The organism is Pseudoalteromonas phenolica (assembly GCF_044788725.1).
Classification (GTDB): Bacteria; Pseudomonadota; Gammaproteobacteria; order Enterobacterales; family Alteromonadaceae; genus Pseudoalteromonas; species Pseudoalteromonas phenolica_C.
Genome location: NZ_CP173162.1, coordinates 865,071 through 922,113 on the forward strand (window position 1 = coordinate 865,071; position 57,043 = coordinate 922,113).

The 57,043-nt window shown below is 40.6% G+C and carries 59 protein-coding genes (2 of these 59 only partly in view); 31 read left to right on the top strand and 28 right to left on the bottom strand.

Translation table 11 applies throughout. The features are described 5' to 3' along the window. The 3 genes from ACH784_RS21260 to ACH784_RS21270 form a co-directional block, all read left to right on the top strand. Positions 1-5,529 carry the end of a SpvB/TcaC N-terminal domain-containing protein gene (locus ACH784_RS21260; protein WP_404395812.1) on the top strand. 5,706 nt of this gene lie to the left of the window's left edge, so the window shows 5,529 of its 11,235 coding nt (coding positions 5,707-11,235); its start codon lies beyond the left edge, outside the window; it ends in the stop codon at positions 5,527-5,529. Positions 5,530-5,538: 9 nt separating this feature from the next. Further along, positions 5,539-6,171 (top strand): hypothetical protein, encoded by a 633-nt coding sequence (locus ACH784_RS21265; RefSeq protein ID WP_404395814.1) that lies wholly within the window; start codon positions 5,539-5,541, stop codon positions 6,169-6,171. Between the two features lie 431 nt (positions 6,172-6,602). Next, positions 6,603-6,902 carry a hypothetical protein gene (locus ACH784_RS21270; RefSeq protein WP_404395816.1) on the top strand — a complete coding sequence of 100 codons (300 nt, stop codon included), beginning with the start codon at positions 6,603-6,605 and terminating at the stop codon, positions 6,900-6,902. 393 nt (positions 6,903-7,295) lie between these two features. Here ACH784_RS21270 and ACH784_RS21275 read toward each other — a convergent pair whose 3' ends face one another. Next, the gene (locus tag ACH784_RS21275; protein WP_404395818.1) at positions 7,296-8,303 is read right to left on the bottom strand and encodes an IS110 family transposase; all 1,008 of its coding nucleotides are present in this window, start codon (positions 8,301-8,303) and stop codon (positions 7,296-7,298) included. Between the two features lie 209 nt (positions 8,304-8,512). Here ACH784_RS21275 and ACH784_RS21280 point away from each other — a divergent pair, with 209 nt between their 5' ends. Beyond that, positions 8,513-8,869, top strand: a complete 357-nt coding sequence (locus tag ACH784_RS21280; protein ID WP_404395820.1) for a hypothetical protein — start codon at positions 8,513-8,515, stop codon at positions 8,867-8,869. 143 nt (positions 8,870-9,012) lie between these two features. Then, positions 9,013-9,351, top strand: a complete 339-nt coding sequence (locus tag ACH784_RS21285) for a hypothetical protein (RefSeq protein ID WP_404395822.1) — start codon at positions 9,013-9,015, stop codon at positions 9,349-9,351. Between the two features lie 33 nt (positions 9,352-9,384). Here ACH784_RS21285 and ACH784_RS21290 read toward each other — a convergent pair whose 3' ends face one another. Continuing rightward, complete coding sequence (locus ACH784_RS21290) at positions 9,385-9,756, bottom strand: hypothetical protein (protein ID WP_404395823.1); 372 nt, start codon at positions 9,754-9,756, stop codon at positions 9,385-9,387. A gap of 63 nt (positions 9,757-9,819) precedes the next feature. On the opposite strand from ACH784_RS21290, the gene ACH784_RS21295 reads away from it, so the two are divergent. Both ACH784_RS21295 and ACH784_RS21300 read left to right on the top strand, forming a co-directional pair. Further along, entirely contained in the window at positions 9,820-10,170 is a 351-nt protein-coding gene (locus tag ACH784_RS21295; RefSeq protein ID WP_404395825.1) for a hypothetical protein, read from the top strand. Between the two features lie 9 nt (positions 10,171-10,179). Continuing rightward, entirely contained in the window at positions 10,180-10,500 is a 321-nt protein-coding gene (locus tag ACH784_RS21300; protein ID WP_404395827.1) for a hypothetical protein, read from the top strand. 34 nt (positions 10,501-10,534) lie between these two features. Here the strand turns inward: ACH784_RS21300 and ACH784_RS21305 are convergent, their stop codons facing one another. Together ACH784_RS21305 and ACH784_RS21310 are read right to left on the bottom strand one after the other, a co-directional pair. After that, entirely contained in the window at positions 10,535-10,873 is a 339-nt protein-coding gene (locus ACH784_RS21305; protein ID WP_404395829.1) for a hypothetical protein, read from the bottom strand. 8 nt (positions 10,874-10,881) lie between these two features. Then, the gene (locus ACH784_RS21310) at positions 10,882-11,187 is read right to left on the bottom strand and encodes a hypothetical protein (protein WP_404395831.1); all 306 of its coding nucleotides are present in this window, start codon (positions 11,185-11,187) and stop codon (positions 10,882-10,884) included. Between the two features lie 47 nt (positions 11,188-11,234). Between ACH784_RS21310 and ACH784_RS21315 the strand changes: the two genes are divergently transcribed. After that, positions 11,235-11,567: a hypothetical protein gene (locus ACH784_RS21315; protein WP_404395833.1), complete on the top strand. Its 333-nt coding sequence runs from the start codon at positions 11,235-11,237 to the stop codon at positions 11,565-11,567. Between the two features lie 233 nt (positions 11,568-11,800). On the opposite strand, the gene ACH784_RS21320 is transcribed toward ACH784_RS21315, so the two are convergent. The 3 genes from ACH784_RS21320 to ACH784_RS21330 form a co-directional block, all read right to left on the bottom strand. Then, a complete protein-coding gene (locus tag ACH784_RS21320; protein WP_404395834.1) occupies positions 11,801-13,645 on the bottom strand; it encodes a S41 family peptidase in 1,845 nt (614 codons plus the stop codon). A gap of 95 nt (positions 13,646-13,740) precedes the next feature. Further along, the gene (locus tag ACH784_RS21325) at positions 13,741-14,184 is read right to left on the bottom strand and encodes a hypothetical protein (protein WP_404395836.1); all 444 of its coding nucleotides are present in this window, start codon (positions 14,182-14,184) and stop codon (positions 13,741-13,743) included. A gap of 44 nt (positions 14,185-14,228) precedes the next feature. Further along, entirely contained in the window at positions 14,229-14,441 is a 213-nt protein-coding gene (locus ACH784_RS21330; RefSeq protein ID WP_404395838.1) for a hypothetical protein, read from the bottom strand. 120 nt (positions 14,442-14,561) lie between these two features. Here ACH784_RS21330 and ACH784_RS21335 point away from each other — a divergent pair, with 120 nt between their 5' ends. After that, positions 14,562-15,092 carry a TetR/AcrR family transcriptional regulator gene (locus ACH784_RS21335; RefSeq protein ID WP_404395840.1) on the top strand — a complete coding sequence of 177 codons (531 nt, stop codon included), beginning with the start codon at positions 14,562-14,564 and terminating at the stop codon, positions 15,090-15,092. Positions 15,093-15,218: 126 nt separating this feature from the next. Here ACH784_RS21335 and ACH784_RS21340 read toward each other — a convergent pair whose 3' ends face one another. From ACH784_RS21340 to ACH784_RS21350, 3 genes are all read right to left on the bottom strand, one after another. After that, positions 15,219-15,611, bottom strand: coding sequence for a hypothetical protein (locus ACH784_RS21340; protein WP_404395842.1), 393 nt, complete (start codon positions 15,609-15,611; stop codon positions 15,219-15,221). Between the two features lie 230 nt (positions 15,612-15,841). Beyond that, positions 15,842-17,473 (bottom strand): methyl-accepting chemotaxis protein, encoded by a 1,632-nt coding sequence (locus ACH784_RS21345; RefSeq protein ID WP_404395844.1) that lies wholly within the window; start codon positions 17,471-17,473, stop codon positions 15,842-15,844. Positions 17,474-17,734: 261 nt separating this feature from the next. Continuing rightward, positions 17,735-18,247, bottom strand: coding sequence for a flavodoxin family protein (locus ACH784_RS21350; protein WP_404395846.1), 513 nt, complete (start codon positions 18,245-18,247; stop codon positions 17,735-17,737). Between the two features lie 155 nt (positions 18,248-18,402). Here ACH784_RS21350 and ACH784_RS21355 point away from each other — a divergent pair, with 155 nt between their 5' ends. After that, positions 18,403-20,064: an asparagine synthase-related protein gene (locus ACH784_RS21355; protein WP_404395848.1), complete on the top strand. Its 1,662-nt coding sequence runs from the start codon at positions 18,403-18,405 to the stop codon at positions 20,062-20,064. Between the two features lie 44 nt (positions 20,065-20,108). On the opposite strand, the gene ACH784_RS21360 is transcribed toward ACH784_RS21355, so the two are convergent. The 4 genes from ACH784_RS21360 to ACH784_RS21375 all read right to left on the bottom strand — a co-directional run bounded on the left by ACH784_RS21360 (position 20,109) and on the right by ACH784_RS21375 (position 23,853). After that, a complete protein-coding gene (locus tag ACH784_RS21360; protein ID WP_404395849.1) occupies positions 20,109-20,486 on the bottom strand; it encodes a VOC family protein in 378 nt (125 codons plus the stop codon). A gap of 47 nt (positions 20,487-20,533) precedes the next feature. Beyond that, entirely contained in the window at positions 20,534-21,862 is a 1,329-nt protein-coding gene (locus ACH784_RS21365) for an ABC1 kinase family protein (RefSeq protein WP_404395851.1), read from the bottom strand. An 81-nt stretch (positions 21,863-21,943) separates the two neighbouring features. Further along, positions 21,944-22,465 (bottom strand): methylated-DNA--[protein]-cysteine S-methyltransferase, encoded by a 522-nt coding sequence (locus ACH784_RS21370; protein ID WP_404397013.1) that lies wholly within the window; start codon positions 22,463-22,465, stop codon positions 21,944-21,946. Then, positions 22,465-23,853 carry a DNA-3-methyladenine glycosylase 2 family protein gene (locus ACH784_RS21375; RefSeq protein WP_404395852.1) on the bottom strand — a complete coding sequence of 463 codons (1,389 nt, stop codon included), beginning with the start codon at positions 23,851-23,853 and terminating at the stop codon, positions 22,465-22,467. The genes ACH784_RS21370 and ACH784_RS21375 overlap by 1 nt, the downstream gene beginning before the upstream one ends. Before the next feature lie 162 nt (positions 23,854-24,015). Here ACH784_RS21375 and ACH784_RS21380 point away from each other — a divergent pair, with 162 nt between their 5' ends. From ACH784_RS21380 to ACH784_RS21405, 6 genes are all read left to right on the top strand, one after another. Further along, complete coding sequence (locus ACH784_RS21380; protein WP_404395854.1) at positions 24,016-24,864, top strand: hypothetical protein; 849 nt, start codon at positions 24,016-24,018, stop codon at positions 24,862-24,864. 41 nt (positions 24,865-24,905) lie between these two features. Then, positions 24,906-25,280: a DUF4440 domain-containing protein gene (locus ACH784_RS21385; protein ID WP_404395856.1), complete on the top strand. Its 375-nt coding sequence runs from the start codon at positions 24,906-24,908 to the stop codon at positions 25,278-25,280. Further along, complete coding sequence (locus tag ACH784_RS21390) at positions 25,277-25,735, top strand: cupin domain-containing protein (RefSeq protein ID WP_404395858.1); 459 nt, start codon at positions 25,277-25,279, stop codon at positions 25,733-25,735. The genes ACH784_RS21385 and ACH784_RS21390 overlap by 4 nt, the downstream gene beginning before the upstream one ends. Next, positions 25,735-25,923 (top strand): hypothetical protein, encoded by a 189-nt coding sequence (locus ACH784_RS21395; protein ID WP_404395859.1) that lies wholly within the window; start codon positions 25,735-25,737, stop codon positions 25,921-25,923. Before ACH784_RS21390 ends, ACH784_RS21395 begins: the two co-directional genes overlap by 1 nt. Before the next feature lie 111 nt (positions 25,924-26,034). After that, on the top strand, positions 26,035-27,933 hold the full coding sequence (locus tag ACH784_RS21400) for a propionyl-CoA synthetase (protein ID WP_404395860.1): 1,899 nt from the start codon (positions 26,035-26,037) through the stop codon (positions 27,931-27,933). Between the two features lie 235 nt (positions 27,934-28,168). Next, entirely contained in the window at positions 28,169-28,831 is a 663-nt protein-coding gene (locus ACH784_RS21405) for a hypothetical protein (protein WP_404395862.1), read from the top strand. 63 nt (positions 28,832-28,894) lie between these two features. Here ACH784_RS21405 and ACH784_RS21410 read toward each other — a convergent pair whose 3' ends face one another. Together ACH784_RS21410 and ACH784_RS21415 are read right to left on the bottom strand one after the other, a co-directional pair. Then, positions 28,895-29,503, bottom strand: coding sequence for a superoxide dismutase (locus ACH784_RS21410; protein ID WP_404395864.1), 609 nt, complete (start codon positions 29,501-29,503; stop codon positions 28,895-28,897). 31 nt (positions 29,504-29,534) lie between these two features. Continuing rightward, positions 29,535-30,029 (bottom strand): hypothetical protein, encoded by a 495-nt coding sequence (locus ACH784_RS21415; protein ID WP_404395866.1) that lies wholly within the window; start codon positions 30,027-30,029, stop codon positions 29,535-29,537. Between the two features lie 174 nt (positions 30,030-30,203). Here ACH784_RS21415 and ACH784_RS21420 point away from each other — a divergent pair, with 174 nt between their 5' ends. Then, positions 30,204-30,431: a hypothetical protein gene (locus ACH784_RS21420; RefSeq protein ID WP_404395867.1), complete on the top strand. Its 228-nt coding sequence runs from the start codon at positions 30,204-30,206 to the stop codon at positions 30,429-30,431. A gap of 20 nt (positions 30,432-30,451) precedes the next feature. Here ACH784_RS21420 and ACH784_RS21425 read toward each other — a convergent pair whose 3' ends face one another. Then, a complete protein-coding gene (locus ACH784_RS21425; RefSeq protein ID WP_404395869.1) occupies positions 30,452-31,084 on the bottom strand; it encodes a LysE family translocator in 633 nt (210 codons plus the stop codon). A gap of 181 nt (positions 31,085-31,265) precedes the next feature. Further along, on the bottom strand, positions 31,266-32,027 hold the full coding sequence (locus ACH784_RS21430; protein WP_404395871.1) for an isocitrate lyase/phosphoenolpyruvate mutase family protein: 762 nt from the start codon (positions 32,025-32,027) through the stop codon (positions 31,266-31,268). Between the two features lie 305 nt (positions 32,028-32,332). On the opposite strand from ACH784_RS21430, the gene ACH784_RS21435 reads away from it, so the two are divergent. After that, positions 32,333-32,746: a VOC family protein gene (locus ACH784_RS21435; RefSeq protein WP_404395872.1), complete on the top strand. Its 414-nt coding sequence runs from the start codon at positions 32,333-32,335 to the stop codon at positions 32,744-32,746. Positions 32,747-32,755: 9 nt separating this feature from the next. On the opposite strand, the gene ACH784_RS21440 is transcribed toward ACH784_RS21435, so the two are convergent. From ACH784_RS21440 to ACH784_RS21470, 7 genes are all read right to left on the bottom strand, one after another. Continuing rightward, the gene (locus ACH784_RS21440; RefSeq protein WP_404395874.1) at positions 32,756-35,053 is read right to left on the bottom strand and encodes an ATP-binding protein; all 2,298 of its coding nucleotides are present in this window, start codon (positions 35,051-35,053) and stop codon (positions 32,756-32,758) included. A 92-nt stretch (positions 35,054-35,145) separates the two neighbouring features. Continuing rightward, a complete protein-coding gene (locus tag ACH784_RS21445; protein ID WP_404395876.1) occupies positions 35,146-35,565 on the bottom strand; it encodes an HIT family protein in 420 nt (139 codons plus the stop codon). A gap of 11 nt (positions 35,566-35,576) precedes the next feature. Then, positions 35,577-36,413, bottom strand: a complete 837-nt coding sequence (locus ACH784_RS21450) for a hypothetical protein (protein WP_404395877.1) — start codon at positions 36,411-36,413, stop codon at positions 35,577-35,579. Between the two features lie 254 nt (positions 36,414-36,667). Beyond that, the gene (locus ACH784_RS21455; protein WP_404395878.1) at positions 36,668-37,099 is read right to left on the bottom strand and encodes a MarR family winged helix-turn-helix transcriptional regulator; all 432 of its coding nucleotides are present in this window, start codon (positions 37,097-37,099) and stop codon (positions 36,668-36,670) included. An 11-nt stretch (positions 37,100-37,110) separates the two neighbouring features. Continuing rightward, a complete protein-coding gene (locus tag ACH784_RS21460) occupies positions 37,111-37,581 on the bottom strand; it encodes a glutathione peroxidase (protein WP_404395879.1) in 471 nt (156 codons plus the stop codon). Positions 37,582-37,645: 64 nt separating this feature from the next. Then, on the bottom strand, positions 37,646-38,602 hold the full coding sequence (locus ACH784_RS21465) for an endonuclease/exonuclease/phosphatase family protein (protein ID WP_404395880.1): 957 nt from the start codon (positions 38,600-38,602) through the stop codon (positions 37,646-37,648). 118 nt (positions 38,603-38,720) lie between these two features. After that, positions 38,721-39,152 carry an Lrp/AsnC family transcriptional regulator gene (locus tag ACH784_RS21470; RefSeq protein ID WP_390444141.1) on the bottom strand — a complete coding sequence of 144 codons (432 nt, stop codon included), beginning with the start codon at positions 39,150-39,152 and terminating at the stop codon, positions 38,721-38,723. Between the two features lie 464 nt (positions 39,153-39,616). Between ACH784_RS21470 and ACH784_RS21475 the strand changes: the two genes are divergently transcribed. From ACH784_RS21475 to ACH784_RS21490, 4 genes are all read left to right on the top strand, one after another. Beyond that, positions 39,617-41,029: a hypothetical protein gene (locus tag ACH784_RS21475; protein ID WP_404395882.1), complete on the top strand. Its 1,413-nt coding sequence runs from the start codon at positions 39,617-39,619 to the stop codon at positions 41,027-41,029. Between the two features lie 68 nt (positions 41,030-41,097). Continuing rightward, a complete protein-coding gene (locus ACH784_RS21480) occupies positions 41,098-42,354 on the top strand; it encodes a glycosyltransferase (RefSeq protein ID WP_404395884.1) in 1,257 nt (418 codons plus the stop codon). A 57-nt stretch (positions 42,355-42,411) separates the two neighbouring features. Then, positions 42,412-43,509 (top strand): HlyD family secretion protein, encoded by a 1,098-nt coding sequence (locus ACH784_RS21485; RefSeq protein WP_404395885.1) that lies wholly within the window; start codon positions 42,412-42,414, stop codon positions 43,507-43,509. A 360-nt stretch (positions 43,510-43,869) separates the two neighbouring features. After that, on the top strand, positions 43,870-44,976 hold the full coding sequence (locus tag ACH784_RS21490) for a GGDEF domain-containing protein (protein ID WP_404395886.1): 1,107 nt from the start codon (positions 43,870-43,872) through the stop codon (positions 44,974-44,976). Between the two features lie 86 nt (positions 44,977-45,062). Here the strand turns inward: ACH784_RS21490 and trpS are convergent, their stop codons facing one another. After that, positions 45,063-46,082, bottom strand: a complete 1,020-nt coding sequence (trpS, locus tag ACH784_RS21495; RefSeq protein ID WP_404395888.1) for a tryptophan--tRNA ligase — start codon at positions 46,080-46,082, stop codon at positions 45,063-45,065. A gap of 382 nt (positions 46,083-46,464) precedes the next feature. Further along, on the bottom strand, positions 46,465-47,787 hold the full coding sequence (locus ACH784_RS21500) for a sigma-54 interaction domain-containing protein (RefSeq protein WP_404395889.1): 1,323 nt from the start codon (positions 47,785-47,787) through the stop codon (positions 46,465-46,467). 259 nt (positions 47,788-48,046) lie between these two features. On the opposite strand from ACH784_RS21500, the gene ACH784_RS21505 reads away from it, so the two are divergent. From ACH784_RS21505 to ACH784_RS21545, 9 genes are all read left to right on the top strand, one after another. Next, positions 48,047-49,621: a cytochrome ubiquinol oxidase subunit I gene (locus ACH784_RS21505; RefSeq protein ID WP_404395891.1), complete on the top strand. Its 1,575-nt coding sequence runs from the start codon at positions 48,047-48,049 to the stop codon at positions 49,619-49,621. Next, entirely contained in the window at positions 49,618-50,751 is a 1,134-nt protein-coding gene (cydB, locus tag ACH784_RS21510; protein ID WP_404395893.1) for a cytochrome d ubiquinol oxidase subunit II, read from the top strand. The genes ACH784_RS21505 and cydB overlap by 4 nt, the downstream gene beginning before the upstream one ends. A gap of 10 nt (positions 50,752-50,761) precedes the next feature. Then, positions 50,762-50,878 carry a cytochrome bd-I oxidase subunit CydX gene (gene cydX, locus ACH784_RS21515; protein ID WP_010603848.1) on the top strand — a complete coding sequence of 39 codons (117 nt, stop codon included), beginning with the start codon at positions 50,762-50,764 and terminating at the stop codon, positions 50,876-50,878. Then, positions 50,871-52,532, top strand: a complete 1,662-nt coding sequence (locus tag ACH784_RS21520; RefSeq protein WP_404395895.1) for an ABC transporter transmembrane domain-containing protein — start codon at positions 50,871-50,873, stop codon at positions 52,530-52,532. The genes cydX and ACH784_RS21520 overlap by 8 nt, the downstream gene beginning before the upstream one ends. Next, positions 52,522-54,150: an ATP-binding cassette domain-containing protein gene (locus ACH784_RS21525; RefSeq protein WP_404395897.1), complete on the top strand. Its 1,629-nt coding sequence runs from the start codon at positions 52,522-52,524 to the stop codon at positions 54,148-54,150. The genes ACH784_RS21520 and ACH784_RS21525 overlap by 11 nt, the downstream gene beginning before the upstream one ends. Then, positions 54,143-54,772, top strand: a complete 630-nt coding sequence (locus tag ACH784_RS21530) for a hypothetical protein (protein WP_404395898.1) — start codon at positions 54,143-54,145, stop codon at positions 54,770-54,772. The genes ACH784_RS21525 and ACH784_RS21530 overlap by 8 nt, the downstream gene beginning before the upstream one ends. Before the next feature lie 12 nt (positions 54,773-54,784). Then, the gene (locus ACH784_RS21535) at positions 54,785-55,402 is read left to right on the top strand and encodes a DUF3365 domain-containing protein (protein ID WP_404395900.1); all 618 of its coding nucleotides are present in this window, start codon (positions 54,785-54,787) and stop codon (positions 55,400-55,402) included. Between the two features lie 101 nt (positions 55,403-55,503). Beyond that, positions 55,504-55,851 carry a lactoylglutathione lyase gene (locus tag ACH784_RS21540; protein ID WP_404395901.1) on the top strand — a complete coding sequence of 116 codons (348 nt, stop codon included), beginning with the start codon at positions 55,504-55,506 and terminating at the stop codon, positions 55,849-55,851. A 37-nt stretch (positions 55,852-55,888) separates the two neighbouring features. Next, positions 55,889-56,359 (top strand): GNAT family N-acetyltransferase, encoded by a 471-nt coding sequence (locus ACH784_RS21545; protein WP_404395903.1) that lies wholly within the window; start codon positions 55,889-55,891, stop codon positions 56,357-56,359. A 23-nt stretch (positions 56,360-56,382) separates the two neighbouring features. On the opposite strand, the gene ACH784_RS21550 is transcribed toward ACH784_RS21545, so the two are convergent. Further along, positions 56,383-57,043, bottom strand: the 3' portion of a protein-coding gene (locus ACH784_RS21550) for an alpha/beta fold hydrolase (RefSeq protein WP_404395905.1). The gene runs 236 nt beyond the window's last position; the window shows 661 of its 897 coding nt (coding positions 237-897); the start codon falls outside the window, past its right edge; it ends in the stop codon at positions 56,383-56,385.

A 57,043-nucleotide genomic window follows, 5' to 3' on the forward strand; every position in this document is an offset into this window, starting at 1 on the left:
ACCTCAAGCGATCCGGGTAGCTACTCCAATTTCATTGAAAAAAATACCCCTTGGTATGCAATGGATGTTAACTTTGATGGTTTGGCAGACATCGTGTCATTACGTTGCCCAAGTAACGACTGTGGTGAAGGCAAAGCCAAAACAATTTATGTAAGTACGAATAATGGCATCTATCCACATGGCGGCTTTCTTCAATTTACTTCGAGTGCAGTGACAACCTCATCGGCAAAAAACATCGAACATTTGACCCCGACAGATGTAAACAGTGATGGTTTAGTTGATTTTATTTACTTAAAAACAAGTGAGCATAATGACAAGGTAAAAGAGTGGCGCTTGGCATTGAATAAATCGAGTCAGCGACATTTATATGATAACAAACACATTGCTTGGTCTAAAACAGATCCACTTCAGGATGAGTTACCAACAGATTTAATTGCCCCAATGATATTGGACACCAATAAAGATGGTCTATTTGAGCTAAACTTTGCTCTGAGAAATAAGCAATATGATTATCCAGCGGGTTGGATGCAGTACCTCTGGGATATTGACTCAGAGTCATTTGTTGAACATCGCTCTAATCCTTTCTCTACCGGTGAACTTGATTTTGAACAGGGTGATTATGCATTCACAGCAGATTACAATAATGATGGTGTTCAAGACTTACTGTTCAAGGCAGGTGATTCAGTTGTTGTAAAATATAATCTAGGCCAATCTCCATATGAGGGTTATTTATCAGATATTACACAAGGTTATGAGAATAAAACCCATATCGATTATGCCTTAATGACAGATCCATCAGTCTATAGACCGATAGTGCTTTCAGCTTATTCAAATACAGGCTTTGAAGAAGATCAAGAAGACATAGATGCATTTAAAGAGCAAGGGCTCAAGGTCACGCCAATTATTGGTCCATCGCCTTTGGTTAAAGAGGTCTCGACTGATAGCCCAAGTTCAATTAATGACACGCTCAAAGCCACAGTAAGCTATAAATATAAAGGTGCTTATGTTCAATTTGGTGGCCGAGGTATGTTGGGTTTTAAGGCATTGACAACGACCAACATAAAAGATGGGCACACATTCTCTACTACAACCCGTTATCACCAGGCATTCCCTAAAACTGGGCTGCCTGCGCGCACCATTAAAAAAGTGGGTGCCGATACTATTAGTGAAAGTACGAATAAATATAAAGCTATACGAAACACACGAGGGCTTAACTCGATTTACAGAGTATTCAATGAATCTACAGAGGAATGCTCTTCATTAATTGATTTAGTCGATACCGGTGTTATTCAAAGGAGTGGCATGGACTGCTCTATTAACGAAACAGTCCAAGATGAATACGGTAATGTTACTCAAACAGTTTCTAAGCGAGTTGAACCAAACTCTAATAAGGTGTTATCAAGTATAACAACGGAGAATACGTATGGCTCGACTTCTGGCGATGACGAAACCTACAAAGTGTTGGGTCGATTAACTGAATCAACAGTGACGCACAGTGCCAAAGGTAAAGTTGATCATTCACTGACTTCTAAGTTTACCTATTATGGTCCACAGCACGAACATGCTTACATGTTAGAAAGCGAAGTCATTGCTGAAGATCAAGGGTGTGATTATGAGTTAACCACAGAACATATTTATGATGCTTTGGGTAATACAACAGTAGTTAGCACTACTAATAGCGGTTGTGCCAGCGACGAACAGCAAACACGCATAAGTGAAACTGTATTTGATGACGAGGGACGTTACCCACTTTATACCAAGCAAATAGGTGATGCAGAGCAACAAGGGTTATTCGTAAAGGGTGCAGAGGTCATCAGCCGCAATGTATTTGGCCAAGTGACAGAAGCGCAAACTGTTAATGGCACTCGTGCCTTATCAATTTACGACGTATTTGGCTCAAAAATTGGTACTTATGCGACCTCGGGTACACAAAGCTATACCTATTTAACAGCTTGTAACGACAGCGATGCTTGTGTGGCGCAATCGAATAAGCTGGTTAATGGCGAACTGGTTGAAAAGCAATACCTAGATAGAATGGGGCGCACCTACAAGTCGTCTAGTTTAACTGCAAAAGGCGCTTGGTTGCATAGCACAGTCAGTTACGACAAATATGGTCGAGCACTTGTACAAACTGCACCAGGTAGCGCAGAAGTTACAACTGTATATGATGTGTTTGATCGTGTGATTAGCAGCACAGATAACGATACCAATGTAACAACCACTTATTCGCAGTCAGGGCGCACAAACACAGTAGAAGTAAGCGGTACAGGGGTGTCAACCGGAGCACAAGAAACGTCGTCTACTAAAAATGTCTTAGGCCAGCTCATTTCAGCAACCGATGCACTGGGTAACGTGTTGACATACACCTACGACAGTCGCGGTAATCAACTGACGGTGAGTTCCTCAGCCGACAATGGTGATGTGTTAATTACCAATACCTTTGATTTGTTGGGTCGAAAAGAGACTTCTGCTGATGTAGACAGAGGTAATTGGTCATATAAACACAACGCATTTGGTGAATTAACTAAGCAAACGGATGCGCGTGGTGTAGAAACACATATTCGTTACGACTCATTTGGTCGAAAAATAAGGCTGTGGCATACCGTGCCTAGTAATGAAATAGAAAATGAGGGTGAAAGCAACTGGGTGTACGGTGAAGAGCTCAGCAATGTTCATCAGTTAATATCAGCTTCTCAAGGCAATGACTGGGAACAATACTACTTCTATGACACATTCGGTCGTTCGGCTTCGACTCTAACAGCCATTGAAAACAATCAATGTATAGAAGGGGTTACTTTTAATACCCGTTTGAACGACTTACGTATCAAGGCGAGCCATCATGATAAAGATGCCTCAGGTAATGCAAGAAACATCACAGATGCACAAACAGTCACAAATCCTTTGGCGTCTAAATGTGTGATTCAGCAGACAGCCTATGATGAGTTTGGCCGTGTGAGCTTAAAATTTGACGACTACCGTCGACTTGAAAGTGGTGAGTATATTGAAGCGCGAGGTGTCAAAAATACCTACCAAAATGGTCAAGTTGTGGCGAAACATGAAGCGCGTGAAGGGCGTTATGGTCAACTATATTACGAACTTCAGACGCTTAATGAACGAGGCCAAGTGACGCATTATAAAAAGGGTCGCGCGTTAATGGAGGTCACATATGACAGCCGAGGCTTATTGTCTGAAATAGCGTCGACCAATTACGACTACATTCAGGCCGACAGTTATCGCTTTGATGGATTAGGTAATTTAACTCGTCGAGCACAAATTGCATTACCTGAAGAAACTTATGAGTATGATTTACTTAACCGAGTAACCCATGTGCAAGACCTGAACTTGTTCAGCTACAGTGATAGCGGCAATTTAGAGAGCAAAGCTGAGACTTTTACATACACGAACAGCAGTAAAACACAGTGTCGTAAAGTGCAGAAAAAGTGGTCGCAAAGATTTGGTGAAAATGGCGCGCCAAGACATGCCATTACGAGTCGAGATTACGACAGTGCTGATAATGAAGACAGCTGTAGTGACTCTGACAATGGCGGTGGCGGTACCGGTGGACCCATTGTTATTTTGCCACCACCAATCGATATTAGACCACCAGTTGATGGTACATGGGGGAATGATAGTCCGTTACTTGGTTCGCAGCCTCAAAGTGCACAAATGAATACAATGTCCTTGGGCAGTGCAGCCAATACTAAGGTAACAGAACGCTTTGAATACGATGCAAACGGTAACCAAACCAAGTTGTATGTGAATAACAGCAGCTACCGTACGGTAAAGTACACGGCACGTAATAAAGCCTATTTCATTGATGCCAATAATGAAGAGGTTACCTTTGCGTATGATGTGAATAATCGCCGTTACAAGCGTAAAGATAAAAAGCAAACCGTCTACTATGTAGGTGCACTAGAGCTTACCGTTGAAACGTCTGAGAATCCAAATGATACAACACCATTTGTAAAGCGTTACATAGGTAATGACGCACAACAAAAGTATTATATGAATGGAAATGCATCGCTACAGTGGATGTTTACCGACCACCAAGGCTCTGTGATTGCAATTACAAATAGAAATTACAAGCTGTTGGGCCGTTATTCGTACGGAGTATTTGGTACGCAAAAATCTCATGCATTATTAAATAATGTAGATGCAATTAACTTTGCATTCAATTTGACAGTTTTTGATCGTGTGTCTGCTAACTTCAGAACTTACACGGGTCATGAGCCAGTCAAATTGGGTAATGATAAGCGTGTTATTCACATGAATGGTCGCATTTATGACTCGAGCACGGGCAGCTTTATGCAGGCTGATCCATTTGTGCAAGCGCCACTGAACCTGCAAAATTACAACGCATATGCTTATGTGCTGAATAATCCGTTGAGTTATACCGATCCTAGTGGTTATTTGTTTAAGAAACTATTTAAAGCGGCTATGAGTCAGGCGGGTGCAATTATTGGGGGCTTGTCTGGGGGGATCGTTGCTGGTGCAATTGCGAGTTGGGCATACGATAGAGCTATGAATAGCGATGGAGTAGCTGCTTTTGTTACTGTTGGTCTAAACTTTGTGCCAGGTTGTCAAGTTTGGTGTGCTGCCGTGTTCACCGCGCAGAGAACTTATTATCACACAGGAGATGTTGGAGCTAGCTTGAGGGCAGGCTTTACATCAGCAGCAACAGCCGCTGTTTTTTATGGCATCGGAAGTGCCTTTGATGCTACTGCTGGCTTCTGGCAGGCAGGAGGTATAGGACATATAACCGCCCATGCTTTGGCTGGTGGCATAATAGCAGATGTACAAGGAGGGAATTTCGGACATGGATTCTGGAGTGCTGGGTTGTCAAAAGGTTTCCAAGTTGCTGGTTTGGTAAGTATGGATAATGTGGTGGTTGGTACGTTACAATCTATGGCTATTGGTGGTACCATTTCAAAAATTACAGGAGGTAAATTCTCTAACGGTGCTGTAACTTCAGCTTACCAATACCTATTTAATGCAAAAGCAGGTAAAGGCTGGGCCCAATTTGGTCGAGATCTCGCAAGGTTATTGAATGGAGATAATAGAACAACGAACCAGAAAATTGTTGAGCTAGGTGCAGATCTAATGGACGCCGGTGTGTCCGCTGAAGATGCTGAGAGGATTGCAACAAAGAGAGTTACAAACAGAGGAACCAGCTGGAAAAACGGTTGGCGAACTGCTGACGGAAAGTTTGCAAGCCCTAACGGCCCAGGAACCCCAGGTGCAGCAGCAGAGCAAGCAGTTTGGGACGCCGTAAAACAGAAACCTGGCTGGAATGTAATTGAAGGCCGTGTTTCTGTTAGAAATGCGAATGGACAGCTACGTGTATATGACGGTGCTGCTGTAAGTCCACGAGGTAGAGTTATCGGTTTGGAAGTTAAATCTGGATCAGCAACTAAAACCGCTGCGCAGAGAAGTTTTGATAGTGGTGTGAACACTTCTAACCCTGCTGTCGGAGTTGGTCAAAGTAGCGGTATTAATGTTGGTCGATCACTAGAAATTCGAGTTCCATAGCATATTGATATGAATGATATTAAAGAAGCAAAAACTAACGTGCTTAAAATGCTAGATGGGCCTGTAGATCAGGCCCTACTAGAGCTAGGTTTTAAGCGGAGAAAGGGATCACTTGTATATAAGAAGAAACTTCTGGAATCTATTCAAGAAATTGAGTTTGTAACGGATTATTTCCCAAGATATGAGGATGGGGCTGAGGCGCATATTCATCCTGTTTTTGTTTGGAAAATACCCTCAGTATCTGAGGAGGCTTTGAAGCTTGTAAGTGGCAATAAAATGTTGCTTGCGAATGCTCCAGATATTCTTCTTAAGCAACCGATTGAAATTTGTGCCCCTAAAGAAAATCATGAACGCTGGTTTACAAAAGGCGAAGAAGATTATCCTAAGGTTGGTATAGCCATTTGTTCTTTTATCGAGAAGTGGCTAGTTGATTTACTTGAAAGCATGCAAGGTATTGATGACTTGTTGAAAGCATATGAATCTTCCAATGCTTTTTTATTAAAGCAACAGCATTGGTATGTGTTTGTTACGGCTGCATATATGCTTAGAGGTGCACCAGAGAAAGCCAAGTTGGTAATGGAAGAGCACTTAGGTAATCCTGGTCTTCGGAAAAGATACTCAGCTGTTTACGATAATCTTTAGCTTTGAAAGCCCGCATCATGCGGGCTTTCTTTTATCTCAGCCGCCTGCTTTCCTGAATCCCAGCGTCTGGACTGATACTAATTACTAATGGCTGACACTGTTTGCTTCAATGGTTTTTTAATTACTATAGTTCTTCGAGTGTCGTTAAATATTCCAGTAAAATATAGCTTTTAATTTTTAATTAATCTGGTGAGGTAGGAGGTTGTTTTGCCTAGTTTTCTTAAGTTATAAGAGAGGGGGGGTAATATTGATGTGTGTCTCATTAATTGTTTGCACCTAATTAAAAATAAAATGAGACGGGCATAACCCTGTAGAAGGTGAAAATAGAAACTAAAATGCGTTAAGATAGTTACTTTTTTAACTTGTTTTGGAGTGTAGTTTCTGTTTCTATACGGGTTTGATATTTAAATTAAAAAGAAAAGGAAAAAATCATGAAAAAAGTGGCACTACTTTTTACACTGGTTTTATTATCTTTTGACCTCAATGCTTATACAGCAAAAAGTGATGTTGAAATTAAAAATATACGTGTCAGACCTTCGGTGGCTTACGTAAAATTTTCTGGGTGTAACAGTTATTCAAAAATATATCTTACTAACGAGTATTACAAAGCAATGTTATCGGTTGCTTTAACCGCTGCTGCAGCAAATAAAAAGGTATCAGTCGAATTTCAGGGTAAGCAAAGTTGCGCTAATACTGAGCCGCTTATTAACTACATAGACGTTGCAATTTAGATACATACGTGCAAACCCACAAATCAGCGGTGTCACCCATTAGTCAGCCGTTGTAAAGTGCGCGAGTGAATTTCTGCCGAGTTATTTTCAGCATTAAACATTAGTCACTCAATCTTCACTCGCGCCCGTTTTTTCTTTATTTTGATGTCGGATAATCATCCGCACCAGTCACCCATCTGGTTCTAGGTAAGTTGCCTTACCCCAAGCGTTCGCTCCACAAAATACTCGGTGCCAGCAACGCGTCCATATAGAAATAACAGAAACTGTGGTTCAATTTAATGACCAACCTTTTAGTGGCTCACGTGCTAGGCGAATGATTAAATCAAGTGGCCGATAAACCCATCCAATCAGAGTCTACTGGTTCATACCAACCCCTTTGCTGGCTTGGGTTTATCAGCCGAACGCTTTGTTAACATCAAACGGTTCATTGTTTTTCATCATATAATAAGCCGCTCTTGCCAATTTGTGCGCTACCGCTCTAATCGCAACGATACCGTTCTTCTTTTGGTACTTGCGGTCATAAAATGCTTTCACTTTCGGTTCGTAGCGTACAGCCATGTGTGCCGCTTGTGAGAATGCCCACGAAAGATACTTATTACCGCTTTTTGCATTACCTTCGCCTTTTTTCTTATTGTTACTCTCACGTAAATTTTGCACGCAGCGGCAATAAGATGCGTAATCGCCTACAGTTTCAAATCGCGTTGTAGTGCCCGTTTCAAGTAGGATGGTAAGCCCAAGTATGGGGCCAATTCCCGTCATGGTTTGCAATAATGCGAGCTTTTTCGGTGCTTCGATGGCTTTTTCAACCTCCTCTTCGAGTAGCTTTATTTCAGACTGGATTGAACGATAAATGCGTAAGTTAGTGTCAGCAGCCGTTTTTAAGTGATGTCTTAATAAAGTCACTTCAAAAGATTTTTTCTTGATTTGACTGCTACTGACCCTAATGCCAGAACTTCGCCAAAATTGGTTTTGAATAGACAGCAATTGCTTGCTGGCTAACTGCACAAGCTGCATCCTTCTGCGCAACATATCGCGCACCGCACGCTGCTCTTTGGGGTAGATGTATCCCGTAGGCAAAATCCCTAGGCGCATCAAGTGGGCAAGATGAAACGCATCTTTAAAATCACCAGAGTATTTAAGCCCTTCGTATTGTTTAACAGCCGCAGTGTTAACCAAAAGCATCTTAACCCCTTGCTCTGCTAAGCCATCGACCAACCAATACCAATTGAACGTTGACTCTACAGCAACCCCAGCTAATTGTTCTTTAAAGGGCGTTAAATACTTCAAGCACAATGAAATATCATTGGCGATGCGTTTTGAAAAAACAGTGTTGTCTTGTTCATCATTAATAACGATGACATGATTATTTGAATGTAGATCAATACCACAGTAAAGTGCCATAACAGTCTCCGGTCAGTCTTGGTTTCAGCACCTGTTAGCATAGCTAACGAAGGCCCCGGAGGCTGACTAGAGGATTATCAGGTCTTGCATTGTGCAATATTAGAAAGGTTAAGTATATTTAGTTAACCTTTTTATTTATAATTATTTCCATTTTCCTTTTTATTCTATTAAAATCAGCGCTTTAGAAAATGTTAAAAAGTTGATATAAAATGAAAATAAACACTCTTTTTCTTATACTTCTTTCTCTAGCAACTGCATTTAAAGTACATGCAGGTTCGCATTATGGAAAAATCACGAAGTTTGACTTACATTCAGATAATTGGTCAAAGTACGATGTAAATGATATCGGCATTTTGTCTTTTTATGTAGAAGGGTTGCCAAATTCTTGCAATCAAGAGAATGGTCTAAATAGAGTGGTTATTACAACAGAACACCCTTTATTTAATGCTGTATTAAGTACAGTAATCTCAGCTAAAACATTAGACAGAGCTTTATATGTTAATTATCTAGATAGCTGTAAAGTTCGAGATAGAGCTTGGGATTTTGGTTATATCGGGTTTAGGTAATCTGTGCTTAAATCAAACCATCTTTCAAAAGCTCATAGACTTGAGCTTTTATATTTGTTTACATAAATCATTAGCTTAATAAAGAATTATATTTCATTAATTGTTACTATACCTCTCACTTTATATTAACAAAACAAACAAAAATGAAGTATGTATTATTAGCTTTTCTGCTTACCTCCTCAAGCCAACTATTCGCTTCTACATCACAAACCAGTTACTTCACGGTCGATAAAGTACGTGTAAGTGCTAATACAGGTAACTTATATCTAGATCCAGTAGAAACCCCTCAGCATTTGAATACCACCTGCTCTGCTAAAAGCATGTATGCGATGCATAGAGATGATAATATGTTCCATATTATGTATTCTCTGGCCCTTTCAGTTGCACAATCAAAACAAAAGATTAAAGTATGGCTATCGACTGCAGAAAATGACTGTTTGAGTAACTATCAGAGAATTAGGCTTATTGAGGCTGATTATTAATAATCATAGATTAAATAAAGCGCATATAGCGCTTTATTTTACATTGATATAACGTATGTTTGCAGATGCCCAAGCTTTCCAATCATTACAAGAAGCAGGTACTGCATCTCCATCAAAATGAATGTAATCAACTTCTGACTTAGTGGCTTTCGCGGTTAATAATGTAGAGTACAGCATTTTACATGTTTCAGGCCCAGTTTTATAATTGGTGCCAGTGACAGACCATTCTTGCTCAGGATTACAAAAGAATACAGGCCGGTTCATGCTACTTAATTTTACCATAAATCGGTTGTCAGCATGATAAGCGACCTGATCAACAGTGCCCTTGCACGAGAGAGAAGCAGCATAAGTAATTGAAGTGACAGATATGCTTAGCATTATCATAGTTGTTTTTAATATATGCATAATATTCCTTTAGTTTTATAATTCAAAAGAATATTACTTGTAATTCTCTAGGAAATAAATTAAATGAAAAAGTATTTTATTTTGTCTTTCATGCTTTTCAGTATGGGGAGTGTTGCAGCTGAAGACCAATGGTCTGGTAATGTAAAAGTTTTAGAAATTTATACTGGTTATAAGCAAGGTTTCTTCCTTTTTCGTACCACAGGAACTGCGCTTAACCCTGCCAACTGCAAACAATCAGGCTTGAACTCAGTAGAAACGTCAAATGCTGATGTGGAGTCTGTATTAAGTGTTTTGCTTGCGGCAAAAATGTCAGACAAAGAAGTTAAAATTGCAGTTGATGGAGATCGTTGCGGAACCAGTGGTATAGAGCATTTAAGCGATAAGCCTTCGGTTTCTAGAGTTGTCATTTTATAAGGAAAATTCATGAAAAAGTTGACTGTTTTACTACTGTTATTGCCATTTTTATCTGTTGCTTACACACAAGATACAGGCAAAATCACAGACATTTTTGTGTCTCAAAGTGGCTCGCTGGCTATAAAGATTAACAGTGGCAAGCAAGGCATTCCTAATGCAGCTAAAAAGTTTAGTTGCACTTCTGGCGGTGGTTGGGTAGGGCTAAGTAACCCGCACTCCATCATTGTTTCTGCAATCATGACAGCGAAGACAACACAAGAAGAAGTAGTTGTAACAATTGATGGATGTGAGGGCGGCTGGTTCAAGATTAAAGATATGTATATAAAATAAAGAAAGGCAGCTGTGAATCTGGCTGCCTGAATGATTAATTTTTTAAGTACAAAGAGCCCGCACCAGTTAGTTGATTAAAGCTACCGCCATGCCAGCCATATTCAACACATTTATGGGAATAAGCTTGTAGTTTTTTGTTACCCATAAATGCCGTCATTGCAACAGCTAAAATATGTTCATACTGAGGATGATCTACAGCAACAAATATTGAGTTTGCATTAGAGCATTCAGATGGATTTCCAAACTCTCCCCTTATTTGAAAACCCTGAGCGCGAATTATTTCTATATCAATAACACTGGCTGTTTTAGTCCAGCCTCCAGCATATGCTGGCATTGATGTTATGAAGATAGCGATTAAAAGTTTTTTTAGCATAATTTTTATTAACCTACAGTTGCAAAACTAACCAGAGTACATAGAGCATCGTCTTTATATATTACAAAAACTTTAGACTTAGTCGCTTTTGCTGAAAGTATTAAACTCCAAAATCTATTTTTATCATGAATAGTGGCATGGCTGGGAAAGGTTAACCGACCATTTTTACAAGTTGAACCGCTAAAAAACACTACTAGGCTGTCTCCAAAGTAGTTTTCCATTTTCCAGCCTGTTGGTACTATAGTCATACTCTTCGTAGAGCCGAAAGCCAAAAAAGGCATAAATACACAAAATAAAATGAGTGTTTTCTTCATTTTTACTCCTTAAAATATTGAAAGTTTTTTATATTAAAGGATTACTTATGAAATATATACCTATGGTTCTATTGCTGATTTTTAGTTTTAAGGCGTTTGCCGAGCGACAAACTGGCCTTATTACTGGGCTCGTTCCATTTGAGAGTAATGGCAAAAAAATTATTGTCTTTAAACTGCAGAATAACGTTTCTGGAGAGTGTAATACTACGGCGAGATTTGCATTTGAGGACAGTAAACTAAATTATGATTTAATGGTTTCGACGCTGTTGTCAGCCTATCATTCTAAAACTAAGGTACAAGTTGAATTTAACCGTACATGTAATGCATGGGGTAATTCATTCGACACTCGTTACATCTGTATTGGTGATATTAATTGTTAGAGAATTAAGAAACTGACAGATTGCCAGTTTCTTAGAGTTTATTCTCAAAAAACCAATAAAATAAATAGAATAGTTATCGAATCAAATGCCATTTAGTTTGGCGACCAGCCAAGTACCAGATTGTCTTACCATCAAATACCGCATCTTGCTCAAGTTTTATCTGAACCCATTGGTTATCCTTCATACTAATGCTTGGACTTGAAGCATGACCAAAAATACTATTGGAGATGTTTTTATTGTTCGAGCTGTTGTTTCAAATATTCAATTGCTGCAGTCAGTTGGTTATCTACCTGAACGCGGTGACTCTGAATCGTTCTAGGTACTAATATGTCAGGCTTCACACCAGCATTGATCAAGGCATCACCATTTAAACGGTTGGCTTTCATATTGGTGTAAATGAAAGTGACGCCCTGAGCTGAGTTTTGATTGAAACCTCCGAATAAGCCCATTTCAATTATGTTGCCATTAATGCCTGAAGTCGGTTCACCTAAAATTGGAATACCACCACTTCTGGCAAATATAAGGCTGTGCTCATTAGAGCTTTGGCTGTACCGTGAAGAAAGCGCAACTACGGGAACCTTAAACTGGTTCTGTGCAGGCTGAATAGTTTGAGATAATGGCTGTTGCTTAATTTCTGTTTGATTTGGTGCCCCTTGCCATGAATATGAGATTGTATCGTTTACGGCTGTATTGTTAATAAACCAACTCAAGACAGTTTGCCAGCCATGCCAATCAGTGGGGTAATTTCGCATGTCTAATATCACCCCTTTGGCATCTTTTAATTGCTCAAGTACATCAGCGGTGTCGTTACTTGAAATATTATAAATATTCAGTCGGTAAAACCCATTTGAAAGCACTTCAACTTTTTCATCACGTCTAGGCACATATCTCAAGCCATGAAAACGAGTTAGTGCTTCTATTGGTTTAGGCGTGACTTGAATCGTATTCGTTTGTCCATTCGGCTTCTTGATTTGATACTCAATACTTTCAAGCGATGCAGTAAACACATCAGTGTAAGCTGGTACTGTTTTACGTTGTAGGTCACTTTTCAGTGAAGAATCGGCTTTGTCTTCAAGATAATCATGGATGTCTTGGTCATTAATTTTCAGAATTTCATCGCCAATCTCTACGCCTGTTTGTTGACTTTTCTCTTCGCGAACGACAATGGCCCTACCTTCAACAAGTTCGTATAAAAAAGGGATATACTTATTTTGCACGTGCTGCTCGGGAGTAGGGAGTGCAATAATGATATGGTTGTCTTTTAGTTTGGTGAACTCAGTGTATATTTTTGCTCGTTTTTGTATGAAATCGTCTTCAGTACAAGCTTGAAGTAAATTAGGCAAACTGTTCTGCCAATTCACTGAAATTTGGTCGAAATAAGGCCAGAAATGATTGATAGCTGCCCACATGCTTGAGACTGATGCCATACAAATCTCAGTATGTTGAAACTCTTCAGACAGCTGCCAGCGACCCAGTTGTTGAAAGGTTTGACCTTGAAGTTCTAAATTCTCAGGAAGATATAAGGGAAAATATAAAGCTTCTTGAAAGTAATCTACCTCGGCTATTAAGTTATTGCTGGAATAGTCACGGTTTTTCAATTCACCATAGCTTTGTGTTAGTAGCGTGCGTGTATACACTGCTTGGTTTAAAGGTGCATTTTGTAACCAAGTTGAGACTTCCGTGTTATCGTTCACCTCTGGTAATAATGTCTCATCGGTAGTCAAATATGGTGCAATTTGTCTGAGCAAAAATAAGCCTTTGTCAGCCCTCTCTTGTTCTGGGGTTTGGCTTAACTCTATAATGCTTTCAGCTATAAAAAGTGGCCAATCTGAGTTCTGGCTTGCTATTGAGGGGTAGAAGTACTGAACTGAGTGGGCAAGCTTAACAAATTGTTCTATGTCTAATTGTAGTTGTTCATCATAAGAAACATCTGGTTTATGTTGAGGCGAGCTTGGTAGAGGGGAGATTGCTTCGAGTTTATTCGATGATTCAGTTGGTTTATTGTTAGGCTTATCACTATCAGACCCGCAACCAATAAGTGAAAAAGTTACTACCAGTGTAAATATCGCTTTTTTCATAACAACTCCTTTTGCCTTTTAGGTACAAATTAGAGTGTTTTTTGCACAAAGTAAATATTTTGTGGTTTTTGAATAAGCTGATCCTTATTAAATTCTCAAACTTTTACTTCGGCATTGATTCTGTGATAACCGATAAAAGAACATACGCCAGCTAAAAACCAAAGAGCACCTGCAACAAGAGAAAATATGGTCACCTGATCAGGAAAGAGCACACTCAAAGGTACTGTGGCTATCCCTCTGAGGGTGCAAAGCACAGAAATAGTCATAATGGCTGGCTTCAGTAATGGCAATTTTCTGATCACTGCCGCTCCCGATAAGCAATAAACCGAGGTTGCAACAAATAGCAGTGATACCAAAGTCGTTTCTAACGCGGCACGCCAAGGTGCGCGCTCAGATAATTCAACTAAATATTCAGGTGCCATTTGCGCACGATAACACTCTGGACCAAGCACGATGCAAGACATATGTGCTAAAGCAGTAAAAAGGGCAAGTAAGGCGACGCTTATCAGCAAAAATGCCCCTGAGAATTTAGTTTTCATGTTAAGTCGAACCTTTCAAAGCTATATAATTTAGTGGTTAATTGTTAAGACGCTTCAATACTGTCAGGTGTTTTAGCTTCATTTTTAAAAGCTTTAACTAAAGGATCAACACCATCTTCTTTTCCCAAAATAAGCAACAACAATAGCAGTCCGCCGGGCACCAAAACAAGTTTTAAGATTGGGCCTAAAACATAACTATAAAAGCTTATAAAAGGTAAAAAAATGCAAGCACCGATAATACGAATAAATAAATCCATTTTAATCTCCAAAAAATAAATGAGCGTGCTCATATTAATATTGAGCGCGCTCATTTATCAATAAAAACTTTGCAACTTTTTATAAAATTGTTTTAATGGCGCATTATTTCGGGGGGCAAAGTGTCTAAAAGAGAACAAACAAGATCGCGGATCTTAGCTGCGGCATGGCAACTTTTTAAAGATAATGGCTATGAAAAAACTAGCACTAGAGACATATCGGCAGCGGCAGGTGTCGCGACAGGGACCGTGTTTAGTCATTTTCCAAATAAAATTGATTTGCTGAAATCTGGCTTAGAAGTGCAACTCACGAATTTGTTGGTAACAACAGCTGAGTCTGACACTTCAAAGACTGCGAAAGATCGCTTATTGCATTTTGCTTCTGCTCTATACCCTTTCTACTTATCGCAAAGAGAGTTTAGTAAAGAACTTTTCAAAGAAATTTTATGGCAAAGCCAATCACTAAATCCTCAGCTTAGTGCGTTTAAACTTCAGCTTGTTTCAGGTAATGAAAGTCAACTTTTCTATGCCAGCTTATTAATGGATGTATACTTTATGACTTTATTAGAAGGCTTGAATGATGACTCAGAAACAGGGGTTTCTTTGATAAATAAATTACGTAACAAGCTGGATTTCATCTCTGAGCTTAAGTGAGTTTCTTTGCTCGATTTTGTATCAAATTAAATGAGAGCTCTCTTTCCCATACTGACAGATGAGAAAGAGAAATCCTTATAGCACCCCTCTTAATTAAGTACTCATTTTGAGGATGGGTTTCATACATTAGACTTTGAAAAATTGTACTGATTGGAAACCTGCATTGGTGATATGCACCTCTAATGGCTCGTTATTCAATACATTTTGTTTTATGTCTATGCTTAATTTTTCTATATTTTTTCGTACCAGCGGGGATATTTCACCACCTTGATATACTGGGAATTTTGCAACCCACACACCCGCTTTGCTCTTCTTCAATAGTAAAACGTCACCCGTTTTATCATCGTAAATGGCTTCTTCTATTAAAAATTGGTGTAGTTGGTTTGCAACGGCGGTATCGACAGTCGAGGTGTCATAAACAAACTTGGCTTCGCCATGCTCTAGGCTGTCAAAGTTATTACTTAACATGAATGCACCAACCACAAATGCGATTACTGCAATAAATACAAATTTAGACATTTTCGTAGCTCTTGATGAATATTAGCAGCTGTTCATTGTAATTTAATCAATGAAGACGGCTACAAATTAGAGACAAATAGACCTTTTTCTATGTTTAATAACTGCTAATTATCTTTGTTATTTTGAAGCTTACGGTAGGCGAACAATATAAAATGAGTGAGGGTGGCATTAACAGCAAAATTAGGTGAAGCTTCCTCACTCACCTAATTTTGATGCTATAGCACTTAAAGTTAAACTTTAAATTTTGTAATGTCTTCTTCCAGCTTGTTTGCTATTAGCTGTAAACTTTTGCTGGTTTGGGCATTATCAGAAGCACTATCAGCGACAATTTTAATGCTTGATGTGATTTGGTTAATATTTTCTGACACTTCATTGGCAACCGTTGTTTGCTCCTCGGTCGAAGTTGAGATCACTACATTCAGATCTGCAATTTCAGTAATGGCTGATGTGATCTTTTGTATCGATTCGGCGGAGCCTGCAGCAATAGAGACGCTACGCTCAGTTTGAGCTGCAGCTTCATCCATGCTGCTGACAGTACGTTTAGATGCATCCTGCAATGAAACAATCATTTCGCTGATCTGCTCTGTGGCTTTTTGGGTGTTGTGTGCCAATTGTCTTACCTCATCGGCAACCACTGCGAACCCTCTGCCAGACTCGCCTGCTCGAGCGGCTTCAATGGCTGCGTTAAGTGCAAGCAGATTAGTTTGCTCAGCTACACTTTGAATAATCTGTACCACACTGTTAATTTCATTTGTTTTGTCACTTAGTAAATCTATATCGGTTTTAGTTTGTGTAAGTAACTGATTCAGTTGATTAATAGATTGGATGTTATCTTGTACACTTTGCAACCCCTGCTGAGAAACAGCATCTGATTCATTCGCTTTGTTGGAGGTAGTTACTGCTGTATCAGCGACCCCTTTAATCGCCGCGCTCATTTGTGTAATGGCAGTTGCAAGCATAGTGGTTTGTTGCTGCTGCTGTTCAGTGCTGCTGGCAATTGAGATGCTGTTCTCTGATAAGCTTTCAGTTTGTGTTCTAAGGTTAGTGACAAGCTGCAAAAGCTCGGTAATTAAAGCATTGAAATGAGAAAGCATGGTATTAATGCTGGCGCCTGTTTGCGCAAACTCATCATGCCCACTTTCATCCACTCTAAGGGTTAAATCTGTATTATTAGCGATGTCTGCCATGAGTTGATTGATGTTATTAAGCGGTGAAGTAATTGAACGGTTAATCGCTATGGCGAGTAAAATCATAATAATGAGTAGCACAATGCAGGCTGTGATTAATAGCGTTCTTTGACTTTGATAGTCTTGTGCCGCTGAATCGGCAAACATTTGCGAGGTATTTAGCTGCAAATCAATCAGCGCATTTAAGCTTGAGCTAAAGGGATCAAAAGTATCGTATAGAGTTTTAACAAAATCTTGTGGTGAAGGTGCGAGTGTTTCATTGTTATTGAGGATTGCTTTGTAGGCTTCAACTTTTCTTTTAACTTGATCAAACAGCACTTCGCTTTCTTTAATCAATCGTGCTTCTTCGGGAGTTAATTCAGTCTGTAAGTATGCTGACCATTGTTTAGAGGCAATATTTTCGGCATCTTTAATTGCTTTTAGTAGCTCAGATTTAGACATTAAGTTGGCATTATATTTATGTAAATTATCAACAATGCTTACGGCGTAATTGTCTGACACAACTTTAATTTGTTTGAGCGGGACAACTCTGTCATTGTTGATACTTTGAATACCAGCAACTAAAGAGCTACTTAGCATCAGAGACGTTATAGCCAGCAGCAAAAACGCCAAGCAGGGAAGGAATACAAGCATTATTAGCCGTGTTCTTACACTGAGGTTTTTTAGGTACATCATTTTTTCCCCGAATTCGTAATCTTATAAGTATTATGTATTTTTCAAAAATTTCCCCTAATTAATCTTTGGGGAATAAATTATTTTACACAACTGCTGTTACAAGACGTTGATTGAAAATAACAAAACTAAAAAAGTGAGTGTTTTTAAATATCTATAGTTAGCAAGGTGAAGTTTGAATTGGTTTTAGTATGAGGTGTATTGAAATTATATTTTAAGAAGTAACTCCTTAAATAAAGGTGTTACTTCTTAATAGAACAATAATCATATTAGTTGATGGGCAAAGCTTTCTATTTTCTCATTGGGTAATGTAAGTGTTTTACTGCAATCAAGGTGTAAAAGCTCAGTCATGTGAATATCAAAATAGCTGAACACTTTTTCGAAGAAACCAGCAAAAATAGGGCAAACTTCTTTACTGGCAGAAGTCGTCAGTACAAATCCTTTTTTATTCTTAAGCCCTTTACCTATGTGTTTAATCTCAGGGTTTTCTGTTAGTTCTGTGATGCGGTCAATTAAACGCTTCATATTCGAAGTGACACCGTGCCAGTAAACTGGAGAGGCAAAAACGATGTTATCAGCCCATGAGAGTGCTTCTGCAATGTCGTAAAAGTCATCTCGACTATAAAAGTTGTGATAGTTGTAATCGGCATAGTTGTGTGAGTCTAAGTTAAAATATCGGGTGTGGTTTTCATCTATTTGTGAGCGTACAGCCTGAGTCAGTTGATAGGTGTTACCTGCTTGATTGGCGCTAGAGAAAAGTATGAGGGTATTTGCCATTGTATGCTTCCTTTTAGTTTGAATGGCACGCAGCTTAAAAGCTCAACCTAACTTTAGGTAAAGGTGTTTTTTTAAATTTTTTGTCAGCTTGGTACGAAGCTTGAGTTTTATCTAATAACTAAAAGATAAACTTAATAGATAACAAGGTGACCCTCATGGCTAAATTATTCGGAATTTATTGTGCATCGGGGCTGACACAACAGCATGATTTTATTATTGAAAAGTTCAAGCTAGAAGAAAAAAATCGTGTCGACGGCCAGTTTAATTCAGTGCAAGAGCGCGCCTTGTATATGGCGACACTCGACTATCAAACCTTCGGGCCAAGTGCTTTTTTGCAAACAGATTCGCAAATTGCAACGCTTGTTGGTCATCCGTTGCTGTCTTCAGATAGAGTCAGAGACTTAGACACCCTAAATAAAAACTACACCGATAATATGTTGAAGTCATGTGAAGGGGTATTTTGCATGGCCCGCTACAACAAAGAATCAAACTGTTTAGATATTGCGACAGACGCCCTAGGTATTCGTCCATTCTATTATATGTATTATGAAGGGGCGTTTATTTTTAGCACCCAGTTCAGCTTGTTAAAAGAGCTAGGCTTACCACTGACTTGTAATGAAGAAGGCATGATGGAATACGCGACATTAGGTTATTATTTGTTCGATCATACTCATTATCAAGAGATTTCATGTATTCAACCGGGTCATCGCGTGCAGGCGTCGAGTTTAGGTGTGCGCAAAACTCAATATTTTGACTGGTGTGAATTGGCTAAAGCGGGTGAATACTATGAAGGCGCATTAGAAGGGCTAAAACAAGACCTAGACAATAACGTTGATAAATACCTTGGTAATGACAAACATGTTCTCACTACACTTTCAGGCGGTTTAGATTCAAGACTAATTGCTTGTCTATTGAAGCGCCGAAATTTAGACATGTCAGCACTCAATTTTTCTCAAGGCAAAACCCAAGATTTATACTGTGCGCAAGCGTTTGCTGATAGTCAGAACATCAACCTTGATGTTATCAAAGTAAAAGACACGCAAGCAAAAACGGTTGAAGACAGGCTCGGTAAGCATTGGCGTAACGGTGCTCACCCAGATTACTACCGTGTAACTCGCCCTGGGCTTTCTTGGTCAGGTAATGGCGGGAGTGTTGGCTTGGGTGTAATTTACTACTCTGAAAAAGTGTATCAAGCGGCGTTAACTCAAGATGTTGAGCATCTAGCTGATGCGTATTTATCACAGCAATTTGCGTATATTCCTAAGTCTATTATTCGCGGCGCTGAAGGCATGCAAGCAACGTTAAAAGCCAATATTATTCGCTCATTAAAGCAATTCGGTGATGTGCCGTTAGATAAAGCCTATTACCTATTCTTGCTGTTGAATGATCAGCACCATCATTTGGCGATCCCATTCGATAAAGTTGACGATTACCAAATGGATTTCTGTCTGCCATTTTATTCATGGAAAGTGTTGCGTCATGTGCTGTCTCAGCCTATTTCACGGGTGAGAAAACACCGCTTTTATCATGACTTCTTGCAGTATGCGTTTCCTGAAGCGCTTGATGCCCCTTGGCAGGCTTATCCAGATCATATTCCTTGTACTTTGCCAAAAGAAGGCATAGATCAATGGCAGATCAAACGTCCAAAACAATTTAACACGGCAAAAGTATATGGGCTTTTATTCAGCCTGATGTTCAGCCAGCACAAGCGCATGGTCAATATCCCGTCTTTTAGCGCTGTTGCTGTGTTACATAGTTTGGGTTTAAAAGTGTATAACGACAAACTTAAAGTGGTAGAGAATATTTTGAAATGGTAGTTAAGTGAGGACTATCATGAAATTCTAAAAATAGCGTGTTAGCCCTAATCTGGGTTAACACGCCAAGGTGGATTTAACCTATTCTCGCCAGCCCAATAGAGTTTTATTTTATTTTTAGACGGGTCATGTAATATGGCTTCACGCCATAAAAAACGTTCATCTGTAGGGAGTTGAGCAAACTCGATGCCTTTGTCTTGCAGATTAGCAACCCAATCATCTAGCTGTTGGTGCTCAAAATAAATGGTGGTGCCGCTATTAAAATCGTTTTCGTTTAGAGAAAGAGAAAATGTCGCTTCCCCTTCAGGACACATAAATCGTGCGTAGTGCGGTGTATCAACTATCAGTTTAAAGCCAAGCGTTTGGTAAAACTCTACGGCGATTGGCATATTTTTAACTGGCAATGTGACCTGATTTAAATTCATGGGGTAATCCTTTTTATTTAGGCGATTACCCCATGCTACACCCAGTGTTATCTTTGAGCCAGTTTTGCCTGTTGTAAGAAAGATTTATACAACTGTTGTACATTCACCTTGGCATTAAGTTTTGCGGCAATCAGGTAAAGCCCTGCCAGTTTTCGGTGTATAAACAGTGCATCAATGGGAGGAGAGTGCCATTTGGATTTATCAGTACTCATCTCAAGCCCTTTGCCGCGTATTTGTTTGGCGAGAGGGCTCGCAGCAAAGTCATAGGCTTTATCTTGTCTAAGCGGTTCGCAAGCAAGCATAAAAATATCCACGACTTTATGTTTGTACTCCAAGTCTATGTCAGAGTTGAAATAACCAATTTGCTCAGCAGCTGATGCCACTAAATTGCGATTTTCAGACATGGCACCAGAAAAGAGTGCAAAGTAGCCGTTACATACTGATTGTGTAAGCTCTCGGGTTGCACCAAAGTCCAGTAATACTATTTTTCCCGTATCGGGCTGATAAAGATAATTGCCAAAATTAGGGTCGGTTTGCACAGTATTAAATTTTAAAAGCTCAAAGAAGAATAAATAAATTAAGTCGCTTGCAAGGGCGTCACGTTGGGTTTGTGGCAAAGACACACAGGCTTCTAAATCGATACCTTCAACAAACTCCATACTGAGAATATGCTCAGTGGTTAAATCATTAATCACTTTGGGTATTTTAAACTGTTCAAAGTCTTCTAGGTTCTCTTGATAGCGCTGTAAGTGACGGGCTTCAAGTTGATAATCAGATTCATCTAAAAGCTGTTGTTTTGCTTCAAAAATGAGCGGTGCCATGTCGATATGCTTTGGCAATAAGCCACTCATTTTTAGAAGGCTTGCAAGGTTATCGACATCGCTTTCTATGCTTTTTGCGATCCCAGGGTACTGAATCTTTACCGCTAACTTTTCACCATTTTCAAGTGTGGCCTTGTGGACTTGACCAATAGAAGCGGCGGCAAAAGGTTTTAATTCGATGTGTGAAAACTTGTCGAGCCAGTTATCCCCCCAATGCGATTTAAGTACACCAACTAATTGCTTGTGGGGCATGGCATGACCTTCTGATCTCAGCCTTGCCAATAATTTACTCAGTTCGGGAGGCAATACTTCACCTGAGTCCATAGATAAAAGTTGCCCTAACTTCATGGCCGCACCTCTAAGTTGAGCGAGCTGTTCAGCCAGGTTCTCGATATTTTTGGGGGAAAGGATCAAGGATTGTTTATTTAGCTTTTCACCTTTGGCGACTGACTTTGCGCTGTCTATTAAGACATTGCCGGCTACTTTTGAGGCGAGTAAGCCAAATTTACTGAGCCGAGAAAAACGAGACGTTGGAACTGATTTACTTTTATCCATACAAATGATTAAGCGCTTAAAATGCTAAACTTCTGTAATTACGATCTAAAGGTCACTTTAGATCGTTCTAGTCCTCTGAAACTAGCGTAAAAATTGTGTTTTATCTTGTCGAGTATGAATGACTTCATCCAGTACGAGCGGTTTGGCAAAACCAGATACGCCTTCGTGTGCTAGAAGCCATTGTTTTCGCTCAACGCCTCCTGCGTAACCGGTTAACGTGCCCGATGCGCCAATCACTCGGTGACAGGGCACAATCAGGGTTATTGGGTTTCTGCCGTTAGCCCCACCGACGGCACGCACGGCTTTCGGGTTATTAAGCTGTTGTGCGAGCTGTAAATATGAATAAGTGTGACCAAATGGAATTTCGCACAACGCTTGCCAGACTGACTTTTGAAACTCAGTGCCCACAGGGTCAAGAGGGAGATCAAAGCTTTGTCGAGTACTGGCAAAATATTCTTCAAGTTGCGCAATACATAGGGTGATGAGTTTTGACGGTACAACAGACTCTTTATGTTCGCCACAGAATATGACCTGACAAATTCCTTTATCTGTTGCTTTTATTTCCATCGTGCCAAGTGGGCTTTCAAAGTAGTCGCAAAACATCATAGTTTGTCCCATAGTTGAAAAGTAAGGTAGCTGCGCCAAGGGGCGGCTTTTTCTGAGTCAAAATCAGCGTGTGCTTTTAGTGCTTTAATTACCCCAAGATCGGTCGCGAGGAATATATCTGGGTCGCTTAAGCCGCGCATTTTCGCATAATTCGCTGTCCAAGGGCCTATCCCTTTGAGTGCCAGCCAGTTATCTGGATTTTGCGCTTCAACGGGTTGGTTTTGAGCAAATTGAGCAAATCTTGTAATGGTTTGTTTTCGGCTTTCGGGCATTTTAAAAAATGCTAAGTCGCTTTGCGCAATGGCTTCGGGCGTCGGGAAGTACAGCACATTTTCACAATATGCCTCTTGCTCATTGGCTTGTTTTTCACCTAAGGTTTCAACCAGTTTTATCACTAAGTTCTTGGCAGCAGTTACAGATATTTGCTGACCCAAAATAGCGCGCATACCCGCTTCGAATACATCCCAAATACCGGGCAAGCGCAACCCAGAGCTTATCAGTGTATTAGTGCCGAGTGCGTCAGTGAGATCATGCTCGATTTGCTCGAGTTCGGCGTCTAAATCGAGTACACGGCGAATATTGCTGACAACAGGTTTGAGAACACGATTGTCTTCAAGGCTAATTTCGACCAAGAATTGATGCTTTTCAGCTTGATGGTGAGCGGTAAACTGGCCTTTAACACCTTGATAAATGAAGCTGCGGCCATAAAAATTATCGCCAATCCATTCAAGCCCCGGAATAAGTCTGGCAGATAAAAAACGCTGCATCTTTTGCCAATCAAATGGCGGACGATACGACAGCTTTAAAGTCAGTTTTGCATTATGTTTGCTCGTCTGTTTACGCATTTGAGTCGGGGTAAGTTTAAGCTGTTGTTTAAAGCAATCGTTAAAGCGACGAATACTGTCAAAGCCACTGGCGAGCGCAATTTCGGTAATAGGCAAACTGGTTTGATGCAGTAGTTTTTTGGCAAATAAGCACTGCTGATAGAGTGCATACGTTTTTGGAGAAACGCCCATTTTTTCGTTAAATAGTTTTCGTAAATAGCGATCGCTGACGCCTAATCTTGTAGAGAGTTCAACAATAGAACCCGTTTGTAATGCACCTTCGTCAATTAAACGAACAGCACGATTTAAGGTTGCGCCATTGCCTTGCCAGGCCGCCGAACTTGGCGCGCTGTCTGGCCGACAACGTAAACATGGACGATAGCCAGCCTCCGCTGCCTGCACTGCATTTTTAAAATACTCTACGTTTTCTTCTTTTGGTGGCGATGCAGGGCAAATCGTTCTGCAATAGATACCCGTAGTTTTGACAGCAATGAAGAACTTGCCATCAAAGCGGGGATCTCTTGAAAAACGGGCTTTTTGACAGGTTTCGAGACTGAGCATAAGCGCTCCAATTAAATATGCTTGCAGTCATTATATGTAGATAGTGCCAGACTACTAGCCAAAAACGGCACTGAATGTAAAACCTGCTTTCACAGGTCATCTAAAATTGCATTGATAGAGTATTGTTTTAGGAAACTGAAATCGGGCGTTGTGAGGTGGCAATTGAAAATTATTTATGGCTTGGCATTTCTTATATTGGTGTTTTCTCAATACAGTTTGGCTGCTCGGTTCGTTCATACAAAAGCTGACTTCATTGGCTTGTCAGAGCTCAACGAAGCGCAGCAAATTAAAGTGAAAAACTGGATAAATCATGGCTTAGTTGCAACCCAAAAAACACTCGGGCCCTTAATACAAAAAAACGTACCAATATATTTGAAGCCACAATACTTTGCCTTTGAAGCCGTACCTTGGGCCGAAGTCTTTCGCGGTGAGCTAGATGGTGTTGAGCTTCAATTTAGTCGCTATGCGAGTCTTAAACAATTAAAAAACGACTGGACGCTGTATCACGAGTTAGCCCATTTATATCACCCGTTATTAAATTACGAAGACTTCTGGTTGAGTGAAGGCTTGGCGACTTTTTTGCAAAACCAAATCATGAAAGACAGCGGCATTATTACCTTTGACAATATGATGATGCGACTCAAAGCCGGGCTTGAACGCGGACAATCTAATACCTATCGGTTGTCACATCTTAAAGATACGCGCTTAGCGAATGTGAGCAGCAATATGTGGCAACTCAACGCTCAGCAGCGTGTTTATTGGAGTGGTGTGGCATTTTTTATTGAAGCACAATATCAACTCAAACTGAAGCAAGGCAAATATAAAACCATTGCTGAGCTGATCAAAGCTTATCAGACCTGCTGTAAAGCGTCAGAGCAGCAATCGGGGCGTCAATTTTTAACGGCATTGGACAAGCTTTCAAAAGCGGCGGTGTTTAATAACTTGTATTTAAAATATAAAAATCGGACCGACTTTCCAAAGCTGAAACAAAAACATTTCAATGCACTGTAATTATCTTTGCTAAACTTTTATAAGATAGCAGGGGGAAAGATATGGATATTCTGATCACACAGGAAGTTGCACTCCATCAATATGAAGTGAGACAAAACGTCAGTAAAGTTACGCGTCTGCTCCACCCTGAGTTCGTTGAGGTTGGCGCGTCAGGCAAACGTTACGAGCTTCAGGGTATTTTAGAAATGCTCGCTTTTGAACCGTATGAAGCGGGCTTTGTGCATTCTCAAAACTTTCAATGTATTACAGTTGGACCTGATTCAAGGCTGCTGACTTACGACGCCGCTTGGGTTTATGAAGACGGAAAAGTCGATGCTTTTTCAAGGCGGGCTTCACTCTGGCAAGAAACAGAGATAGGCTGGCAGTTAAGATATCATCAAGGAACGTCTTGCGACGCGTTTGAATTAATAAAATGAAAAATAGTTTTTTTGCTCTGTGCTTACTCCCTCTTTTTGCTTGTGTATCTACTGAGCAAGCTAAGAATGAAATCAAGGTGGTAGAGGTTGTGAAATCCTCAAATAGCTGGAATGGCACCAAGCTACCACATTACCCGCAAGGTCAGCCTGAAGTGACTGTGTTGCGCATTACTATTCCAAAAGGCGTAACCTTACCTATGCACCAACACCCAGTTATTAACGTAGGTGTGTTATTAAAAGGTGAGCTCACTGTAAAAACGCAAAAAGGAGAGACGTTACTTATGCAAGCGGGCGATCCCATTGTAGAAGTGGTCGATACATGGCATTTGGGGACTAGCACCGGCACAGAGGATGCTGAGATCATGGTATTTTATTCAGGTGTAAAAGATAAACCGTTAACGATTAAGCGCTGGGGTAACACATGCAGTATCGATTTAATGTGTTTGGCGTCCTAATGTCGGTTCGAAGAGAATCTGAACAGTGGCGACTTTATAAAGAATCGCAAACTGGCATACGAAGTCGAGTATATGATGTCGTTATTCCTGATTATTTAACAGCCTCAGAACTTAGAGGCTATCTTGATGATATTTATCATGAATATTCAAGTGAGCGTTATCCTAAAGTTGAGCAACTCAACCTTTAATTAGGGTAAATCGACTAAAGTCTAGTGTCCTTTAACGTCAGCGTAAACTAGCGTGAGAGTGTAAAGACCATAAATTAACCAAGGTTATTTGGCGAAGTTAAAGGCACTATTATGACAACAACAAACATAAACTATCAGTCTTACTATCAAGATTTTCAACAGGACCCAGAGGCGTTTTGGCTTAAACAAGCACAAAAGCTGAACTGGCATACACAGCCGACTCAAGGTGTCAGCCAATGCTATGAGCAACTTGACCATTGGTTTGCAGATGGTGAGTTAAACACCTGTTATTTGGCACTCGATCATCATATTGAACAGGGGCGAGGCGAGCAGTTGGCGCTTATTTATGACTCGCCAGTCACTGAGCAAAAACGAACATACACCTATAACCAACTTCATGAAGCGGTCAGCTTGTTTGCTGGTGGCTTAAAAAATTTAGGGGTAGAAACGGGCGATCGCGTGGTGATTTACATGCCGATGATCCCCGAAGCGTCTATAGCTATGCTAGCCTGCGCCCGAATTGGCGCCGTTCATTCAGTGGTATTCGGTGGCTTTGCCCCACGTGAACTCGCTATGCGTATAGACGATGCCAAACCTAAACTTGTGCTTACTGCATCTTGTGGTGTTGAGCCTAGCCGCATAATTGAATACAAACCTATGCTCGATGAAGCACTCGAGCTTGCCGAGCACAAAGTCGATCATTGCGTGGTTTTCCAACGACCACAAGCCCAAGCTCAGTTACAAGATGTGCGAGATTTAGATTGGCTAACTGTACTAAAAAAAGCACAATCGACAGATGCCGTACCACTTCCTGCAACTCACCCGCTTTATATTCTTTACACTTCTGGCACCACAGGCACTCCGAAAGGTGTTTTACGCGAACAGGGTGGTCATGCGGTGGCACTTAATTACAGCATGCAAATCGTGTATGGCATGCAGCCTGGGCAAGTATTTTGGGCTGCTTCTGACATAGGCTGGGTCGTCGGCCACTCATATATTGTTTATGGGCCGTTAATTTACGGCTGCACCACGGTTTTATACGAAGGTAAGCCTGTATTTACACCAGATGCAGGTGCATTTTGGCGAGTGGTAGAAGAGTACAAAGTGAATGCATTGTTTAGTGCGCCTACGGCTTTCAGAGCGATTAAAAAGCAAGATCCTGAAGCTGAGCTATTGGCAAAATACGATGTGTCTAGTTTAGAGAGACTATTTTTAGCAGGTGAAAGACTGGACCCTGCAACCTATGAATGGCTACAAGAAAAAACCGGCCTTCCAGTGATTGATCACTGGTGGCAAACAGAGACAGGATGGCCGATTGCCTGTAACCCTGTTGGCATCGAAATGTTACCAACCAAGGCGGGTAGCTCGACAGTAGCGGTTCCTGGTTATCAGGTTCACATTCTTGATGTGGATGGCAGTCAATGCGAAGCGAATGAACAAGGTGTGGTTGCAGTAAAATTACCGCTACCACCGGGCTGTTTAACCACAATTTGGGGCAACGCTGAACGATTTAAACAAAGCTACTTGTCTCAATACAAAGGCTATTATTTATCGGGTGATGGCGGTTATATCGACGAAGATGGCTACTTGTTTATCATGGGACGAACCGATGACGTGATTAATGTGGCGGGCCACCGTTTATCAACCGGTGAAATGGAAGAAGTGGTCGCGGCGCATCCAAGTGTGGCCGAGTGTGCGGTGTTTGCCAGTAAAGATAACCTGAAAGGACAAGTGCCTATTGCTATGGTGGTAACGAAAGAAGGCTGTACCAAGCAAGACGACGAAATAGCCGATGAGATCCGCGCCTCTATTCGTGCTCAAATCGGTGCCATTGCCTGTTTGCAAACCATTCAGGTCGTAGAGCGTTTACCTAAAACTCGTTCTGGCAAGATACTGCGCAAAAACCTACGACAGTTGGTTGATGGTGAGCAAATACAAGTTCCTTCGACCATTGAAGACCCAGCGGTGATTGAAGAGATCCAAGCTAAATGGCATGCGCTGCAAGGGTAAGCTCTCATTTAGATGAGGCTAGGTTTTTAAAGAGGCAATGTTAAATTGCCTCTTTAGTTTATATACGGCAAAAACTCACCAATAATAGTCATTCAAATTTTTCGATATAGTCTAATTTACTGAAATTTAATTGTTTTTATATAAGCTGAATATGGAACAAAGTTTGCTGTAATAAATTCTCGCATTTATTTTACTCGCCTCAACGGCAAGCGTTTCAGAATTTATAAGGACAGTGATGAAAATTCAAAATACCCCTCAAACTGCGAACTTTTCGGTTAATTCAAATATAGATACTGAGCCAAAGAACGATAAGTGGTTAAATAAATACAATAACTTGATGGATCAATTATCAAAGTCACCTGTGCCGAATACTGATACTGCCATAGGGGTGATCAGTAAGAACTTACCTATTTCAGAGCAAGCAAAAAACTTGTATTCGCACTTTAAAGCCAATGCTAGGGCAGAAGTTGATCAAAACCTTGATGAACGTGAACGAAGTATCGAAACCTACAGAAAGACCATGGTTGATATTATGGAAGAGCCAATTGAGGTAAAAATCTTACCTTCAGAAATCAACGAAGCGCTCCTGTTCAATAACTTAGGAATTAACTATCTAGAATATAAAGAACTTAAAGTTCGCTTAGAAATGTTAGCCTTAGCAGAGCAAGATATAGACAAAGACACTACATTGAATCGTTCTGATAAAGAAAAGTTACGAGACATAACTGCTGATTTACGAGCTCAGTTGCAGTTACAAATTGATGAGTTATTGGCCGGAAAAGAAAAGCCAGACGAAGAAAACCAAAGGCTCGACTTTAGCAATCGGATCAATACGCAATTTGAAGATCTCGGTCTGAATGACGTTGATAAATTTGATTTGCTAAAAAGAATGGTGTGATGAATGAGTGCTTCAGGTTGAATGACTTGAAGCACATAACATATTAAATTTGCAATGTTTATATTAAATCGCTGTTAAGTATCTGCGCTCTACGTCGGCCCAATTAATGACATTGAAAAAGGCATTAATATATTCCGGACGACGGTTCTGGTACTTCAAGTAGTAGGCATGTTCCCATACATCTAAGCCTAAAATAGGCACTAGATTATCCATTAGTGGGCTGTCTTGATTGAGTGAACTGGTTACTTGTAGCTCACCTTGCTCGTTCACAACTAGCCAAGCCCAGCCGCTACCGAAACGTGTGAGTGCAGCTTTGATGAAAAGTTCTTTGAAAGTGTCAAAGTTGCCAAATGTTTTATTGATATCATCAGCCAGTTTGCCTTCATGTAGCTGCCCGCCGTTCTCAGACATCACTTCCCAAAATAGACTGTGATTATGATGCCCACCAACATGGTCCCTCACTGCACCTTGAAGAGAGGCTGGTAGAGTTTGAATATTTCTTAATAACCACTCGTCACTTTTCTCAGCAAATTCAGTATCTGAAAGCGCTTCGTTTGCTTTATTTACATAGGTTTGATGATGCAGGGTATGGTGAATTTCCATGGTTTTTGTATCGATATGCGGCTCTAATGCGTCATATTGATAATTTAGTTTTGGTAGTGTGAATGGCATTAAGCACTCCTTCGGTTTTGATAGATATAAATTAGTGATAAGTCAGCGATGTGGCGGAATAGGGTTCTGAAATTTTTTCGAGCTTAGTTAATAAACTAGGCGATTGAGTTAGATGCTTTCTAATTGCAAATGAATGATGCTGTAGCTGAGACAAATGTTTTGAAAATAAATAGTGGTTCTCGTCTTGGGTTGCATTTAGTAAGCAGTGTCCACAATCACACACCACGTTATAGCCCTCAACTAAGAAGTCACATGCGATTTCATGTTTTCCTTGAGCCATAGAAGAGTCGACTAAATTCAAGTACGACACGACAAGTGCTGGTACAAATTGATCAATAACCCAAGATGTAGGCGGCGGTGTATTTGAAGTTATAAAACCACCAATATCAGCTAAGTGCTCTAAGCTATCTTGGTATAATTTGTCTGCAGTAATGAAGCGATTGTTTTCGAATGCGCTGTTACCCTCGCATATTGTATTTTGCCAAGTGAGCATAGCCTGTTGGATCAGCGTGTTATTGGTATCCATAAGTAAAATATAAAATACAATTGAAAATGATTGTTATTTATATTTAATCTTTTCGGCTTTGTTGTCAAAGTGAAATTACTTATAGGGCATAAATTTATATGTAATAACTTGAATTAAAGGAGGGAGATCACAATTAAGTTGATTATGTATTAGTCAGAATGTTGGTAAGTTAAAATGGATTTTTTAACCACTGGGTTAGGTGTTTTAATTATTTTACTGTTTGTTTTTTTGGGAAGAAGAGCGACAAAATGGGCAAAGAAAATGCCCAAAGGTGCCTATTTATTCATGGCACTCATGCCGCTGATTTCATTGTTTCCAATTCCACCACCGGCATTTAAAAACGTGGCTAAAGCAAAGCAAGAACAACCAAAACGTAAAGAAGATAACGGAGACGATAAATAAAAGAGTAAGGGTTATCTGAACTATTTTTGTGTCATTAGCCTTGCCGCTAGCCCTAAAAATATGACGCCGAGTAACCCATCTATATGCTTACCCAAGCGAAGTTTATTTCCTAAGTAAGCGCCAATTTTACTAAATCCTAATGAAAATAATGTGTTGAAAGCAAAAGCAATGAGACTTAGCAAAGTGCCGAGCATGAGAATTTGACCCGTCAAACTTGAGTTGGCAGTGGTAAATTGCGGTAAAAACAAGCTAAAAAATAATAAAGCTTTCGGGTTCAATAAGTTATTCAACAACCCTTTGCTGATAAGTTGCATTGGCGCTAACTCCGATAAAGGCAAGGCTTCACTTGGTATCGCTTGATTGGCATACCAAGTTTTAATGAGATTAATCCCTAACCAAGCCAAATAAATTGCACCGATGATTTTAATCGCCATTGCAATTGGTGGCATTTGTTGCATGAGTTGGCCTAGCCCAAAGGCGACTAGCAAGGTTTGTACTATTCCGGCTAACAATATACCAATCGCCAGCATGAAACCCGCTTTAAAGCCTTTTGAAGATGAGTATGTTGAAATAAGTAAAAGATCAGGCCCCGGTGAAAGTACAAGCATAACAGAGGCGATAAAAAACAGCGGCAGAATACTCAAATCAATCATTACTTTTCCTTAGTGAATGCACAGCCGTTGCGGCTTATTATTTTTCAAACGGCGCAGTATACACGAATAGATCAAAGTGGCTTAATGAGTGACTAAAATTTAGTTAAAAGCGCGTTGAGAAAAACGTATCAGAAAAAACATAGTTACATTTTACTGATACGTGACCCAAAATTTATGAGCTTTAACCTAAACTCAATGGTTCAAACGAACCTTGTTGCTTAATAGACGAGAGGGTCTTTTCTAAGCGGGCGAGCAGATAATCGTAAACAAAATTACCCATTGAAATACGTTTAACACCGAGTTGTTGCAGTTGGTCAAAACAGGCAAGCTCTGGCATGCACATGACATTGAGTGGCAAAGAACAGTGTGCAACAATTTTGCTGATATCATCAGGAGCCGTTAAGCAAGGTAAGAAGATACCATCAGCCCCTGCGCTTTCGTACAAGTTAATTCGCTCGATTGTTTCAGGTAAAGCTGTGGCTGCATCAACGATATAAGTATCTGAGCGAACATTGATAAACATTTCAATGTTTGTGCCATTCAATAATGCTTTAACTTGTGACAGTCTCTCACTGAAATCATGTTTATCGACTAAAGATCTGCGGCCATTTGTTAATTGGCTGTCTTCGATATTAATACCCACCACTCCTAACTTTGCCAGTTTTGTTATGTTCTCGACAATCTCTTGTGGCGTGTCAGCATAACCGGCTTCGATATCAACACTAAGCGGTAATGTGGTTACTTCTGATATTTGCTTAACGACCGCCAGTAATGTGTCAAAACAAATGTTTTGACCATCAGTTTTTCCTAATGATGTCGCAATGGCGGCGCTTGATGTACCGATTGCCTGATAGCCTAGCTTTTCGGCAACGATAGCGCTCGCTGCGTCCCATACATTACAAAGTATAAGTGGAGTTTCTTGCTGATGTAGTTTTTTAAACATAAAGAATTCCTAGTGAGATATTAGTTAACGAGGTAAATATTAAAGTGAAGGAGAGGCCTTTACTCGACAGTTTCGGAACTGAATGTTCGTATTATTTTTAGCTTTTAGCTTTCATCAATTTTTTCAATCATACCAATCGTAAAATTTGCACTTTACCTCAAGTTAACTTGAGCTTTTAAAGTTGCTTCATCAAATCAACAGACAAGAAAATAATCAAAGGATGAAGACAATGAAGCACACAAAAATAATCGAAAGAATCACGCAACTTTTTAACGCAACCATGGCTAATAAGTAAGGAGCGCATTATGTATTTAGAACACGTAAATTTAGTCGTCAGTAATATCGAACGTTCACTCAAGTTTTATCAAGCAGCATTTCCACATTGGTTTATTCGCAGCAAAGGTGAAGGAGAATGGTATGGTAAACAGCGTACGTGGGTGCATTTTGGTGATGACTACCATTATTTGGCTATGAGCGACCACGGTGAAGGTGACAACCGCAAGCTAGAAGGGCATCAAGTGGGCCTCGCGCACTTTGCTTATGTCGTTCAAAATATCGAGGCGCTTGCAAAAAGAATGTTAGCGGCTGGTTTTGAAATAGATAAAATTGGCAGTGAGCATCCATTTAGAAAAAACCTATATTTCATCGACCCAGACGGTTTTGAAGTGGAGTTTGTAGAGTATTTATCTGATTTACCGAATGAACGAAATGCTGACTAAAGCTTTCGATTAAATATGCTTATATAAGATAGATAGCATCTGTTCTTTATCGACGGGTTTGGCAATCACATCAGCAAATCCTGTCGAATGGTATAAAGCGACATCTGTTGAAGAAACATTGGCTGTTAAGGCTATAACGATTAAATCAGGGCGCATATTTTTTATATGTCCAGTCGCTTCTATACCATCCATCACTGGCATCTGAATATCCATCAACACTAAATCAATATCATCATTTAGTTTATCAATCGCAATTTGGCCATTTTCAGCCAAGGTTATCTTAACATTGGTGTCTGCCAGCATTGCATTGGCAATCATTTGGTTCATAACGTTATCTTCAACCAGCAAAATGTGTAAATGAGACAGGTCTTTGATTAAGTCAGGAGGGGAGTTCTTAGCTTGCTGAATATCAGAACGCTCGGCGGGGAGTGTGACAGTGAATGTAGAGCCTGAATCTTGATCACTTTGCACGCTTATATCACCTTGCATCAGCCCCACTAATGATTTGGTAATAGACATGCCTAATCCTGTGCCACCATATTTTCGTGTGGTCGTAATGTCAGCTTGTTCAAAACGATTAAATAGGCGGTCAACTTGGGCTTCAGACATGCCAATGCCTGTGTCTTTTACAATAAATTTGAGTTGTTCTGAATCGCTACAATATTCAGCGGTAAAGATGATGCTGCCAGTTGGCGTAAACTTAAAGGCATTTGAAGTAATATTACTTAACACTTGATAAATTCTAACCGGATCACCTAACCAAAAACGATTTGAAATAGAGTTATCAAATACCAAACTGAGCCCTTTTTGATTGGCTTGGTTTTGCATCTCTTGCTTTATATTCTCCAGCAGGTCTATCAGGTCAAATTGCACTTTTTCTATGTCTAACTTTCCGGCTTCAATTTTTGAAAAATCTAAAATGTCGTTGATGATAACCATCAGATTCTTCGAGCAACTAATGGCACTATGGACATATTGTTCGGCTGCTGGCGGAAGTGTAAGTTCCCTTAACAATTGTAGATTGCCATACAAACCATGCATGGGTGTACGGATCTCATGACTGGTATTGGCCAAAAATGCACTTTTAGCAATATTTGCCGATTCTGCAGCTGTGACTGCTTGTTTTAGTTTTCTCTTTTGTTCAACTTGTACAGTGATGTCTCTGATCACTGTAACAAAATGCGTTTCACCTTCTAACTCAAGTTGCGTCACGGTTATGTCTATTGGGAATGTAGCACCGTTGTATTTTATCCCTGCTAGTTTTATTTGATACTCATTGGTTTTTTGCTTGGTTAAGAGTTGAGTGAAAGCCGAAAGTAAGTTTTTGTGCTCTTTACTCTCAATAAGCTGGTTAACATCTAAGGTCAATGCGGTATCGGCTTTTATATCAAACATGGCCTCAGCACTTTTAGAGAACAGCTTTATTTTGCCTAACTTATCAACCACGACGACGGCATCATTTAGCCCAGCTAAAATAGCGGCTTGTTGCTGTTCGGTTATTTCAACTTGTTTTGCTGCGGTTGTGGCAGTCTGTTTTAGTTGAGCAAATAAGTATTTTTCGTTTAAAAGAGCAAACCACAAAGCAACGCCATAGGCTAATAATCTTAATAAATGCCACCCCCACCAAGATAAATCCCATAAAAAAGATTGCTGAAACATGATAGCGGCAAGACCAAACATGGAGCTATGCAGAATAAATAACAGGTCATCGGTTTTTTTGTTCTGTTTGTAACTGACGTAGAGTTTGATCGAGGCAATTAAAAGACATGTTCCGCCAATGGTATTCAACATGACTGCAAATGATGAAAACCGACCATTTACAACCATATGAGGCACGAGTTGAGGGAAGCTGAAAGAGAAAATTGAAAGTAAAAAGGTGGCACTTAAAACCACATAAGTGAAGCCACGTTTCAGTTGAGTTTGTGTTGATACAGGGAGTATGATTAAAAGAAATAATACACCGCCAAAAAATGTGGCAGTGGAATGAAACCACACGAATAGCTTACCCGGTTCAACGAGGGCATGGGAAACATCTAGGATACCCATCGCCCCGACAGCGGCGGCAATAGGAATATTAAAACTGGTTCCTCGATTATTTTTTTCTAGATTTAACAATAAGAAGCAAACGAATAGAGCGATTGTACCACCAAATACTTCGATGGCACTATGAAAGGGAATATGCTGCCAACGCCATTGAGAGAAAGACGATTTGGCCAGTAAAAAGGTGACAGCATGAACAAAGGCGCTCAATGCAATAACGATGTAAATGGAACGATTTAGCCCCTGAGAGCCGGGTTGCTGAGGCATAAACTCTCGCCCAAGTAAGCTTGAAGTGCTTTATAAAATTCTTGTAATACTTACAAGATTAGACGGTTTTACACGCTTAGCAAATTTTGGCTTTAGATGAATTTTTTAATCTTTTCAGCGACTTTTTCTATATGCTCCGGCTTAGCTTTCACTTCAGCGTGTGCTTTTAAGCCGTGTAATGAACCAGGAATGATATGAAAGTGAAAGTGTGGCACAGTTTGGCCTGCGGCATTGCCATTATGCTGCACAATCGAAGTACCTTGCACGTTTAATGCTTGCTCAACGGCCTTACCTACTTTCTGTACTGTTTTCATACAAGCCAGAGCGGCTTGGTCTGTGAGATCGTAAATCGTTGTAGCAGCTTGTTTTGGAATAACCAGAGCATGCCCTTCTTTTTGCGGCATGATATCCATAAAAGCAAGCGTATAGTCGTCTTCAAATAATTTAATGCAAGGGGCTTCGCCTTTTAAAATCTTCGCAAAGATGTTATTTGCTTGGTATTGATCTTTCATTTTTGCCTCGGCTACGTCACAGGATTGTAATCTTGCTGTTTTTTATCATGCGAATACTTAGAATTTATTACAAGTAGATGCGGTAAGTGGATCACCAAGCATTGCGAGGCTATGTAAACCATCCAATTAAGATATCTGACTTGCGGATAAAACCCTTCGCCTTGATTACCGTATATCCAAAAGTTGCCGATGATGGCATCAGCAACAGCAGCCAAAATAAAGCCTGTGCCGACCAGTAACTCACCTTTTGATGCTTTAAAACCGCCGCAAGATAAGATAAACGAAAGGCCAGTAAAACCAACAACGCCAATCAGCATGGCATAAATGCCTGTGCTAATTGTGATAAACCAACCCGTGTTAGGAAGATGCATCATGAACATAGAAAGCACACCTACTACACTTCCCGCAAACACAGGATATCTGATAAAACGTTTATCTTTGGTGTTTAATTCGATGGCACGAAAACCAGCGAGTAAAAGTAGGGTGTAGCCGGGTAAAAAGAAGAAAATAGAGTCGACTAAATAGTCATGTTTGATGACGCTTTCATACCGATAGAAGGTTTCGGGGAGATTGAAGTTAGTCACATCGCCTAGAAGGCAAAAGCAAAGCGCTAAAAAGCTAAGCCATGCGATTTTAATGAGGGCGCTGTCACTCGTATTAATGCTGACCCATCGCTTTATCATTAAACTATTAATCAGCAATGCAATCAAAACCACACTCTCAATGGTTAAGATGGTGTTTCTTTCATGGCCCTCAATTGACCAAAAGCCTAATAACGCACCGATTGCATCAATGAGTGCCAAGCTAAAAATTATGCAAGATATGCGAACAAGTATCACACTCTTCATCAAGTGTCCTTTTGCCATTTCTTCTCGTGTTTTTTATTTAACCTGAGCTTTGGTTAAGAGATTTACTAACGTATTGATATTAAGATAATAAGTAATTTTTCAAGTCTGCAGCCGGAGACTTTTAGCGATAACAAGGCGAATTTACGCGTCAATAGCTGGCCTATTGTAAGTAAATTCAACGCTGTTAACGTTGAAAGTAGCCGCTGGAGATAGATTTATTATCCAGAGCTCAGGTTATTTAACCTGAGCTTTCGTTAAGCTAACTTATTGATGAGCTCGTCTAATAAGCTTTTCAGTTGCTTAGCTTTTTCAATATCGATTTGGCTATTCTCTAGTAATTGCATAGGAATACAAGCGACTTCGCTTTTTAATGCGTGCCCTTTTTCAGTCAGTTTTATGATCACTTTACGTTCATCAAACTCACTTCTTGCTCTTTCGACTAATTCGGCGCTCTGCATTCTTTTTAGTAGCGGCGTTAAGGTGTTACTGCTGAGCATGGCTTTATCACCGATATCACTCACCGTTAAGCCATCTTGCTCCCAGAGGATCAACAAAACAATATATTGAGGATAAGTCAGGCCATGGGCTTCAAGCAAAGGCTGGTAAAGACGCGTTACCAGCCTAGACGCGGCATAAAGCGGAAAGCACAACTGATTTTCTAATTTAAGTAAATCATCGTTTTGCATTTGCGCACTCTCTACAGTAGCTTTTCAATCTTTTTAGCAATTGCTTGCGGTTTAGTCACTGGCGCAAATCGGCTCTCAACTTCACCATGACGATTGATCAAAAACTTTGTGAAATTCCACTTAATGTTTTTGCCAAAAAAACCTGTTTTCTTAGACTTCAAATATTGAAAAACTGGGTGCGCGTTTTCACCATTTACATCAACTTTTTCGCTGATCAAAAAGTCAACGCCATAGTTAATCAAACACCCTTGCTGAATGGTACTGGCATCTCCAGGCTCTTGATTACCAAATTGATTGCAAGGGAAACCGATGATCACAAGCCCTTTGTCTGCGTATTCTTCGTGAAGCTTTTGCAAGCCTTCATATTGGTAAGTAAAACCACATTCACTTGCGGTATTAACTATTAATACGACCTTATCTTTAAAATCAGAGAAGTTGATTGGTTTGCCTTGTAAGCTTGTCGCTTTTAAATCATAAAACATAAATTAAGCACCTTTTATTTTAACTGTGCAAGACTATATCGTGCGCGATATAAAAGATCAAACACTAATCAACTAATAATATTTTGTAATCTAATGCTAGATGATCGCTACCCGGTAGGGAGTGGGTTTTAAATTGAGAGGCTTTAACGCTGTTACTCGTTAAACAATGATCTATCGGTAAACCCGTTAACCAACCATAAGGATGTAGGTATTTAGAAGCATGCCAAGATGCATACATGCCAGTTTGTTGATAGCAAGGGGTGAGTTGATGATGGCGTGGAAAATGATTTGACCAAGGTGTGGTATTAAAGTCACCAGCCACCAGAATATGTTTATTTTTAGCCAGTTCAACTAAGGGTTGAACACTGCCTAATAATACATTGCGCTTTTGCCATTTATCTGGGGTACGTGGTGAGGGTGGGTGCAATAAAATGAGATCGAGTTTTTGTTTTGGTAATTGCAAAGTCAGCGTAATAACCGTGCCTTTTCGTGGTAAAACTTTATGTTTTTTTATGTTGGTAAGTGGGTATTTACTAATTATTCCCATGCCATCAGGAAAGCCATCATAATCCCCATCACCAAACTTATAACGCTTAGCTGCGCTTTCTAAAAAGAGTGGTTTTTGTTCTTGGTTAAATTCGTAAAAAAGATATAAGTCGGCATCGAGCGAGTTCAGCTCTTCAACGGCAGTTCGTAGCACTGGGTTGTAGTAACTTAAGTTTGCTTGCACGATATGCAGTTTGGGGTACGCGTCAAAAGATTTGGTTTCTAATGGTTGTGTTTTACTAAACCACCAAAGATGGCTGCTGGCAAAAAGTGCGATTGAGAGAATGGCTGATATCGCGCCGATTTTGACTGACTTTAGCAGCAAAGGAATGCTAAAAAACAGCGCTAATAAAAAGAAGTGAAGTTGAAAGTTACTCAGTAAATCGAGCAGGTAATACTCGCCACTTAATGCCACTAAAGGCAGTAAGATCAGCAGGAGTAAAACTAGCTCAATTAGTAGTAATATGAATAACAATGCATCACCAAGTTTTGTTTCTATTTAGCTAAACTTTAGTCTAGGTGACAAAAAAATGAGAAGTTTTAGTCCTTTGGTGTTTAATATGAGCGCTTATTCTTAATGAGTTTTTAGGGCATTAACCAGCTCGGTTGTCAATCCACTCACTCATCACCACATGGGTTTTTATTTTCACAAAATCAGGCTGGGCGTCGAGGTGTTCACGAATTTCATGTAAACGCTGCATTGATTCAGCTTGAACAAAAACCAATAAATCCATATCACCCGTGATCCCACGACAAGTGACCACTTCTGGAATAGCCTGAAACAAAGGCACGACTTCAGAGCAACGTGCACATTGGTGCTGAATTTCAAAATAAGCAGACACACCAATTTTTTGAGATTCGCTCAGCAGTACTTGATAGCCTCGAATGACGCCATTTTGCTCGAGCTTTTTAATTCTCTCGGTAACGGCGGAGCGAGAAAGGCTCACGGTATCGGCAATGGCCGAGACGCTTTGTCGCGCATTCTTTTTTAATTCAGCAATGATCTGTTTGTCGAACTTATCCACTATAAAGCACTTTTTGAGATTTCTAGTCAGGCAAGAATTTTACACGGCCCATATTTTTATGAAAGTGATATTGCAGGACTAAATTCGATTAACATTTGCAACAATCTTCGCTTTATATTGAAAGGCTATTCAGCCTTATAATTTGCTCGCTATTTGCAAGGAGTGAAATAAAAAACAAATGTTACAAAGTGTTTCTATGTTTTATTTAGTGTCTTTACTCTACCTCTGGTATTGATGCGATTTATTCTTATCTTATTAATATAGTTAGTTTTTTTATTTATTCCTCTTTTAAGCTATAAATTATTTGTGGTACTATCTTCGTAGTTTTAGAAAGCGTATTTATTGAGTCAATTTGATGGCTAAGCAAATTATTGATTAATAAATATGGCTAAACGATAGTGGAATCGATGGTAGATTTTGCTCGTTGCTTTGTTCTATTTAAGTAGTTAATGGATTAATGTTGTATGCTCGAACAGTCTAAGTCTCACCTTTCTTTTTTTTCTTCTTCTATTTTTATTGCTGAAAACGATAAAGCCCTGAAAAGTTTTGGTTTAACAGAGCTGCTTTATTTCAAAAACATCGATTCGTTTGAGACTGAGTTTTCAGCAAAGCAACATCTTGGGTTAATCATTTTAGATTTACCAGCTCAAAAACAAGATGAAACATTGGCTTTCTTAAGGCAGTCAGAGACGTTTTGGTTAAGCACCATATTTGTTTGCCAAGCGAGTTCGCTGTCGACTCATTTGGCTAATGGTATTTGGTCTGAGCAAAGCAAATCATTGGCTGAGTTTAGTGAAACCCGTAAAAAGCAGTTGGCAGTAAACAGCACTTTAGTTGAAACCGCGGTGATGAAGTTACTCAGTTACTTGTGGGTGTTTAAAAATGCGACTTTATTGCCAGCAAAATCGCCTCAAATGCAATCTCTGTATTGGTACCCGTTACTTCAAGCTTGGGGCATAAAACCAGAAGACAGTATTAATTGGCTTGCCTCTATGGTTCGAAGAAACTGGCTAGAAGTCGATTCATTGGTTAATCGCGTGCGTTATTGTCAGTCTTGCCACAGTGGTCATCTTAATTATGTTGATACTTGCCCGTCTTGCCAATCTATAGATATAGGACTTAAGGCAAGTTTGCATTGTTTTAATTGCGGTCATGTTGCAGCAGAACATGAGTTTAAGCAGCAAATCGGATTGGGGTGCCCAAACTGTTCAAAACCGCTTCGTCATATTGGCGTTGATTATGACCGACCCATAGAAAATCAGCAGTGCAATAGCTGTTTTAACTTATTTGTAGACTCAGATGTGGTTGCAGACTGCATGGATTGCGGTGAGAAAAATGACGTAAATAACCTGATAGTGCAGAGTGTTAATAGCTACAAGCTATCAGCAAATGGCCGCAATTTGGCGAAATTTGGTGAAAAGTTTAATAGCTTCATGTTCGACCAAGCTGAAAATATTAACTTCACGCAATTTTGCTGGTTATTACAGTGGCAAAATAACTTGGCGCTCAGGCACAAACAAGAGCATAGCGTTGTTTACATTACAATGGAAAACGTCGAGCAATTCATTCAAGACAAAGGCGAGAAAGTGGCTTTTTCACTGTTTGATGAGCTAGAGCAGCGGATAGCAAAAAGCATTCGTCTTACCGATATTTGCTGTGTACAAGAAGAGCATAGTTTACTGTTGTTTTTGCCACTCACTCCATTAGCACAATTGCCAAAAATCTATCAAAAACTTAATGAAATAGAGCTTTTACAGTCAGATAAGAATATCGCCTTGTCTATTAAAGCGTTGGCGCTGCCAGATAAAAGCATGTCTGATGATGTGAATATGTGGTTGTTTGAGGCGCTTGAGCAAGCTAGGAGTATTGAGTTTTGAGGGAACTAAATACTATCTGGTATCTAGTCGCCAACATATTCTCACAAGCGACGGAGTTTTTTACCCAAATGATGATGTTTGTTCCCATGTATTTGGCCTACGAAATGCCGTTGTTTGTGTTGATCACTCTAGGCGTAATTAAGTGGCGTAGGGCAAATGCAAAACTGCTAAAAAAGCCCTCTCATTACTTCCCAAAAGTGAGCTGCATCATCACCTGCTATGCCGAAGGAGATGCGGTTAAAACGACCATAGAGTCTTTGGTGGAACAAACATATCCGGGCGAAGTTGAAATCATCGCTGTGGTTGATGGTGCGGTACAAAACAAGCATACCTATGCGGTAGCGAATTTTTGTATGAAAACCATCAAACGTACAAAACGACATATTCGAGTGTTGCCTAAATGGCAACGCGGTGGGCGAGTATCTACTTTAAATGCGGGCCTTGATGCGGCTAAAGGTGACATCGTTGTCAATGTGGATGCTGACACCTCGTTCGACAATGATATGTTGTGCCGCATAGTGCGTTTGTTTGAAGATCCGAATGTTCCCGCAGTTGGTGGTGCGCTTAGAGTAAGAAACGTAACCAGCTCTATTTGGACAAGAATGCAGGCAATCGAATATTTAGTGTCTATGCAGGGCGGTAAAACAGGGCTTGCGCAATGGAATCTAATTAACAATATTTCAGGGGCATTTGGCGCATTTAGAAAAGACTTCTTAAAGCAAATCGGTGGCTGGGATACCCATACTGCAGAAGATCTCGACTTAACCATTCGCATTAAACAATACTTTAAGCGCCACCCTAATCTCAAAATTCCGTATGCGACACTGGCAATAGGTCACACTGATGCGCCTGACGATTTCAAAACCTTGTTATGGCAAAGGTTACGATGGGATGGTGATTTACTGTTTTTGTATTTTCGAAAACACTGGCCAGCCTTTTCGCCAAAATTATTGGGTTGGAAAAGCTTTTTATTCACCTTGCTCTATGGCTTTTTACAAAATGTGATGCTGCCGTTTGTGGTATTGGTGTATTTAATAGTCACTATGATTATCTATCCTTGGCAATTTATTGTGTCTTTGTCTTTGGTTATTTTTACGCTGTATTTTTTCACCATCGCGTACTTTTACACCTTAGTTTTATTAGGTGTATCTGAGCGACCAAAACAAGATCTCAAGTTAGCAGTGTGGCTACCGCTTTATCCCATTTATTCCATGATCATGCGCACCATTTGTTGTTTTGCATTGCTCAATGAACTGGTTCGCCGTTCCCATGAAGAAAGTTCGATGGCGCCTTGGTGGGTGCTAAAGAAAGGACAAAAGTTCTAGTTATTATCCAGAGCTCAGGTTTATTAAGTGTTTTAAGTTCTCGTTAGGTTTTAAAAGATGAAAATTAGGTTTAATGGAAGTACCAAGTCTGAAAATCCGCAAGTTGAGAAAGGGCTGAATGTGGCTTACGCAGGAAGCAAGCGCGCCGCCTATCAGTTCCGCTGGTATCTCTTAGTACTATTGGTGACGTCTCCGATAGGGTTAGTTTTATGGTTATTTCTTTTCCCCAAAGTGTCAATTGTGGCCCCTGGCATAGTGACTAGTGAACCGCTTACTATTCGAGCGCCATACGATGGCGTGATTAAATCTGTGCATGTCAGTAAGGCGATGAATGTTGAACAAGCTCAAGATTTACTGGTACTGAGCAATACAGAACTTGAAGCACAATACAACGAAATTAACCGACAAATGATGATGCTTTACACCCAGCAAATGCCACAAAGTCAGATCATTTTAAGTCAGTTAGAGCAACGTAAAAAAGTCGCCAAACAAGGTGTTCAGCGACAAAAAGAGTTACTTGAAAAATACGAAAGTTTTAAGCAAAAAGGGGTGATCCCCGCAGCCGATTTAGCCAGTGCGGTAAATGCGTACAATGCTGCACAAATGGCGTATGAGCAAACTAAAGTTGATATTTCAAGAGAGAAAGAACGTCAAGAACTAGAGCGCCGTTTTGGCTTAAAAGGGCAAAGATATAATGATCTAAGCTATGAGTTTTCGCGTTTAGCTGCACTTAAGCAGTCGCTGTTTATAAAAACCGACAATGCAGGGCGAATAGAAGACGTATTGGTGCAAACTGGTGATCGTGTCACTGCAGGGCAGCCTTTATTACTCATTGATACTCAGAAAGAAAGTAAAGTAGTCGCCTATTTAGACCCAAAGCACCTTGAATACTCGAATATAGGACAAGAGGCGCAAATTCGCTTTCCAGATGGCACTAAGCTTAATGCAAGGATCAGTGAACCCACCGAGTTAACTTCTCGTTTGCCAAGTTTTTTAATGGGGCCATTTGAGGGTGAAAAAACTGCACTAAAAATTACTTTAAGTTTACCGATCCCAAACCATTTTCAGGTCGAAGGGTTACCAATTGATGTCAGGTTTAAACATCAAAAGGTTGAGCAAGCATTCGCTTTATTTGAAGAAAATGGCTTGTTGTAATAAATGCAATTAAGTTGTTTGTTTATTGTAAGTTTTCGAGGCCGCTCAGTAGTCGCTGAGTGGCTACATGTTGATGAGCATTACTAACAAAAAATGTCATACTTTCATTTAGTAAGAGCGAAAAATATTACTTTTCATATATCAAGAGCAGTGAGCTTTTACACATTTGTTCTGTTTAAATTCAATTTTTCTTATAAATCTCAAAGCTAAAAAATATAAACTTTAGTATTACATTTTTGGGGTTTTAATGTTATTTATTAACTTTGGGGCAATAATGTAGTTGCCGAATTTAAGCCGTGGGGTATATCAAAAGCATGTCTAATATTTTTGGTTATTATTTTACGTGTTCTGCTTGTCACTATGCATAATAAAAAAGATCTCGCCTACCAGTACTTATGCAATGATTTATTTACTCGATCTAAGATAGGTCCTGTTTTTTATGTCTTATCGACTCTTATTACAGGCTTGCTAGCAGGTTTCCATACGTCTACCTCTGTGCCATTTATTGCAGCACTGGGTGTGTTGAGTATTGTCGCAATCATTCGTTTGACAGCTCGCCCTCCCGAAAACGGGCAAGCTTCATTAGATAAGTTTGTTCACAAGCATTGGGTTTTAGTGTTTTGTTGTGTTGCAACTTGGTCGCTGTTTTTTAGTTGGACTGTTTATCAGTTTGGTTTAAGCAGCGCTTTTATTTTTGGCTTAGTCAGTACAATCAATTTTTCGACTGCGATTGCTCACCAGTTTAGCCCACAATTGAAAAGGGCTTTGTTTTGTAGTTTGTTATGTTTAATACCGACCTTGGGGGTTATCGTTTTATTTCAGCCTTCGTTGCAAGTTGCTGCATTCGCACTTGTGCTGTACATGCCGTATTTAATGTTAACCGCCAAAAATAGTCACAAAGAATATCATGATCACTTGGATAACAAACTTCAGCTAGAAGCCGCGCTCGTTGAGCTTGAAGTGTTGTCTATTACTGATGGCTTAACGGGTTTGTTCAACCGCAGAGAGTTTAATCACCAATTAGAGAAAGCGTTGGCTGCAAGTAACCGTACTAAGCAAGCAATGGGTCTCATTTTATGTGATATCGATGACTTTAAACGTATCAACGACAGCTATAGCCATACCGCAGGTGATGATTGTCTTATTCATGTTGCTAAGGTGCTTAAGCAAGTTTTTACAAGAGAGACCGACATTATCTCGCGCGTTGGCGGTGAAGAGTTTGCCATTATCGTGCTCGATGATAACGAAAATTCAGCTATGAAAAGTGCAGAAAACTTTCAGCAAGCATTAAGTGCTTCGATTTGCTCCACGCAAGGGCATGAAATTGCGCTAACGGCCAGTATTGGAGTGGTGCGCTATCAAGCGCAAATGAACATTAAGTTACATCAGCTCTATGATTTAGCCGATTCAGCCATGTATAAAGCAAAGAATAACGGCAAAAATAGAGTCGAATACGCCGCGCTTTAATGAGCTAAAATATAGTGTATACCTTGATAACTCTTTAATAACGCGCAGATAAACACGTGCGCGCTATCATTTTGGTTATGCCACTTTCAAAATAGATTGAGACCAAACACCTCTTTTACATCAAACAAAACTTGCTGCGTTTTACGGTCGGCGTGTTCGCTGCCTTTACGCAAAATATCGATTAGTTGGGCTTTATCATTTAAATACATCGCGCGTTTTTCGCGAATTGGGGCGATTAGTGTTTGCAAGCAGTCTTCTAAAATCTTTTTGGTTGTACCATCGCCTAAACCGCCCGTTTTATATTGCTGTTTAAGCTCAGCAACATAGGCGGTGTCTGGGTGAAACGCATCAAGGTAGGTAAAAACCACATTGCCCTCAACTTGCCCAGGGTCTTCTACTCGCAAGTGATTTGGGTCGGTATACATCGACTTCACCGCGGTACGAATGTCTTTTTCACTTGCACCTAAATTAATGGTGTTGCCCATGGTTTTAGACATTTTGTTTTTACCGTCGGTACTTGGTAAGCGCGGTGCATTACTCAACAAAGCGCGGCATTCATTTAAAATCGGTTTGCCCGCAAGTGAGTTTATTTTTCTTACTATTTCATTGGTTTGCTCAAGCATCGGCAGTTGATCATCACCCACCGGAATAAGCGTGGCGTTAAACGCAGTGATATCCGCGGCTTGCGAAATTGGGTAGGTTAAAAACCCCGCGGGAACACTGCGATTAAAGGCTTTACTTTGAATTTCACTTTTCACTGTTGGGTTGCGCTCTAAGCGCGAAATAGTAACTAAATTACTGTAAAACATGGTGAGTTCAGCAAGTGCTGACAGTTTTGATTGCAAACAAATAGTGGTTTTAACAGGGTCGATCCCCACAGCTAAATAATCAGCCACCACATTTAAAATGTTTTCGCTGACTTTCTTTGGGGTGTGGGCATTATCGGTTAGGCCCTGCATATCGGCGACTAAAATGGCTTGTTCGTGCTCATGTTGCAGCTGAATTCGTTGTTTTAATGAGCCAACATAATGCCCTAAATGCAAAGGGCCTGTGGCTCTATCGCCGGTTAAAATAATTTCTTTTTGCTGTGATGTTGTCTGTTTCATTGTGTATCTCCAAGATAAAAAATAGCTACTGGAGATACAAAAAAGACATGTTGCTTAAGCTACCTACCAGCAGCTTAAGAATGTGAAAATCCTGCGCCGCTCTATTGTGAGCGCCACCAAGATGTAAATGATGTATTAGTAGAAATATGTAATGTATTTTTCATAACACGCACAAATTAGCAAACCTCTACAAATTTCACAATCAAAGATTTTGTTTATACCAATTCTGTTAAGTATGTGATCAGGGATAGCGCTGGATAAATGAAATGGTAACAAGGCGGAATTTTTCTTATGTAGTTGTTCTACATTGATAAATTCTAACGCAGTTAGCATGATATTTAGCCCGCTAGGATGTTCAGCTATTTAAGTGAATTGGTATTAGTTACTTTGTAAGCGACAAACCATATTTAGTGAGTTTGCGATACAAAGTACGGCTACTGACACCGAGTTTAAGGGCCAACTCTTCGGTGCTACCTTGGAAATGTTCAACAGCTTTCGCTAAGAAGGTATGCTCAGCCTGCTCTAGCGATAGCACTTCAAATACCTCGTCATAATTTGGCTGTGCCAAATCTGCGTTAGGCTGCAAATTAGCTGTGTTTTCGAAAGGGATGTCGGTGTCGTAAATGACATCGTCATCGGCCAAAATAGCAGCTTGCAATACGATGCTTTTTAACTCTCTAATATTACCGGGGTAAGCATATTGCGAGAGCCTTTTAAGTGCCGCTTCACTGAAGTGTTTGTCCTTAAATTCAGAGTGTTTTAAAAAGAACTTAGCCAACAAGGCAATGTCAGCTTGGCGGCTTTGCAGTGACGGTAAATTTATCGGAAAAGTGGCAATTCGATAATATAAATCTTTTCTAAACTCGCCTTTTTCAACCATTTCTAACAGGTTTTTATGGCTTGCGCAGACTAAGCGAAAATCTGTTCGTTTTTGTCTTAAGCTGCCTACTGCACGAAAGCTTTGTGTTTCAATTAATCGCAGCAGTTTTACTTGCATATTAAGCGGTACATCACCTATCTCATCAAAAAACAAAGTGCCGCCTTCGACAATTTCGACCAAGCCTTTCTTTTGGCTTGTGGCACCAGTAAACGCGCCTTTTTCGTGACCAAATAACTCAGACTCGAATAGCTGTTCGGGTAAACCAGAACATTCAATAACAATAAACGGCTTTTCTTTACGCCTACTTGCATCGTGCAACGCGCGAGCAACTAATTCTTTACCTGTGCCGGTTTCGCCTTGTAATAATACCGAGATTTCAGTTTTGGCTGCGCGGTTTACTTTATTGAGTAGCGCTTTAAAGGCATCAGACTGGCCGAGCATTTTATTCTTTTGCGCTTTTACTGAGGCAAAGTCAATTTTATCGAGGATCTCAACAAAGCCCATTAAAACATCGTTTTCGTCAAAAATAGGCTTCATCACAATATCGCAATATTGCTTACCTAAATGGGTATCGTGAATATGCACGACACTGGTGGGCTTGTTGGTTTTTTTGCACTCGAGCATGGGGCAAGCTTCACCCATTTGATCGCAGGGTTTATTTGCCTTATGCGATATGGCAAAGCAGGTACTTTTACCCAGCTCAATTGGGGTTTGATAGGTATCGCGATAGGCGTTATTCACCGCCACAATGGCATAGTTTAGGTCAATAAAAATTGCTGGTTTATCAATAATATTGATTAAACCTTGGATCACCGAATTTGCCATATTGCACACTTATCCAAGTTAGTTTGTTACCGTTTAACTAAAGCGAGTGTACTGCAAAAAAACCGTCGTGACAAAAGTGTCTTTTAATCTCGTTCTGTCTGACAAAAATGTCACTTAATAATTATTGTTTTTATCGAATGAATTTTTGAAATGTAAAATTAACGATTAAAAACAATGCTTTATTTTATTTATCGACTACAACTAAGGTTGGTATGTTTTCTGCGATAACAAGAAGTAACCTAATCTAAAGGAGTTCGAAATGAATGAAGCATTGGTCGAATTGTCACGTTGGCAATTTGCACTTACCGCCATGTTCCACTTCATATTTGTACCGCTGACCTTGGGCCTGAGCTTTATGCTGGCCATTATGGAATCGGTATATGTGATGACGGGAAAAGAAATCTATAAAACCATGACTAAGTTTTGGGGAAAGTTATTTGGTATTAACTTCGCCCTTGGTGTGGCTACGGGATTAACCATGGAGTTCCAGTTTGGTATGAACTGGGCATATTACTCCCATTATGTCGGTGATATTTTTGGTGCACCGCTGGCAATTGAAGGGTTAATGGCGTTTTTCTTAGAATCTACGTTCGTTGGCTTGTTCTTTTTTGGCTGGGATAAAATGTCAAAGGTCAGGCACCTTATGGCAACTTGGCTTGTGGCGTTAGGTTCTAACTTTTCGGCGCTTTGGATCTTAATTGCCAATGGTTGGATGCAGCACCCGGTAGGCGCAGAGTTCAACTTCGAGTCGATGCGTATGGAAATGACCAGTTTTGCTGAGGTGATGTTTAATCCCGTTGCCCAAGTTAAATTTGTGCATACCGTATCAGCAGGTTATGTCACAGGCGCAATGTTTGTCTTAGCTATCTCGAGCTATTACCTGTTAAAACATAAGCATATTGCCTTTGCGCGTCGCTCATTTGCAATTGCAGCAAGCTTTGGTTTAGCGTCAATTTTATCGGTGATTGTGCTCGGTGATGAAAGTGGCTATGAGCTTGGCGATGTACAAAAAGTAAAACTCGCAGCAGTTGAAGCCGAATACGATACTCATCCTGCACCTGCACCATTTACGCTGTTTGCTATTCCCAACGATGAAAAAGAAGAAGCCGAATATGCGGTGCGCATTCCTTGGCTGATGGGCATTATCGCGACGCGCTCGCTTGATGAAGAAGTGATAGGCATTAAAGAGCACAAAGTACTGCATCGTGAGCGTATTTTATCTGGATTAGTTGCTAAAAACTTACTCGATACCGTGCGCAGTGGTAACGCAACAGAAGCACAAATGGCACAGTTTGAAGCACATAAAAAAGACTTGGGCTATGCCATGTTATTAGAGCCATTCACCAATGATTTTGTGAATCCAAGTGAAGAAGCCATCGAAAAAGCGGTCAACTACAGCATTCCACCAGTTGCGCCCCTTTTCTGGAGTTTCAGAATTATGGTGTTCTCGGGCTTTATTATGCTATTCGTTTTTGCGGCAGCATTTTATTACAGCACTAAACATCAAATCACCAAACCAAAATGGCTGTTAAAACTGTCGCTGTTCTCTTTACCTCTGCCTTGGATTGCCTCTGAAGCGGGTTGGTTTGTCGCAGAGTTTGGTCGCCAGCCGTGGTCAATTGCCGAGGTGCTACCTGTGCATGCTTCGGTATCAAACTTAACCGTGGGTGAAGTGTGGTTTACCTTAATTGCTTACACCAGTTTTTATGCGGTGATGTTTGTTATTGGCTTCTATTTAATGAAGAAATACGCCAAAAAAGGACCTGTGCCAGAAAAGCAAAGCACACCTTTCGATGGCAATGCGCAACTATCGGCTGAAGGAGCACAATCATGATTGATTATGAATTTTTACGCATAGTGTGGTGGGGCTTAGTAGGCGTATTACTAATTGGTTTTGCCATTACCGATGGGTTTGACTTAGGCGTGGGAGCACTGCTTACCTTAGTAGGCAAAAGCGACGAAGATCGTCGCGTGATGATCAATACAATCGGCCCCCATTGGGATGGTAACCAAGTGTGGTTTATTACTGCTGGCGGCGCAATTTTTGCGGCTTGGCCGCTGATTTATGCGGCAGCTTTTTCGGGGTTTTATATCGCTTTAGCGCTAACACTCATTGCCTTATGGATGCGCCCAATTGGCTTTGACTATCGCAGTAAATTGCCGAGTAAAACCTGGCGTACAGCGTGGGACTGGGCGCTATTTTGTGGCGGTTTAGTACCTGCACTTATCTTTGGTGTGGCGTTCGGTAATTTACTACTAGGCGTACCATTTGAATTTGATAACACCTTGCGCCCGACTTATACCGGCAGTTTTTTTGGCTTGCTTAATCCGTTTGCTATTTTAGCAGGGCTGGTATCGGTCGCTATGTTGCTGACCCATGGCGCTAACTGGTTACAACTTAAAACCGAAGGAAATTTACTCGCACGCGCGCGCATTGTGTCGTTCTATTTGTCATTAGTGACTGTGTTGCTCTTTATGTTAGCGGGTGTGGTCGTTGCCAATATTGACGGTTATGTGATCACCTCAAGCGTTGATCCTTTAGCAACATCAAACCCGCTGACTAAAACGGTTGAAGCGGTATCGGGCGCATGGCTTAACAATTACAGCACTTATTCGTGGATGCTAGTTGCCCCTGTACTTGGCATTTTTGCGGGGCTTGGCTCTGCATGGTTTAGCAAGCAACAGCGCGGTGGCTGGGCGTTTTTAATGTCGTCATTGATGATGGCAGGCATTATTTTAACCGCAGGCGCTGCCATGTTCCCATTCCTTATGCCAAGTAGCAGCATGCCAAACGCGAGTTTAACAGTGTGGGATGCCACATCGAGTTATTTAACGCTCAAAACCATGTTTATCGTTGCCTGTATTTTTGTGCCAATTGTATTGAGTTACACCGCATACAGTTTTTATGTGATGCGCGGGCGCATTAAAGCGCAAGATTTAGATAAACCACACACAATTTATTAAGGAGTGGCTTATGTGGTATTTCACTTGGATTTTAGGTGTTTTATTAGCGTGTTCTTTCGGCATTATTAATGCGATGTGGCTAGAAGCCACCGAAGACATGGACAGAGACGACACCAGCGATGATTAAACACAATCACGCATCAACTGGCGACATGGAGGTCGCCGCTACCGAGCTGTTACATAGCCAGCAGCACAAAGTAAAAAATGCGCTGCTGGGTGTGTTAGCTTTTAAAAGCGGTGCCTTTTTATGCCAGCTGACGGCTTTCGCAGCATTTAGTTTTTTAGTGGCCAGATTGCTCGCAAGTGATGCAAGTAGTCTGGTTATGAGTCATTTTTTTAGCGCAAACACACACTATGAATGGACGCTCAATGTTTTAGTTGGGGCACTGGTTTCAAGCTTAATACTGAACCTTTTTGCTCATAACCGCCTAATGGCGTTACAGGCAAGCAGCTTGGCCGATTTAGAAGCGCAATTACATGGCGCTTTTAAACAAGGGCAACACGCGTTAGTTCGTCAACATAGTCATTTTTACTGGCAGCAACTAAGCACCGAGCACCTGCATGCGATGGTGAAATTTATCAGTGAATTTCAATTGCAAAAATGGCTTGCGGTGGTTACGCCTTTGTTATTGCTTGGCGTGATTGCTTATGTAAACTGGTTTGTATTTATTATTTTATTAGTGTGTTTGCCTGTGGTGCCGCTATTTATGATCATCATAGGCAAAGGCGCAAAGCACTTACATAACACCTATTTTGTGGCATTTGAGCGTTTAGGCAGTATGTTTGCCAATCGCCTTAGCAACATTGAATTGATCAATGTATTTTCTGCCAACAGGCAACAAACACAGCGTCTTGAGCAAAGTTCAAACACGCTTAATTCCAGCACCATGAAAGTGCTTCAAGTGGCTTTTTTAAACCAAACTGTGTTAGATTTTTTTTCAACGCTGTCGATGGCACTCATTGCCGTTTATGTCGGGTTTAACCTGTTAGAAGAGATAAATTTAGGGCCCAAACTGGTATTTGCCGATGGCTTATTTTTACTCATCGCTGTGCCTATGGTGTTTAGTGAACTTAAACAATTGGGCAATTTATACCACCAAAAAGCCGCTGCCCAAGTTGCGGCATCAGAGCTGGCTAGTGTGCTTTGTAACAGTCAACAAAGTGCCGATGTACAGCAATCTCCTAGCATAGATTGGTATGACTTTCAGGTCGTTAATACGCCGGTTTTTGCAAAGCATTTATTTGTTGAGCGTAGCCAGCACATTTGGCTAAGTGCCCCTTCAGGTGCCGGTAAAACGCTGTTATTTGAAGCGCTTAGCAAACAGCGCCAAGCCAGTCACCAAACCACACAAAAAGTGGCGCTGCTGACACAATCTCCCTGTATTTTGCGCGGCACGGTGCGCGACAACTTAGCACTCAATAACCCAATCTCTGATAAAGCGCTTTTTGCGATGTTAGAAAAAGTTGAGCTAATGGCTTGGTACAAAAATTTAAAGCAGGGGCTTAATACGCCGATGGATGAGTGTCCGCCACTTTCTGGCGGTGAAAAGCAGCGCTTAAGTTTAGCAAGGTTATTATTGTGTGATGCCGACCTGTATTTACTCGACGAGCCCACCGCGTTTTTAAGTGACGCGCAACATTTACGACTCTGCCATTTAATTGAAACGGTTTTAAAAGATAAAACCGTTATTTGGGCGTGTCATAAGCCGCAGTCACAGCGCTGGTTTAGTCATATTTGGCACATCAACGAGCTAGGCGAGGTGCTTTGTCATGCAAACTAATACACTAAAAACCAACTTATTGGCGCTGTTACTGAGTGTGGCTTATAGCCTAGCGGCAATGGGGTTACTGCTGGTTTCGAGTTGGTTTATTGCGGCGGCAAGCGTGATGGGCAGTAGCTTAAATTACATGTTACCCGCCGTTATTATTCGGGCCTTAGCGCTTATTCGCATTGCATCGGGTTATGCAGCCTTGTTGGTTGGCCACAGTGGCTTTTTTAAATCGTTACAAACCAAACGCATGACGCTATTTGCAACAAGTTTGAACAACTTAAGCTTGCTTGAGCAAGTTAAAAGCAGCGCGCAGGTTGAGGCAATGAGCACCACCACAGAGCAACAAGCTGCGCTTTGGATTGCTTGGGTAAATCAAAATGCTGCGATGTTTATAACCTTACTGCTGCTAAATATCAGTGTTTACTTGCTTATTCCAAGTCATCTTATTTATGTGTTGTGTGTAACATTTGCTTTTATTTTAGTTTACGCGCTGCTCATTGTGTTTGGCTTAAAACAAGCGGTCAAAATTGCCAAACAAAAAGAGCGCTTTGTCACTGAATTCGACGATAAGTTACACAGCTCACCACTTTGGCATCTTCAAACTGAGTTTTTAGACAAACATATACAACAAAAAAACAGTCAATTCGCATCAACCTCTCAGCTGTTAAACGCGCAACAATCACAGCAAAAGGCGATTTTTTACGGCCAACTCTGTTTGCAGCTTTTCGCCATTTTAGCTTTGTATCTGCTTTTTACGCAGTATGCTGGCGCGGCATCGCAAAATGCATTATTTATTTTAGTGCCCATGTTATTGCTAAGCGTTAACGATTGGCTTGGCAAGCTACTGCATTCACAATCTGGGCTAGTAGATTTTATTCAAGCCAAACAAGGTGATGCTGAAAAAGCTCTGGTGAATACAACCGATAAAAAAGCGCAGTCATCGTCACCCCAAATTACCCGGCATAGCCAAACAATTCATGCGCTGAGCCTTAATAATGTAACCGCTTGCAGCGTGCAACGATTGCCCATTTCTATCGAAATAAATCATGCCGGTTGCTATTTATTTGAGGGCAGCTCCGGGGCTGGTAAGTCGTCGTTATTAAAAGCAATTGCCGGGCTTCAGCAATTTCAAGGCGACATCTCGTTTAATCAACAATCCATCGTCCAACAATTTGGCAAATTACATGAGCGCATTGTTTACTGCGGGCAATCAGCTCCCGTATTAGATGGCACTTTGGCTGAGAATCTTTCTTTAGGTCATGAAATAGAGCAAGACACACTACAGCAGGTGCTCAATGACGTTAATTTGTCTTACCTAGGCGCATTAACGCAATGGCTAGGATCAGGTGGCAGACAGCTCTCTGGTGGCGAAAGACAACGCCTGAACCTCGCACGAGCCTTGTTATTTAAGCCCGATGTGGTGCTACTAGATGAACCTTTTGAAGCGCTCGACAATCACAATATTGCACTTATGGTTCGGCTTATTAATCAATTGAGTAAAACCTGTATCGTGCTGATTGCTAGCCATATTGTGCCGCAAACCTTAATGCTTAATCAGTGTATTGATATTGAAAATGATCGTGTATTTTCTAAAGAAAATGGCTCAGAGGAAAAGTGCTATGGCTGAGTCCTTAGATGTCATTGAGATAGTTTTAGATAACCAGCTAATTGCTTATTTAATTAGGGATACGTTAACGCCTTATTGTGCGGTAATTGCACTTTGTATTTCTGATCAGAAAAAACACGACTATATGGTTGAACGACTTGAAAACTGCCCGTGCGAAACACAGTGGTGGTTAATCGCTTGCGATGCCAATGCCCAACTGAGGTGGGTGAACCAGTTAGCGCAGCGATTTACGGGGCAATTGATGCTAGCAAAAGCGTGTTTAACAAATACACCAAACCATGCCCCGTTAGATGTAAGTAATGGTGACATGCTTGAGCATAATGAGATGCTGCACTTAGGCCATTTAATGCTCGCCATTCAATATATCAAGGCAAAGAGCTCTAAAGTATCGCTACTTGTTTGTGACAACATCGTGTTCTGTTTGCCATCTAATGTACTTGAGTTTTCATCAAGTAGCATGGGCAATGTACTCAAACAAAGCAGCATAAAGTGGGATAAATTCAGTGAGATTTATTGCCCGACATTCACAGCAGATCAGCCTTTTTCGACTTCAAAGCGCACTTTTTGGCAACTTGAAGCCCTGCTAAGCCGTAATAACTTAACCGACCCTTTAAAAAATTAGATAGGTAGCGAGATGACCGAAACCAAGCGTTCAACAATACAAACAGCGATTTATGCCTGTGCAATATCTTTAATAGTATTTGCAGGCCCTGTGCATGCTAATGATGCAATCGCGCAAAAAGCACAGCTCGATATGCAAGCCAAGAAGATCACCAATGCATTTGCAACCGAGCTAAAAACCACCTTAATGGCAGCAGTAGCAAAAGGCGGGCTATCTGCTGGTGTTGAGGTATGCCAAGAGCAAGCCCCTGAAATCGCCAAAAAATACTCGAGTCACGGGTGGCAAATCAGCCGCACAAGTTTGAAAACTCGTAATAGTCAGAATACCCCCAATATTGACGAAATAGCGATATTACAAGATTTTGCTAAGCGGCTGGCCAGCGGTGAGCCTGCAAAAACAGTGTCCTATTCAAACTTAAACCCACAAAGCGGTGAATACCAATTTATGAAAGCCATTCCAACCGGGCAAGTGTGCCTAGCTTGTCATGGCGAAAATATTAGCGACGACTTACAGGCAAAAATCAAAGCGCATTATCCCAAAGATACAGCCACAGGTTTTAAACTTGGAGAGTTAAGAGGCGCGTTCAGTTTTAAATACAAAACGGCTACGCAATCAAGCGGTAAAAACTGAGCTTAAATAATTGCAGGCGGTTTGCTTTGTGTGTAATTTTTAAAGGTACAAATCTGCCGTATGTTTTTTATTACGCTTTAAAAAATTGAAAGGAGTTCACAATGCAAGTCGATGACATTCGAGTATTTATACCGAGCAAAGATTACGCTGAAAGTAAACGTTATTATCAAGCGTTAGGTTTTAACATGGAGTATGTTTCTGAAGACTTAACTCTGTTTGATAATGGCAATTGCTTTTTCTTTTTACAGCGATTTTATAACCAAGAATTTGCAGAGAACTTAATGATGCAGCTTTCGGTACTTGATATTGAAGAAGTTTTTGAACGAGTAGAAAAACTAGAAGGTTTTGATATTAAGTTTGAACCAATCAGCCAACAGCGCTGGGGTAAAGTGTTTTACCTATGGGGACCCTCAGGCGAGCTTTGGCACATTACTCAGTTTAATAGTTAAACCCTATTCAGCCATAAACCATTTTTAAAGGAATAACATGTTAACCATCGAAAGGCTCAATAACAGTCATATTGAGGATGTTTTAGAGGTCAGTATTGCTGACGAGCAGTTGCAGTTTGCAGGCACCCCCAATGAATTTATACAAGATGGCAGTGACACCGCACATTTACACGTTTTTAAGTTAAATAAGCGTATTATCGGTTTCTGTAAACTAGATATTGCGTATGCAACGAGTTACGACTTTTGTCCAGAAGGCGGGATTGGCTTGCGCTTTTTTGTCATTGATAAATCACAACAAGGAAAAGGGCTCGGCACCCTTGCAGTAAAAGTGTTGCGTGAATATATAAAGCAACATTACCCGCAATTTAACGCAATATACTTGAGCGTTAATTGTCAAAACCCAGCAGCGAGAGCGTGCTATTTAAAAGCTGGGTTTAATGAGTCAGAGACACTTTATTTAGCTGGGCCTTCAGGGCCGCAGCATGTTATGTACAGCAATCTTGACTAGGGGCTGCTCTCGGGCACTTTTAATTACGGCTTTGTTTTCGCTAGCAGCGCCTTTAATTCCTCAATCACAATACTGGGCTCGTAGAAAAAGATATTGTGCTGCTCGGTGTTGGCAAAACGGGTAGTTTGTTTTGTTGAGAGTGTGTGCATGTCGTCAATGGCTTTGGCGTACATGGTTTTCATTCTATCCCAAGTTCTTGGGTGCCAGGTGTCGGGCGCATCGCCGCCTTGCCAAATACCGTTCTTATTCCAAATCAGAGTCAGTGGCGTTGCTCCGAAATTGTCGCTATTTCGAATAAACTCAGCACTGGTTTTGTGATTTATGCGCTCAGGATTGCTATTTGGATTATTAAAACCCGCTTGCTCGGCCTGCATTCTGGCGATTTCATCTTTGCTGTAGGTGTCTTCTTCTGGGTTCCACTTTGCAACGCCGTTGTAAAACATGCCGTATTGAGTGGGGTCAACTAACAAAACGGCAGAAACTTTGTCTTTATAAAGATGATTGTAAGCACGCACAGAGTAAGAACCATAAGAGTGCGACACCATCACATAGGGCGGTTTAACCTTGGCTTTGGTTAGTAAACCATCAAGTTGTTTGGCGATAACTTGAATATCGTAATGGCCTTTTGAGCGGCTGCTTTTGCCAAGATTCGCTCTGTCATAAAAGCAAATACGATTGGTTTTA

Excerpts from the sequence above, each read along its gene's own strand:
- ACH784_RS21350 (WP_404395846.1), bottom strand. The coding sequence starts at position 18,247 with ATGGCAAATACCCTCATACTTTTCTCTAGCGCCAATCAAGCAGGTAAC.
- ACH784_RS21290 (WP_404395823.1), bottom strand. The coding sequence starts at position 9,756 with ATGCATATATTAAAAACAACTATGATAATGCTAAGCATATCTGTCACT.
- ACH784_RS21475 (WP_404395882.1), top strand. The coding sequence starts at position 39,617 with ATGCTCGAACAGTCTAAGTCTCACCTTTCTTTTTTTTCTTCTTCTATT.
- ACH784_RS21450 (WP_404395877.1), bottom strand. The coding sequence starts at position 36,413 with ATGAAGAGTGTGATACTTGTTCGCATATCTTGCATAATTTTTAGCTTG.
- ACH784_RS21305 (WP_404395829.1), bottom strand. The coding sequence starts at position 10,873 with ATGCTAAAAAAACTTTTAATCGCTATCTTCATAACATCAATGCCAGCA.
- ACH784_RS21505 (WP_404395891.1), top strand. The coding sequence starts at position 48,047 with ATGAATGAAGCATTGGTCGAATTGTCACGTTGGCAATTTGCACTTACC.
- ACH784_RS21325 (WP_404395836.1), bottom strand. The coding sequence starts at position 14,184 with ATGAAAACTAAATTCTCAGGGGCATTTTTGCTGATAAGCGTCGCCTTA.
- ACH784_RS21440 (WP_404395874.1), bottom strand. The coding sequence starts at position 35,053 with ATGCCTCAGCAACCCGGCTCTCAGGGGCTAAATCGTTCCATTTACATC.
- ACH784_RS21430 (WP_404395871.1), bottom strand. The coding sequence starts at position 32,027 with ATGTTTAAAAAACTACATCAGCAAGAAACTCCACTTATACTTTGTAAT.
- ACH784_RS21320 (WP_404395834.1), bottom strand. The coding sequence starts at position 13,645 with ATGAAAAAAGCGATATTTACACTGGTAGTAACTTTTTCACTTATTGGT.
- ACH784_RS21280 (WP_404395820.1), top strand. The coding sequence starts at position 8,513 with ATGAAAATAAACACTCTTTTTCTTATACTTCTTTCTCTAGCAACTGCA.
- ACH784_RS21415 (WP_404395866.1), bottom strand. The coding sequence starts at position 30,029 with ATGGATACCAATAACACGCTGATCCAACAGGCTATGCTCACTTGGCAA.
- ACH784_RS21340 (WP_404395842.1), bottom strand. The coding sequence starts at position 15,611 with ATGTCTAAATTTGTATTTATTGCAGTAATCGCATTTGTGGTTGGTGCA.
- ACH784_RS21535 (WP_404395900.1), top strand. The coding sequence starts at position 54,785 with ATGACCGAAACCAAGCGTTCAACAATACAAACAGCGATTTATGCCTGT.
- ACH784_RS21360 (WP_404395849.1), bottom strand. The coding sequence starts at position 20,486 with ATGAATTTAAATCAGGTCACATTGCCAGTTAAAAATATGCCAATCGCC.
- ACH784_RS21285 (WP_404395822.1), top strand. The coding sequence starts at position 9,013 with ATGAAGTATGTATTATTAGCTTTTCTGCTTACCTCCTCAAGCCAACTA.
- ACH784_RS21425 (WP_404395869.1), bottom strand. The coding sequence starts at position 31,084 with ATGATTGATTTGAGTATTCTGCCGCTGTTTTTTATCGCCTCTGTTATG.
- ACH784_RS21485 (WP_404395885.1), top strand. The coding sequence starts at position 42,412 with ATGAAAATTAGGTTTAATGGAAGTACCAAGTCTGAAAATCCGCAAGTT.
- trpS (WP_404395888.1), bottom strand. The coding sequence starts at position 46,082 with ATGAAACAGACAACATCACAGCAAAAAGAAATTATTTTAACCGGCGAT.
- ACH784_RS21300 (WP_404395827.1), top strand. The coding sequence starts at position 10,180 with ATGAAAAAGTTGACTGTTTTACTACTGTTATTGCCATTTTTATCTGTT.
- ACH784_RS21490 (WP_404395886.1), top strand. The coding sequence starts at position 43,870 with ATGCATAATAAAAAAGATCTCGCCTACCAGTACTTATGCAATGATTTA.
- ACH784_RS21385 (WP_404395856.1), top strand. The coding sequence starts at position 24,906 with ATGGATATTCTGATCACACAGGAAGTTGCACTCCATCAATATGAAGTG.
- cydB (WP_404395893.1), top strand. The coding sequence starts at position 49,618 with ATGATTGATTATGAATTTTTACGCATAGTGTGGTGGGGCTTAGTAGGC.
- ACH784_RS21355 (WP_404395848.1), top strand. The coding sequence starts at position 18,403 with ATGGCTAAATTATTCGGAATTTATTGTGCATCGGGGCTGACACAACAG.
- ACH784_RS21445 (WP_404395876.1), bottom strand. The coding sequence starts at position 35,565 with ATGAAAGATCAATACCAAGCAAATAACATCTTTGCGAAGATTTTAAAA.
- ACH784_RS21420 (WP_404395867.1), top strand. The coding sequence starts at position 30,204 with ATGGATTTTTTAACCACTGGGTTAGGTGTTTTAATTATTTTACTGTTT.
- ACH784_RS21400 (WP_404395860.1), top strand. The coding sequence starts at position 26,035 with ATGACAACAACAAACATAAACTATCAGTCTTACTATCAAGATTTTCAA.
- ACH784_RS21455 (WP_404395878.1), bottom strand. The coding sequence starts at position 37,099 with ATGCAAAACGATGATTTACTTAAATTAGAAAATCAGTTGTGCTTTCCG.
- ACH784_RS21540 (WP_404395901.1), top strand. The coding sequence starts at position 55,504 with ATGCAAGTCGATGACATTCGAGTATTTATACCGAGCAAAGATTACGCT.
- ACH784_RS21315 (WP_404395833.1), top strand. The coding sequence starts at position 11,235 with ATGAAATATATACCTATGGTTCTATTGCTGATTTTTAGTTTTAAGGCG.
- ACH784_RS21405 (WP_404395862.1), top strand. The coding sequence starts at position 28,169 with ATGAAAATTCAAAATACCCCTCAAACTGCGAACTTTTCGGTTAATTCA.
- ACH784_RS21295 (WP_404395825.1), top strand. The coding sequence starts at position 9,820 with ATGAAAAAGTATTTTATTTTGTCTTTCATGCTTTTCAGTATGGGGAGT.
- ACH784_RS21545 (WP_404395903.1), top strand. The coding sequence starts at position 55,889 with ATGTTAACCATCGAAAGGCTCAATAACAGTCATATTGAGGATGTTTTA.
- ACH784_RS21395 (WP_404395859.1), top strand. The coding sequence starts at position 25,735 with ATGTCGGTTCGAAGAGAATCTGAACAGTGGCGACTTTATAAAGAATCG.
- ACH784_RS21390 (WP_404395858.1), top strand. The coding sequence starts at position 25,277 with ATGAAAAATAGTTTTTTTGCTCTGTGCTTACTCCCTCTTTTTGCTTGT.
- ACH784_RS21525 (WP_404395897.1), top strand. The coding sequence starts at position 52,522 with ATGCAAACTAATACACTAAAAACCAACTTATTGGCGCTGTTACTGAGT.
- ACH784_RS21265 (WP_404395814.1), top strand. The coding sequence starts at position 5,539 with ATGAATGATATTAAAGAAGCAAAAACTAACGTGCTTAAAATGCTAGAT.
- ACH784_RS21500 (WP_404395889.1), bottom strand. The coding sequence starts at position 47,787 with ATGGCAAATTCGGTGATCCAAGGTTTAATCAATATTATTGATAAACCA.
- ACH784_RS21310 (WP_404395831.1), bottom strand. The coding sequence starts at position 11,187 with ATGAAGAAAACACTCATTTTATTTTGTGTATTTATGCCTTTTTTGGCT.
- ACH784_RS21365 (WP_404395851.1), bottom strand. The coding sequence starts at position 21,862 with ATGGATAAAAGTAAATCAGTTCCAACGTCTCGTTTTTCTCGGCTCAGT.
- ACH784_RS21330 (WP_404395838.1), bottom strand. The coding sequence starts at position 14,441 with ATGGATTTATTTATTCGTATTATCGGTGCTTGCATTTTTTTACCTTTT.
- cydX (WP_010603848.1), top strand. The coding sequence starts at position 50,762 with ATGTGGTATTTCACTTGGATTTTAGGTGTTTTATTAGCGTGTTCTTTC.
- ACH784_RS21345 (WP_404395844.1), bottom strand. The coding sequence starts at position 17,473 with ATGATGTACCTAAAAAACCTCAGTGTAAGAACACGGCTAATAATGCTT.
- ACH784_RS21520 (WP_404395895.1), top strand. The coding sequence starts at position 50,871 with ATGATTAAACACAATCACGCATCAACTGGCGACATGGAGGTCGCCGCT.
- ACH784_RS21275 (WP_404395818.1), bottom strand. The coding sequence starts at position 8,303 with ATGGCACTTTACTGTGGTATTGATCTACATTCAAATAATCATGTCATC.
- ACH784_RS21375 (WP_404395852.1), bottom strand. The coding sequence starts at position 23,853 with ATGCTCAGTCTCGAAACCTGTCAAAAAGCCCGTTTTTCAAGAGATCCC.
- ACH784_RS21460 (WP_404395879.1), bottom strand. The coding sequence starts at position 37,581 with ATGTTTTATGATTTAAAAGCGACAAGCTTACAAGGCAAACCAATCAAC.
- ACH784_RS21435 (WP_404395872.1), top strand. The coding sequence starts at position 32,333 with ATGTATTTAGAACACGTAAATTTAGTCGTCAGTAATATCGAACGTTCA.
- ACH784_RS21480 (WP_404395884.1), top strand. The coding sequence starts at position 41,098 with ATGATGATGTTTGTTCCCATGTATTTGGCCTACGAAATGCCGTTGTTT.
- ACH784_RS21410 (WP_404395864.1), bottom strand. The coding sequence starts at position 29,503 with ATGCCATTCACACTACCAAAACTAAATTATCAATATGACGCATTAGAG.
- ACH784_RS21270 (WP_404395816.1), top strand. The coding sequence starts at position 6,603 with ATGAAAAAAGTGGCACTACTTTTTACACTGGTTTTATTATCTTTTGAC.
- ACH784_RS21530 (WP_404395898.1), top strand. The coding sequence starts at position 54,143 with ATGGCTGAGTCCTTAGATGTCATTGAGATAGTTTTAGATAACCAGCTA.
- ACH784_RS21370 (WP_404397013.1), bottom strand. The coding sequence starts at position 22,465 with ATGTTTTGCGACTACTTTGAAAGCCCACTTGGCACGATGGAAATAAAA.